The 56,297-nt window shown below is 68.5% G+C and carries 52 protein-coding genes, 1 tRNA gene, 1 pseudogene and 1 riboswitch (1 of these 55 running past the window's edge); of the genes and pseudogenes, 16 read left to right on the forward strand and 38 right to left on the reverse strand.

Annotated features, from left to right (window positions below; all coding sequences use genetic code 11):
* Nucleotides 1–5 precede the first annotated feature (5 nt).
* From NI2_RS25945 to ftsH, 15 genes are all read right to left on the reverse strand, one after another.
* Entirely contained in the window at nucleotides 6–368 is a 363-nt protein-coding gene (locus NI2_RS25945) for a histone-like nucleoid-structuring protein Lsr2 (protein ID WP_067495754.1), read from the reverse strand.
* A gap of 115 nt (nucleotides 369–483) precedes the next feature.
* On the reverse strand, nucleotides 484–1,950 hold the full coding sequence (lysS, locus tag NI2_RS25950) for a lysine--tRNA ligase (RefSeq protein ID WP_067495885.1): 1,467 nt from the start codon (nucleotides 1,948–1,950) through the stop codon (nucleotides 484–486).
* 118 nt (nucleotides 1,951–2,068) lie between these two features.
* Entirely contained in the window at nucleotides 2,069–2,500 is a 432-nt protein-coding gene (locus NI2_RS25955) for a rhodanese-like domain-containing protein (protein ID WP_174552240.1), read from the reverse strand.
* On the reverse strand, nucleotides 2,500–3,090 hold the full coding sequence (locus NI2_RS25960) for a cysteine dioxygenase (RefSeq protein ID WP_067495757.1): 591 nt from the start codon (nucleotides 3,088–3,090) through the stop codon (nucleotides 2,500–2,502). The genes NI2_RS25955 and NI2_RS25960 overlap by 1 nt, the downstream gene beginning before the upstream one ends.
* 155 nt (nucleotides 3,091–3,245) lie before the next feature.
* Nucleotides 3,246–4,028 (reverse strand): type III pantothenate kinase, encoded by a 783-nt coding sequence (locus tag NI2_RS25965; RefSeq protein WP_067495760.1) that lies wholly within the window; start codon nucleotides 4,026–4,028, stop codon nucleotides 3,246–3,248.
* An 18-nt stretch (nucleotides 4,029–4,046) separates the two neighbouring features.
* Nucleotides 4,047–4,466, reverse strand: coding sequence for an aspartate 1-decarboxylase (gene panD, locus NI2_RS25970; protein WP_067495763.1), 420 nt, complete (start codon nucleotides 4,464–4,466; stop codon nucleotides 4,047–4,049).
* 14 nt (nucleotides 4,467–4,480) lie between these two features.
* Nucleotides 4,481–5,437, reverse strand: coding sequence for a pantoate--beta-alanine ligase (panC, locus tag NI2_RS25975; protein ID WP_067495766.1), 957 nt, complete (start codon nucleotides 5,435–5,437; stop codon nucleotides 4,481–4,483).
* Nucleotides 5,437–6,390, reverse strand: coding sequence for a Rossmann-like and DUF2520 domain-containing protein (locus tag NI2_RS25980; protein ID WP_067495769.1), 954 nt, complete (start codon nucleotides 6,388–6,390; stop codon nucleotides 5,437–5,439). Before NI2_RS25980 ends, panC begins: the two co-directional genes overlap by 1 nt.
* Before the next feature lie 413 nt (nucleotides 6,391–6,803).
* On the reverse strand, nucleotides 6,804–7,931 hold the full coding sequence (locus tag NI2_RS25985; RefSeq protein WP_067495772.1) for a DUF6779 domain-containing protein: 1,128 nt from the start codon (nucleotides 7,929–7,931) through the stop codon (nucleotides 6,804–6,806).
* 68 nt (nucleotides 7,932–7,999) lie between these two features.
* On the reverse strand, nucleotides 8,000–8,473 hold the full coding sequence (locus NI2_RS25990; RefSeq protein WP_067495775.1) for a DUF3180 domain-containing protein: 474 nt from the start codon (nucleotides 8,471–8,473) through the stop codon (nucleotides 8,000–8,002).
* Entirely contained in the window at nucleotides 8,467–9,000 is a 534-nt protein-coding gene (gene folK / locus NI2_RS25995; RefSeq protein WP_067495778.1) for a 2-amino-4-hydroxy-6-hydroxymethyldihydropteridine diphosphokinase, read from the reverse strand. Before folK ends, NI2_RS25990 begins: the two co-directional genes overlap by 7 nt.
* Nucleotides 8,997–9,419, reverse strand: coding sequence for a dihydroneopterin aldolase (folB, locus tag NI2_RS26000; protein WP_067495891.1), 423 nt, complete (start codon nucleotides 9,417–9,419; stop codon nucleotides 8,997–8,999). The genes folK and folB overlap by 4 nt, the downstream gene beginning before the upstream one ends.
* Entirely contained in the window at nucleotides 9,416–10,285 is an 870-nt protein-coding gene (gene folP, locus NI2_RS26005) for a dihydropteroate synthase (protein ID WP_067495781.1), read from the reverse strand. Before folP ends, folB begins: the two co-directional genes overlap by 4 nt.
* Nucleotides 10,282–10,872 carry a GTP cyclohydrolase I FolE gene (folE, locus tag NI2_RS26010; RefSeq protein WP_067495894.1) on the reverse strand — a complete coding sequence of 197 codons (591 nt, stop codon included), beginning with the start codon at nucleotides 10,870–10,872 and terminating at the stop codon, nucleotides 10,282–10,284. The genes folP and folE overlap by 4 nt, the downstream gene beginning before the upstream one ends.
* Before the next feature lie 373 nt (nucleotides 10,873–11,245).
* Nucleotides 11,246–13,603 carry an ATP-dependent zinc metalloprotease FtsH gene (ftsH, locus tag NI2_RS26015; protein WP_067495785.1) on the reverse strand — a complete coding sequence of 786 codons (2,358 nt, stop codon included), beginning with the start codon at nucleotides 13,601–13,603 and terminating at the stop codon, nucleotides 11,246–11,248.
* 214 nt (nucleotides 13,604–13,817) lie between these two features.
* Here ftsH and NI2_RS26020 point away from each other — a divergent pair, with 214 nt between their 5' ends.
* Nucleotides 13,818–14,810 (forward strand): hypothetical protein, encoded by a 993-nt coding sequence (locus NI2_RS26020; RefSeq protein WP_243749830.1) that lies wholly within the window; start codon nucleotides 13,818–13,820, stop codon nucleotides 14,808–14,810.
* Nucleotides 14,811–14,815: 5 nt separating this feature from the next.
* Here NI2_RS26020 and NI2_RS26025 read toward each other — a convergent pair whose 3' ends face one another.
* On the reverse strand, nucleotides 14,816–15,673 hold the full coding sequence (locus NI2_RS26025; RefSeq protein ID WP_067495788.1) for a DUF1266 domain-containing protein: 858 nt from the start codon (nucleotides 15,671–15,673) through the stop codon (nucleotides 14,816–14,818).
* Between the two features lie 63 nt (nucleotides 15,674–15,736).
* Between NI2_RS26025 and NI2_RS26030 the strand changes: the two genes are divergently transcribed.
* From NI2_RS26030 to NI2_RS26040, 3 genes are all read left to right on the forward strand, one after another.
* Complete coding sequence (locus NI2_RS26030; protein WP_067495790.1) at nucleotides 15,737–16,009, forward strand: DUF2277 domain-containing protein; 273 nt, start codon at nucleotides 15,737–15,739, stop codon at nucleotides 16,007–16,009.
* Nucleotides 16,010–16,120: 111 nt separating this feature from the next.
* Nucleotides 16,121–17,662: an aldehyde dehydrogenase family protein gene (locus NI2_RS26035; RefSeq protein ID WP_243749829.1), complete on the forward strand. Its 1,542-nt coding sequence runs from the start codon at nucleotides 16,121–16,123 to the stop codon at nucleotides 17,660–17,662.
* A gap of 323 nt (nucleotides 17,663–17,985) precedes the next feature.
* Nucleotides 17,986–18,882, forward strand: coding sequence for a LysR family transcriptional regulator (locus NI2_RS26040; protein WP_067495793.1), 897 nt, complete (start codon nucleotides 17,986–17,988; stop codon nucleotides 18,880–18,882).
* Here NI2_RS26040 and NI2_RS26045 read toward each other — a convergent pair.
* Entirely contained in the window at nucleotides 18,879–20,228 is a 1,350-nt protein-coding gene (locus tag NI2_RS26045) for an amidase (protein ID WP_067495903.1), read from the reverse strand. The genes NI2_RS26040 and NI2_RS26045 overlap by 4 nt on opposite strands.
* Nucleotides 20,229–20,451: 223 nt before the next feature.
* Here NI2_RS26045 and NI2_RS26050 point away from each other — a divergent pair, with 223 nt between their 5' ends.
* Together NI2_RS26050 and NI2_RS26055 are read left to right on the forward strand one after the other, a co-directional pair.
* Nucleotides 20,452–22,860, forward strand: a complete 2,409-nt coding sequence (locus tag NI2_RS26050) for a protein kinase domain-containing protein (RefSeq protein WP_084476797.1) — start codon at nucleotides 20,452–20,454, stop codon at nucleotides 22,858–22,860.
* A gap of 89 nt (nucleotides 22,861–22,949) precedes the next feature.
* On the forward strand, nucleotides 22,950–24,725 hold the full coding sequence (locus NI2_RS26055) for a serine/threonine-protein kinase (RefSeq protein ID WP_067495796.1): 1,776 nt from the start codon (nucleotides 22,950–22,952) through the stop codon (nucleotides 24,723–24,725).
* On the opposite strand, the gene hpt is transcribed toward NI2_RS26055, so the two are convergent.
* The 4 genes from hpt to dacB form a co-directional block, all read right to left on the reverse strand.
* Complete coding sequence (hpt, locus tag NI2_RS26060) at nucleotides 24,716–25,267, reverse strand: hypoxanthine phosphoribosyltransferase (protein ID WP_067495798.1); 552 nt, start codon at nucleotides 25,265–25,267, stop codon at nucleotides 24,716–24,718. The genes NI2_RS26055 and hpt overlap by 10 nt on opposite strands.
* A gap of 47 nt (nucleotides 25,268–25,314) precedes the next feature.
* Nucleotides 25,315–26,463: a tRNA lysidine(34) synthetase TilS gene (tilS, locus tag NI2_RS35325; protein ID WP_067495910.1), complete on the reverse strand. Its 1,149-nt coding sequence runs from the start codon at nucleotides 26,461–26,463 to the stop codon at nucleotides 25,315–25,317.
* A 126-nt stretch (nucleotides 26,464–26,589) separates the two neighbouring features.
* Nucleotides 26,590–27,648, reverse strand: coding sequence for an Rv3626c family coenzyme F420 biosynthesis-associated protein (locus tag NI2_RS26070; protein WP_067495913.1), 1,059 nt, complete (start codon nucleotides 27,646–27,648; stop codon nucleotides 26,590–26,592).
* Nucleotides 27,649–27,660: 12 nt separating this feature from the next.
* A complete protein-coding gene (gene dacB, locus NI2_RS26075; RefSeq protein ID WP_067495801.1) occupies nucleotides 27,661–29,118 on the reverse strand; it encodes a D-alanyl-D-alanine carboxypeptidase/D-alanyl-D-alanine endopeptidase in 1,458 nt (485 codons plus the stop codon).
* A gap of 157 nt (nucleotides 29,119–29,275) precedes the next feature.
* Here dacB and NI2_RS26080 point away from each other — a divergent pair, with 157 nt between their 5' ends.
* The gene (locus NI2_RS26080) at nucleotides 29,276–29,764 is read left to right on the forward strand and encodes an inorganic diphosphatase (RefSeq protein WP_067495803.1); all 489 of its coding nucleotides are present in this window, start codon (nucleotides 29,276–29,278) and stop codon (nucleotides 29,762–29,764) included.
* Nucleotides 29,765–29,832: 68 nt separating this feature from the next.
* Here the strand turns inward: NI2_RS26080 and NI2_RS26085 are convergent, their stop codons facing one another.
* From NI2_RS26085 to NI2_RS26100, 4 genes are all read right to left on the reverse strand, one after another.
* Nucleotides 29,833–30,063, reverse strand: coding sequence for a hypothetical protein (locus tag NI2_RS26085; protein ID WP_067495806.1), 231 nt, complete (start codon nucleotides 30,061–30,063; stop codon nucleotides 29,833–29,835).
* Between the two features lie 90 nt (nucleotides 30,064–30,153).
* Nucleotides 30,154–31,884, reverse strand: coding sequence for a DHA2 family efflux MFS transporter permease subunit (locus tag NI2_RS26090; RefSeq protein WP_067495809.1), 1,731 nt, complete (start codon nucleotides 31,882–31,884; stop codon nucleotides 30,154–30,156).
* Entirely contained in the window at nucleotides 31,881–32,360 is a 480-nt protein-coding gene (locus tag NI2_RS26095; protein WP_084476799.1) for a MarR family winged helix-turn-helix transcriptional regulator, read from the reverse strand. The genes NI2_RS26090 and NI2_RS26095 overlap by 4 nt, the downstream gene beginning before the upstream one ends.
* 89 nt (nucleotides 32,361–32,449) lie before the next feature.
* Nucleotides 32,450–33,271 carry a crotonase/enoyl-CoA hydratase family protein gene (locus NI2_RS26100; RefSeq protein ID WP_067495815.1) on the reverse strand — a complete coding sequence of 274 codons (822 nt, stop codon included), beginning with the start codon at nucleotides 33,269–33,271 and terminating at the stop codon, nucleotides 32,450–32,452.
* Between the two features lie 119 nt (nucleotides 33,272–33,390).
* Between NI2_RS26100 and NI2_RS26105 the strand changes: the two genes are divergently transcribed.
* From NI2_RS26105 to NI2_RS26115, 3 genes are all read left to right on the forward strand, one after another.
* On the forward strand, nucleotides 33,391–33,867 hold the full coding sequence (locus tag NI2_RS26105; RefSeq protein ID WP_084476801.1) for a YbaK/EbsC family protein: 477 nt from the start codon (nucleotides 33,391–33,393) through the stop codon (nucleotides 33,865–33,867).
* Nucleotides 33,868–33,939: 72 nt separating this feature from the next.
* A complete protein-coding gene (locus NI2_RS26110; protein WP_067495818.1) occupies nucleotides 33,940–34,482 on the forward strand; it encodes a flavin reductase family protein in 543 nt (180 codons plus the stop codon).
* Between the two features lie 12 nt (nucleotides 34,483–34,494).
* Nucleotides 34,495–34,848, forward strand: a complete 354-nt coding sequence (locus tag NI2_RS26115) for a hypothetical protein (RefSeq protein WP_067495821.1) — start codon at nucleotides 34,495–34,497, stop codon at nucleotides 34,846–34,848.
* Between the two features lie 5 nt (nucleotides 34,849–34,853).
* On the opposite strand, the gene NI2_RS35615 is transcribed toward NI2_RS26115, so the two are convergent.
* Both NI2_RS35615 and NI2_RS26120 read right to left on the reverse strand, forming a co-directional pair.
* Nucleotides 34,854–35,090: an excalibur calcium-binding domain-containing protein gene (locus tag NI2_RS35615; RefSeq protein ID WP_084476803.1), complete on the reverse strand. Its 237-nt coding sequence runs from the start codon at nucleotides 35,088–35,090 to the stop codon at nucleotides 34,854–34,856.
* Nucleotides 35,091–35,165: 75 nt separating this feature from the next.
* Nucleotides 35,166–36,480 (reverse strand): annotated as a pseudogene (locus NI2_RS26120) (aminotransferase class V-fold PLP-dependent enzyme).
* Between the two features lie 41 nt (nucleotides 36,481–36,521).
* Nucleotides 36,522–36,636, reverse strand: a riboswitch (SAM riboswitch).
* A 171-nt stretch (nucleotides 36,637–36,807) separates the two neighbouring features.
* Between NI2_RS26120 and NI2_RS26125 the strand changes: the two are divergent.
* From NI2_RS26125 to NI2_RS26135, 3 genes are all read left to right on the forward strand, one after another.
* Complete coding sequence (locus NI2_RS26125; protein WP_067495824.1) at nucleotides 36,808–37,245, forward strand: MarR family winged helix-turn-helix transcriptional regulator; 438 nt, start codon at nucleotides 36,808–36,810, stop codon at nucleotides 37,243–37,245.
* A 129-nt stretch (nucleotides 37,246–37,374) separates the two neighbouring features.
* Nucleotides 37,375–41,256, forward strand: coding sequence for a Pls/PosA family non-ribosomal peptide synthetase (locus tag NI2_RS26130; protein ID WP_067495827.1), 3,882 nt, complete (start codon nucleotides 37,375–37,377; stop codon nucleotides 41,254–41,256).
* Nucleotides 41,256–42,587, forward strand: coding sequence for a M1 family metallopeptidase (locus tag NI2_RS26135; RefSeq protein ID WP_067495919.1), 1,332 nt, complete (start codon nucleotides 41,256–41,258; stop codon nucleotides 42,585–42,587). Before NI2_RS26130 ends, NI2_RS26135 begins: the two co-directional genes overlap by 1 nt.
* On the opposite strand, the gene NI2_RS26140 is transcribed toward NI2_RS26135, so the two are convergent.
* Together NI2_RS26140 and NI2_RS26145 are read right to left on the reverse strand one after the other, a co-directional pair.
* Nucleotides 42,572–42,757 carry a hypothetical protein gene (locus NI2_RS26140; RefSeq protein ID WP_067495829.1) on the reverse strand — a complete coding sequence of 62 codons (186 nt, stop codon included), beginning with the start codon at nucleotides 42,755–42,757 and terminating at the stop codon, nucleotides 42,572–42,574. The two genes, NI2_RS26135 and NI2_RS26140, sit on opposite strands and share 16 nt — an antisense overlap.
* 38 nt (nucleotides 42,758–42,795) lie before the next feature.
* The gene (locus NI2_RS26145) at nucleotides 42,796–43,251 is read right to left on the reverse strand and encodes a DUF2752 domain-containing protein (protein WP_067495832.1); all 456 of its coding nucleotides are present in this window, start codon (nucleotides 43,249–43,251) and stop codon (nucleotides 42,796–42,798) included.
* A gap of 190 nt (nucleotides 43,252–43,441) precedes the next feature.
* On the opposite strand from NI2_RS26145, the gene NI2_RS26150 reads away from it, so the two are divergent.
* Nucleotides 43,442–44,527, forward strand: a complete 1,086-nt coding sequence (locus NI2_RS26150) for an alpha/beta fold hydrolase (protein ID WP_067495834.1) — start codon at nucleotides 43,442–43,444, stop codon at nucleotides 44,525–44,527.
* Nucleotides 44,528–44,634: 107 nt separating this feature from the next.
* Here the strand turns inward: NI2_RS26150 and NI2_RS26155 are convergent, their stop codons facing one another.
* From NI2_RS26155 to NI2_RS26165, 3 genes are read right to left on the reverse strand one after another with little or no spacing between them, the layout of a single operon-like run.
* The gene (locus tag NI2_RS26155; protein WP_243749828.1) at nucleotides 44,635–45,003 is read right to left on the reverse strand and encodes a hypothetical protein; all 369 of its coding nucleotides are present in this window, start codon (nucleotides 45,001–45,003) and stop codon (nucleotides 44,635–44,637) included.
* A gap of 59 nt (nucleotides 45,004–45,062) precedes the next feature.
* Nucleotides 45,063–46,424 carry an alpha/beta hydrolase family protein gene (locus NI2_RS26160; RefSeq protein ID WP_067495837.1) on the reverse strand — a complete coding sequence of 454 codons (1,362 nt, stop codon included), beginning with the start codon at nucleotides 46,422–46,424 and terminating at the stop codon, nucleotides 45,063–45,065.
* An 8-nt stretch (nucleotides 46,425–46,432) separates the two neighbouring features.
* A complete protein-coding gene (locus NI2_RS26165; protein ID WP_067495840.1) occupies nucleotides 46,433–47,005 on the reverse strand; it encodes an ArsR/SmtB family transcription factor in 573 nt (190 codons plus the stop codon).
* A gap of 2 nt (nucleotides 47,006–47,007) precedes the next feature.
* On the opposite strand from NI2_RS26165, the gene NI2_RS26170 reads away from it, so the two are divergent.
* Nucleotides 47,008–47,406: a DUF4189 domain-containing protein gene (locus NI2_RS26170; RefSeq protein ID WP_084476805.1), complete on the forward strand. Its 399-nt coding sequence runs from the start codon at nucleotides 47,008–47,010 to the stop codon at nucleotides 47,404–47,406.
* Between the two features lie 84 nt (nucleotides 47,407–47,490).
* On the opposite strand, the gene NI2_RS26175 is transcribed toward NI2_RS26170, so the two are convergent.
* The 4 genes from NI2_RS26175 to NI2_RS26190 form a co-directional block, all read right to left on the reverse strand.
* Nucleotides 47,491–47,563 (reverse strand) — tRNA-Thr (locus NI2_RS26175).
* Between the two features lie 57 nt (nucleotides 47,564–47,620).
* Entirely contained in the window at nucleotides 47,621–48,820 is a 1,200-nt protein-coding gene (locus NI2_RS26180) for a DNA polymerase III subunit delta' (protein WP_067495845.1), read from the reverse strand.
* Between the two features lie 103 nt (nucleotides 48,821–48,923).
* Nucleotides 48,924–51,860 carry a type I DNA topoisomerase gene (gene topA / locus NI2_RS26185; RefSeq protein ID WP_067495848.1) on the reverse strand — a complete coding sequence of 979 codons (2,937 nt, stop codon included), beginning with the start codon at nucleotides 51,858–51,860 and terminating at the stop codon, nucleotides 48,924–48,926.
* Nucleotides 51,861–52,128: 268 nt separating this feature from the next.
* The gene (locus NI2_RS26190; RefSeq protein WP_011206895.1) at nucleotides 52,129–52,335 is read right to left on the reverse strand and encodes a cold-shock protein; all 207 of its coding nucleotides are present in this window, start codon (nucleotides 52,333–52,335) and stop codon (nucleotides 52,129–52,131) included.
* A 434-nt stretch (nucleotides 52,336–52,769) separates the two neighbouring features.
* On the opposite strand from NI2_RS26190, the gene NI2_RS26195 reads away from it, so the two are divergent.
* A complete protein-coding gene (locus NI2_RS26195) occupies nucleotides 52,770–55,160 on the forward strand; it encodes a DEAD/DEAH box helicase (RefSeq protein WP_084476807.1) in 2,391 nt (796 codons plus the stop codon).
* A 297-nt stretch (nucleotides 55,161–55,457) separates the two neighbouring features.
* On the opposite strand, the gene NI2_RS33270 is transcribed toward NI2_RS26195, so the two are convergent.
* Nucleotides 55,458–56,015, reverse strand: a complete 558-nt coding sequence (locus NI2_RS33270; RefSeq protein WP_307658149.1) for an Rv3654c family TadE-like protein — start codon at nucleotides 56,013–56,015, stop codon at nucleotides 55,458–55,460.
* Nucleotides 56,012–56,297, reverse strand: the 3' portion of a protein-coding gene (locus tag NI2_RS26205) for a TadE family type IV pilus minor pilin (protein WP_067495854.1). It continues 29 nt past the right edge of the window; only the last 286 of its 315 coding nucleotides appear in the window; the start codon falls outside the window, past its right edge — the gene reads right to left on this strand; the stop codon is at nucleotides 56,012–56,014. Before NI2_RS26205 ends, NI2_RS33270 begins: the two co-directional genes overlap by 4 nt.

The raw sequence follows: 56,297 nt of genomic DNA on the forward strand, positions 1-56,297 counted from the left end.
ATATTTCAGCTCTTGCCGACCTCTTTGTTGTAGGCCTCGGTGATGTCGGCCGAGATGCGGCCGCGCGCGGAGACCTTGTGGCCCTTACGACGGGCCCATTCACGAATTGCGGCGCTCTGCTCGCGGTCCATGGAAACGCGGCTCTTGCCCTGCGGCGCCGGCGTACCGGCGGCCTTGGTCCGGCGACGGCCACTCACGCGACGCGCGTTGGCGACCCACTCGTCCAGGCCTTCGCGCAGGCGCGCCGCATTTGCCTCCGACAGATCGATCTCGTACGACACCCCATCGATAGCGAACTCGATGGTTTCGTCCGCGATGGACTCACCGTCGACATCGTCGATCAGGCTAACGGTGACCTTCTTTGCCATGAGATGAACGTCCTCTCGAAATCGTCAAGCCTGCCTCCAGGCCGAATACCCGAGGCAAGAATACCCCGAAATGCGAAATTTCCAACACGAGGCCTTCGCCCCGCGAATTCACAGGTCAGCGACTACTCGGGCGCACAATGGGGAACAGGATCGTTTCCCGGATTCCCAAACCCGTGAGTGCCATCAACAAGCGATCGATTCCCATACCCGTTCCGGTGGTCGGCGGCATGCCGTGTTCCATCGCGGTGAGGAAGTCTTCGTCGAGGACCATCGCCTCGTCATCGCCCGCCGCGCCGAGGCGCGCCTGGTCGACGAACCGTTCGCGCTGGATGACGGGATCGACCAACTCCGAATAGCCCGTGGCCAACTCGAAGCCGCGAACATAGAGATCCCACTTCTCCGTAACGCCGTCCTTGCTGCGATGCTGACGGGTCAGCGGTGAGGTCTCGACGGGGAAGTCGCGAACGAAAGTCGGCGCGTAGAGCTTGTCGCCATAGACGTGTTCCCAGAGTTCTTCGACCAGTTTCCCGTGACCGTAGCCCTTGCCCGACGGAATTTCCAGACCGACCCGTTCGGCGAGTGCCAGCAATTCCTCGACAGTCGTTTCCGGAGTGACCTCCACACCGATCGACTCCGACAGCGACGGATACATCTCGACCGTCGTCCACTCGCCACTCAGATCATATTCAGTACCGTCGGCAAGAGTCACCACGAGGGTGCCGAATGCCTCTTGTGCGACTTCCTGGACCAATTCCCGGATCATCGTCGCCGAGTCGTCGTAGGTGCCGTAGGCCTCATACGTTTCCAGCATCGCGAACTCGGGCGAATGGGTGGAGTCGGCGCCTTCGTTGCGGAAGTTCCGGTTGATCTCGAAGACCTTCTCCAGGCCGCCGACCACGCAGCGCTTGAGGAACAGTTCCGGCGCGATACGCAGGAACAGGTCCATGTCGAGGGCATTGGAATGGGTGACGAACGGGCGCGCGGCGGCACCGCCGTGGATGGTCTGCAGCATCGGGGTCTCGACCTCGAGGAAGCCACGGCGCTCGAGCGCCGTACGCAGCGCGCGGACCACGTTCACGCGGGTACGGGCCATTTCCCTGGCCTCGGGGCGCACGATCAGGTCGACGTAGCGCTGCCGGACGCGCGATTCCTCGTTCATTTCCTTGTGCGCCACCGGCAGCGGGCGAAGCGACTTGGCCGCCATCGACCACGAGTCCGCCATCACGCTCAATTCGCCCGTGCGCGAGGAGATGACCTCACCGTGCACGAACACGAAATCGCCGAGGTCGACATCGGACTTCCAGGCGGCGAGCGCGTCGGCGCCGACACCATTGAGGCTGATCATCGCCTGCAGTTTGGTTCCGTCGCCCTCCTGCAGGGTGGCGAAGCACAACTTGCCGGTATTGCGGACGAAAATGACGCGGCCGGCGACACCGACCTGCAGACCGGTTTGCGTATCGGGTTCGAGATCCGGGTAGGTGGAACGGATTTCGGCCAGCGTGTGCGTGCGCGGCACGACCACCGGATAGGCGTCACCACCGCCGGCGAGCAGCCGTTCACGCTTGTCCCGGCGAATCCGCATCTGCTCGGGGACATCGCTGTCCACGGCGGAACTGACGGCGCGGCCGGTCTCGGCGGAGTTAGGGGTGCTCACATTCGATAACAGTAGCGTGCACCGGAAAGGACCAGTGCGCCGCCCGTTACAACGAAGCCAGCGACTCCACTTCCCGGGCGAAGTGCGGCACCCCGATGCCTACGGTGAGCATGCCCGCCGACTTCAGCGCCTGATAACCGCCGATCAGATCGGTCGCGCGGTGCAATCCGAGTTCCTGAAGCGAGGCCGCGGCCAAACTGGACGTATAGCCCTCCGAGCAGAAAATGATCCACTCCACATCGTGGTCGCGCGCGAGCGACAACCGCGCCGACGACGTGGGATCCAGCCGCCATTCCAGCACATTGCGCTCTATCACCAGCGCACCCGGCAGAGAGCCCTCCCGAACACGCTGCGCGGCCGGGCGGATGTCGACCAGAATGGCGCCTCGGGCCAGCGCGGCGGGGACGTCGTAGACATACAGCCTGCGCAGCTTGGCGCGCGCGTTGTCGAGCATCTGGTCAATCGACAAACGGCTCATCACAGATCACCTTCGGGCTGGTCGGTGAGGACGGTTTCGGTGCGTCGCAGGGTGCCGTGGCCGGTCACCTCGTAATAGGACATGGCGGTCAGCGGCGGCGAATACGCGTGCACGCTGAGGGTGGGATCGAGCGGGCCCGCCGTCGCGTCGGCGGCGCGGACCACATCGTGGACCCAGCCGATCGGAAACGACGCCTGATCGCCCGCCGCGAGGGTGCGCTCGCGTAACTCGGTGCCATTCCAGCGGAATTCCGACAGTGCGCCGCTGAGCACGGTGAGCGCGCCGAGCGAACCGGCGTGGTCGTGCAATTCGGTGGGTTTCCCCGGCGTCCAGCTGATGAGCCAGACATCGACCTCGTCGTCGGCGATCAGGCGGGTGGCCCAGCGCTGTTCGGTCGGCCAGAGCCCGTCGGCGGGCAGCAGATGGTCGTAGCGACCGGCCAGGATATCCTCGGCGCCCTCGTCGGTGAGACGCAGCAGGTCGGCGGGGCGCAGCCGGGTGGGCAGGGCCGAAGCGACCGCGCGGTCGAGCGGCGGGGTCGCGGAGTATTCGTCACGGGCCGACGGCAGAGAAAGAACAGAGGAACGCATGAGCGCATCTCCAAGGAGTGAGAATCGGTCGAGGGGAAAACGTCAGCCTCGAACGGTCGAGGCAGGTCAGCCTCGACAACACTCCTGGGTGCTCACACGGAAAGACACGGGAGCGAGCTTAGCAGGCTCCCGCGTGGCCCGGCCAATGACCTGAATCACTTCTTGTTGCGCTCGTAGACGTGGCGCAGACCGGTGAGGGTGAGATGCGGTTCGTGCTGGTCGATCGTTTCCGATTCCGGCACGATCAACGGCGCGCCCGTCCCGGTGGCGACCACGGTGACATCGGTACCGGCGAAGGCGTCGAATTCGTCGCGAATGCGGTCGATCAATCCGTCGACCAGACCGGCGAAACCGAAAACCGCACCGGATTGAATGCACTCCATCGTGTTCTTGCCGAGCACTGAGCGCGGCCTGGCCAGTTCGACGCGGCGCAACGCACTGCGTTCGACCAGTGCCTCCGTCGACACCTCGACGCCCGGCGCGATCACGCCACCGAGGAACTCGCCCTTGGCCGAGACCAGGTCGACACACGTGGCGGTGCCGAAGTCGACGACGATCGCCGGGCCGCCGAACCGGCGGAACGCGGCGAGGCAGTTGACGATACGGTCGGCGCCGACCTCCTTGGGATTGTCGACCAGTAGCGGAATGCCTGTCCGCACACCGGGTTCCACAACCACATTCGGCACATGCGACCAATAGCGGGCGAGCATGATGCGCAGTTCCCGCAGCACCGGCGGCACCGTCGACAACGCCGAGACGCCGACCACCTGGTCGAGATCGGCACCGACAAGACCGCGCACCTGCATCGCGAACTCGTCGGCGGTGAGCAATGGATTGGTGTGAATACGCCAGTGCCGCACCAGTTTCGCGTGCTCCCCGAGACCGGAGAACAGGCCGAGTTCGATGGCGGTGTTGCGGACGTCGATCGTCAGCAGCATGTCCGACCCCCGCCGCGATCAGGCGATCGACAGGGAACGCGGCGAGGTGAGCCCGGAACCCTCGGGCGCGTGGGCGGGATCGGCGCCGAGTTCGACGGGCCGGTTGCGGTCGTCGACGAAGACCACCTTCGGCGCGTACTCGCGCAGCTCGGCCTCGTCGAGCTGGCCGTAGGCGATGAGGATGACCAGGTCGCCGGGGTGCACGAGATGTGCCGCGGCGCCGTTGATCCCGATCACACCCGAACCGCGTTCGCCCGCGATCACATAGGTTTCGAGGCGGGCGCCGTTGTCGATGTCGACGATGCACACCTGCTCACCCTCGAGCAGGCCCGCCGCGTCGAGCAGGTTCTGGTCGACGGTCACCGAACCCACGTAGTGCAGGTCGGCGTGGGTCACGGTGGCACGGTGGATCTTCGAGGTCATCATGGTGCGCAGCATCGGCTTCGCCTTTCTCAGTGCGCCTGCGGGGCAGGCAGGGAGTTCGCGTCGGGGTGCCCGTCGAGCTGGGCGCCGAGAACAAGGGGTGCGTTGTCGATCAGGCGGGTGCTGCCGACCTTGGCCGCGACGAGCAGGCGGGCGTTGCCCGATTCCGGGGCGGGGCCGAGGAGCGAGTCGCGCAGTTCGAGGTAGTCGACCTCGACACCGTCGGCCGAGTCGAGGACGGCGCGGGCGGCGGCGAGGACACCCTCGGGGCCGAGGCCCGCGGCGTGCCTGCCCGCGGCCAGGGCGGCCGACAGGGCGAGCGCCGATTCCCGTTGCGCCGCATCGAGATAGCGGTTGCGCGAGGACAGGGCGAGACCGTCGGGTTCGCGGACCGTCGGGTAGGCGACGATCTTCACGTCGAAGTTCAGGTCGCGGACCATCTGGCGGATCAAGGTGAGCTGCTGGTAGTCCTTCTCCCCGAAATACGCCTCCGAGGCGTGGGTGAGCTGCAGCAGTTTCGCGACGACGGTGAGCATGCCCGCGAAATGCGTCGGCCTGCTGCCGCCTTCGAGCTCGGCGCCGAGCGGGCCCGGGTGCACGGTGGTGCGCGGGCCGTCGGGGTACATCTCGTTGGCCGACGGCGCGAACACCAGGTCGACGCCCTCGGCCGCGAGCAGTGCGAGGTCGGCGTCGAGGGTGCGCGGGTAGGCGTCGAGATCCTCGCCCGCACCGAACTGCAGCGGGTTGACGAAGATCGACACGATCACGATCTGATTGGTGAGCCGCGCCTGCCGAACCAGCTGCAGGTGGCCCTCGTGCAGCGCGCCCATGGTCGGCACGAAACCGATGCTGCGGCCCGCCCCGCGCAACGCCTTGGCCACCGTGGACAGCACCTCGGGGCTGTGGTGCACGGTGAGCGCGCCGGGCTTGAACGCGCCGGTCGCCCGGGCGCCGCCCTGGTGGTGATGCACTTCTCGGGGTTCCATCAGTGGCCTTTCTCGGCGAGCAGCTCGAGCAGAGCGGGATTGGTCCTGGCGAGTTCGGCCGTGCGCAACGACATGGCGCGATACGACGCGGCCAGGCGTTCGTCGAACGACTCGACGGCATTCAGGTGTGCGGCGACCGCGTCCACGTCGCCCCGGGCGACCGGGCCGGTGAGCGCGGCCTGACCACGGCGCAGCGCGTTGTCGAGCGCGGCGGAGACCAGCGGGCCGATGAGGCGCTCGGGCAGGCCGCCCGGTTGCTCGTCGACCACAGGCTGACCGAGCAGGCCCGGGCCCGACATCGCTTCGCGCAGCGCCGAAACCGCGTCGACGATGAGCGTGACCAGGTGATTGCTGCCGTGCGCGAGGGCCGCGTGATACAGCGTGCGCTGGTCCTCCTCGATCCGCACCGGCTCGCCGCCCATCTCGATCACCAGCGCCTGGGCGATGGCGTAACCGACCTCGTCGGCGGCGGTGATACCGAAACAGGCATTGGCGAGGCGGGCGATGTCCTCGTCGTGACCGGTGAAGGTCATCGCCGGATGAATCGCCAGGCCCAACGCGCCCTGCTCGGTGAGCGGGGCGAGCACACCGACACCATTGGCACCGGAGGTGTGCGCGACGATCGTGCCCGGCCGGACCACACCGGCCGAGGCCAGACCACGAACCAACCCGGCCAGCTCGGCATCGGGCACCGCGAGCAGCAACAACTCGCTGCGCTGCGCCACCTGCTCCACCGGCAGGATCTGCGAATCGGGCAGCCGGGTGCGTGCCCGGTGCACGGAGGCATCGGAAATCGCGGCGACACCGAACACCACATGCCCGGCTCGCTCGAGCGCCACACCGAGCGCCGAACCCACCCGTCCCGCCGAGACGATTCCCACCGTCAGCCGTGCGGGCGCTGGATCGACACCTGAGTTCGCGCCATCAGAATCGACACTTCTCGAGGTCAACATTGTCCTCTCGATTGCGTTCCAGTCCCGCTGTGCGGGTACCAGACGTACCGGTCGAGAATAACGGGCCCTACGCCCACCCCGCCACGCCCCCCGTCGTGATCTAGCACACCCGCCTCTCCGGGAATTCAGGCCGGACTCAGGGGCGGGGTGACGTGCGTCGGCGGCCAGACCATGTGCGCGGTTACGGTTGCCCGTCCCCGGTGAGTTACCCATGTCCTCACTGACCCGCCTCCCCGAGAATTCAGGCCAGGCTTATGCGCGGAGAGACTTGCGTCGGCGGCCAGACCATGTGCGCGGTTGCGGTTGCCCGTCCCCGGTGAGTTACCCATGTCCTCACCGAAGTGGGCGGGTGCGTGGCGGATTCAGCGGTGTGGTTCGGGTGGGTGGCCCGCTGGACGGTGATCTTGGTGCGGCTATGTGCGGGTGGACTCCGATTGGAGGTTGGCCATGATGTCGGCTACCGAGAGGCGGGTGCCTTCGGATTCGGCGCGACGGCGGCGGCGGGAGCTGGTGCCGACGGTGGGGGTGGCCGGTGTGGGGTTGGGGGCCGGGGACGGGCCGGAGTTCGGGGGGGCTTCGAAGGCGGATTCGGCGGTGGGGACCGTGGCCGGCTGTTCGGTCGCGGGCTCGGGGGTGAGGGAGCCGGTGGGTGCCGGGGTGGCCGTCGGGTCGGTGGCCGGGGTCGACGACTGGTCCGTGCCGTTCGACGCGGGGGCCGAGGGGGCGGGGTCGAGGGGGCGGCCGTCGTTGTCGACCTTGCGGGTGTGGGGGGCCGACAGGCGCGGGGGCGGGGTTTTGGTCGACGACGACTTGGCCGGTTCGGGCTCCGGGGTCGACTGCTGGGACTCGGCGTATTCGTCGAGCTGCACGGCGGAGGTCTCGGCGGTGACCGGATCGTCGTAGGGGTCGGCGAAATTGGCCGACACCGGCTGCATGAAAACCGGTTTCAGGGCGCTGGGCGGTTGCTGCCAGGGGCCGAACCACGCGGCGGCGGCAGCCTCGTGGCTATCGTCGATCTCGGGCTCCGCCTCGTCGAAGGCGTCGAAATCGGCGTAGCCCGATCCGCCGCTCGGCAGGGCGTCGATGCGGACCGCGTCGGCCTGCAGGGCAGGCTGGTCATCGGGCAGGGCACCCTCGAACAGCACCTGCAGGTTCTGGCGCAGCAACGTGAGCTCCGCACGCAGGGCCGCGATCTCGGAAGCGTCGGCACCCACTTCTGCGCGCACCCGCGCCTCGACACCCATCTCGTATTCGCGGCGGGCGTTGATCTCCCGCTCGAGCTGCAACTCGTACACCGTCTGCAGATCGCGCACCTTGGCCTTGTCGACGGCCGCGTCCTTGCGATAACGAGTGGCCGCGAGGGCGCCGATCACGGCCGCCCACAGCGCCGCTACCAGGCCGATCCGGACGAATTGCACATTGTCGCTGAAGACGAGGAAAACACTGGCTGTCAGGCCGAGGAGAAGGAGGGCGCCGATGAAGAGCTTTCCCGCGTCGTCCCGCCGTCGACGGGGCGTGGTGCTACGGGAGGGTGAAACCATGGTGGCCAGGGTAGCCGGAAACAGCTGGTCGGCACACCGACAACGGGGGTGATTCCATTCGCAAGTTGCTAGGTGGTTGCCGGTTCGTCCGGTGGTTCGTCCGGCGCGCGGCAGCAGTATTCGAGCCACAAAGCCGCAGCAACCAGGGCGGAACCGGCGAGCAGACCGACCACCGCGCCCGGTGAATCCGAGGCCGCCGCCGTCACCGTGCCGCTCTGTGGGAAGACCCACAGCAGGAAGCCGAGCCACACGCCCGCCGCCAGCGAACCGACCTGCAACGACGCCTTGGCCAGCGCGGCCGCCCGCGCCACATTGATCGGATGCAGTTCGCCCGGTCCGTCGCCGATGCGCTGCTCGGCGATCCGGTTCTTGACGACGAACCCGAGCGCCGCCTCGATCCCGGCCACCGGCAGCAGCGAGGCGCCGGCGAGCACCGAGATGGACGGGAAGGTCGAGTAGGCGAAGCGGGTCGCGATCCAGGCGATGGCCGCGGCCAGCACGACATTCAGGGCGAGGTCGAGCAGCCGTGTCGGTTTCAGCACGGGCGGGCGCCTTCGCGCAGGACCAGGTCGGTGCGGACCACACCCGCGCGTTCGGCGGGGTCGACGGCGGCGAGCAGGTCGGCGACTGGCACCTGTGCGCCGTCGACGTGCAGACGGGCATCGGGCTCGACGTCCAGCCAGGGGACCAGCACGAACGCCCGGTGGTACGCCTCGGGGTGGGGCAGGATCAGCGTCGGATCGCTGTCGCGGACAACGGCTTCGCCGCCGTCGACGCATTGCACGATGTCGACGTCGAGCGTCCTCGCGCCCCAGCGCACCTCACGCACCCGGCCCGCCGCCTGCTCGAGCCGCTGCCCGAAACGCAACCAGTCGTAGTCGTCGAAGGACGGATCCTCGGCCACCACAACGGCATTCAGGTAGTCGTCCTGCTCCACCCCGCCCCACGGCGCCGTGGTGTACACCGGTGACACCGCGCGGGTGCGCTCCCCCAGCGCGTCGAGCACGCTGCGCAGATTGGCGAGCCGGTCGCCCAGATTGGCGCCGATCGAGAGCACCGCACGGGTCATCGGCGCGGCTCCGGCACCGCGGTGCGGTAGCGGGTGGCGACCACGCGCACATCGGTGAAGGTGTGCGGGATCGGTGCCGACGGCTTGTGCAGCACCGCTTCGACCGCTTCGATCCGCGGGTCGGTCATCACGTCGTCGGCGATCTCGGAGACGACCGTTTCGATGAGATCGCGCGGCGGGCCGGCGACGATGCGCACGGCGCGTTCGGCGAGGGCGCCGTAGTCGACCGTGTCGGCCAGATCGTCGGAGGCCGCGGCGGCCGCGAAATCGACCCACACGGTGAGGTCGACGACGAACTCCTGACCGTCGCGGCGCTCGAAATCGAACACGCCGTGCCTGCCGAACACGGTGAGCCCGCGCAGTTCTATGCGCGAGGACGCGGGCCGGTCGGCGGGCGGGGGCAGCAGCGGTGAGTTCATCGGGCGGCTCCTCGGGCGGCGGTGGCGCGCTGCCACGCATCGACAACGGTGACGGCGTCCAGCGAAGCGCGCACGTCGTGGACGCGCACGCCCCAGGCGCCGTGGGTCGCGGCGAGCGCCGACACGGTCGCGGTGGCGACCTCGCGTCCGTCGGGCGGGCGCGGGCCGCATTCGTCGGCGAGCAGGGCGCCGAGGAAACGTTTGCGTGACGCGCCGATCAGGATGGGCAGGCCGTCGGCGACCAGCTCCGGAAGGGCACCGAGCAGGGCCCAGTTGTGGTCGGCGTTCTTGGCGAAACCCAGGCCCGGATCGAGGATCAGCCGGTCGGCGGCGATGCCCGCGGCCACGGCCAGGTCCACCTGGGTGCGCAGTTCGGCGCGCACCTCGGCGACCACGTCGTCGTAGTGGTCGGCCGGGCCGGTGTGGCGGTAGTCGGCGCCCGCGCGCCAGTGCATGAGGATCCACGGCACGCCCCCGTCGGCGACCACCCGGACCATGTCCGGGTCGGCTCGCCCACCGGACACGTCGTTGACGACGGCGACACCGGCGGCCAGCGCCGCCTCGGCCACCTCGGCGCGCATGGTGTCGACACTGGTCGGCACCCCTGCCGCGACCAACCCGCGGATCACCGGCGCCACTCGCGCGGCCTCGGTCGCCGGGTCGACGCGGTCGGCGCCCGGCCTGGTGGACTCACCACCCACATCCACGATGTCGGCGCCCGCCTCGTACAGGGCGACACCGTGCGCGATCGCGAGCTCGGGATCGAGATAGCGACCGCCGTCGGAGAACGAATCGGCGGTCACGTTCACCACGCCCATGACCACACATGAGCGGCCGCCCCGCGCGGTCACGAGGGGCTGGTTCATTTGCGCAGGATCAGGTCCAGCGCCTCGGATCGCGAGGCGGCATTGGTCTGCAGGAGGCCACGCACCGCCGAGGTGGTGGTGCTCGCGCCGGGCTTGCGGATACCGCGCATCGCCATGCACAGGTGTTCGGCCTCGATCACCACGATCGCGCCGCGCGGGTCGAGCCTGCGCATGACCGCGTCGGCGACCTGGCTGGTGAGGCGTTCCTGCACCTGGGGGCGTTTGGCATAGAGGTCGACCACGCGGGCCAGCTTCGACAGGCCCGTCACCCGGCCGTGCGGGCCGGGGATATAGCCGACGTGCGCGACGCCGTGGAACGACACCAGGTGATGCTCACAGGTGGAGAACATGGGGATGTCACGCACGAGCACGAGTTCCTGGTGACCCTCGTCGAAGGTGGTGGCGAGCACCTCGTCGGGCTCGGTGTAGAGGCCGGCGAACATCTCGCGGTACGCGCGCGCCACGCGGGCCGGGGTGTCGAGCAGGCCGGGTCGGTCGGGATCTTCGCCGACCGCGAGCAGCAGTTCGCGCACCGCGTTCTCGGCGCGCTGCTGGTCGAACGGGCGGCCCGTCGCCAACGCCGTCAGCTCGGCCGGGCTCGTCTCGCCGAGCTCACCGGCCGGGTCGAACCCCGAACCGTTCCCGGCCGGCTCAGCGACTTTCCTATTGGCCGACAACTTCTCCACACCTCCGGGTCAATCCGGTACCGCTACCGGGTCTGTCCGGCTGCGGGCGGTCACCAGAGCCGGAACGTCCCGACTCGGACGGTAACCAGAGCCGAAACGATCCGGCTCGAACATCCCAGCGTAGTTGGCGCGGGGCCGACCGCAGCAGCTCGGCCTGGTGTCCGCAGTCCCGCATCCGCGACACGTGACCTTGCGCGCGGCACACCATGCCCGATCGGTGCGCCGCCTGGTGTAGTTCCAGGCGGGCCGACCGGGCGAGCGCGACGGGGGTCCGTCAACGGCCGTTCGGGCCGTTCCATTCGTTGGTGTCCGGGTCCGCGTCGCGCGCAGGTGGCTGCTGCGGCGGTGCGGTCGGCTGCTCGCCCCACGGCTGGAACTCGCTGCCGTGGCGCGGCTGGTGCTGGGGGGCCTGCTGCTGGGGCGGCTGTGACCAACCACCCTGGCCCTGCTGTTGCTGCTGTTCCTCGCGCGGCGGCCAGCCGGGCGCCGACCAACCGGCCGGGGCGCCGTAGTCCGGACGCGAACCGTGTGTGCCCGTCGGACGCGGGAAAGCCTGGGTCGGTGCGTTGGGCAGCGGGTATCCGGCGGCGGGCGGGGCGGGCTGACCGTAGGGCTGCTGGCCCGGGTAGCCGTTGGGCTGCTGCGGCGGGGCGCCGTTGGGCACCGGAACCGGTGCGGGCTGCACCGGCGGCCAGGGCTCACCACGCTCGAGCGCCAGCTCACCCGGGGTCTTCACCGGCGGCTTGTCCGACGGCAGCCGCTCACCGAAATCGTTGAACGCGGTGATGCGCGGACGCTTCTCGACACCGGCGAGGACCTCCTCGAGGTCCTTGCGGTGCAGGGTTTCGCGTTCCAGCAGTGCCGTGGCCAGCGCGTCGAGCTGCTCGCGGTACTCGCTCAGGATCGACCACGCCTCGGTGTGCGCGGCCTCGATCAGGTTGCGCACCTCCTCGTCGATCTCGCGGGCGACCTCGTGCGAGTAGTCGGCCTGCACGCCCATCGAGCGGCCGAGGAACGGATCGCCCTGCTCCTGGCCGTAGCGCACCGCGCCCAGGCGGGCGCTCATGCCGTACTCGGTGACCATGCCGCGCGCGATCTTGGTGGCCTGGTCGATATCCGACGACGCACCGGTGGTCGGCTCGTGGAACACCAGTTCCTCGGCCGCGCGGCCACCCATCGCGAAGACCAGTCGCGAGATCATCTCCGAACGGGTCATCAGGCCCTTGTCGTCCTCGGGCACCGTCATGGCGTGACCGCCGGTGCGGCCGCGCGCCAGGATGGTGACCTTGTAGACCGGCTCGATATCGGGCATCGCCCACGCGGCGAGCGTGTGCCCACCCTCGTGGTAGGCGGTGATCTTCTTCTCGTGCTCGCTGATGATGCGGCTCTTGCGACGCGGACCACCGATCACACGATCGACCGACTCCTCCAGCGATTCGCCGGTGATGACCGACCCGTTCTCACGGGCGGTGAGCAGCGCGGCCTCGTTGATGACGTTGGCCAGATCGGCGCCCGACATACCGACGGTGCGCTTGGCCAGACCTTCGAGGTCGGCGTCCTGCGCGATCGGCTTGCCCGCCGAGTGCACCCGCAGGATCGCGCGGCGACCGGCCAGGTCGGGGTTGCCGACCGGGATCTGCCGGTCGAAACGACCGGGGCGAAGCAGCGCGGGATCGAGGATGTCGGGGCGGTTGGTCGCCGCGATCAGGATGATGTTGGACCGGTCGCCGAAGCCGTCCATCTCGACCAGCAGCTGGTTGAGGGTCTGCTCACGTTCGTCGTGACCGCCGCCGAGGCCCGCGCCGCGCTGGCGGCCGACCGCGTCGATCTCGTCGACGAAGATGATGCAGGGGCTGTTCTGCTTGGCCTGCTCGAACAGGTCGCGCACACGCGAGGCACCGACACCGACGAACATCTCGACGAAGTCCGAACCGGAGATGGTGAAGAACGGCACCCCGGCCTCACCGGCGACCGCGCGGGCCAGCAGCGTCTTACCGGTTCCGGGCGGGCCGTAGAGCAGGACGCCCTTCGGGATCTTCGCGCCGAGCGCCTGGTAGCGGGCCGGATTCTGCAGGAAATCCTTGATCTCGTACAGCTCTTCGACGGCCTCGTCGGCACCGGCCACGTCCTTGAACGTGGTCTTGGGCATGTCCTTGGACAGCAGCTTGGCCTTGGACTTACCGAAGCCCATCATGCCGCCGCGACCACCGCCCTGCATGCGCGACATCACGAAGATGAACAGGCCGACCAGCAGCACCATCGGCACGATGAACAGCAGCAGCTGCGACAGCCAGCTCTCCTGCTTGACCACCGTGTCGTAGGGCGCGCCCGACTTCTGGACCGCGTCGAGGATCTTGGCGGAGGTCTCGCCGCCGCCGGGGTATTTGGCGACGATCTTGGCGTTGTTGTTGGTCGCGTCGTTGCCGTTGTTCAGTTCGACGCGGAGCTGCTGCTCCTTGTCGTCGATCTGGACGTTCTTGACGTTTTCCTTGTTCTCCAGCTGACTGAGCGCCACGGAGGTGTCGACACTCTCCCAGCCGCGCGTGTCATCGCCGAGATAGCTGAACAGCCAGATCATGAGCATGATGCCCGAGATGATCGCCAAGGTGCGAAACACTGTCTTGCGGTTCATAGAGCGTCGGCCGGACGGCCCAGTCCTTTCCGGTTATTTCTCCGGGGTGTGCCTAGCGAAGCTGTCGAGATCGGCGGGATTCGGATGCGGACATGCCACGTTACCGCGTACGGTCTAGTCGATACATCGCGCAGTTCGGCTGCTGGTGCAGCTGCACTGGTAAACGGCCGGGGAACGGGAGAGGTTCCCGAGTACCCCGTCCGGGTTGTTGCAAGTGGCCACAATCATGTCATGCCCGTCTTATCGTGGGCGAGGACACAACTACAGCGCAGGGGGTACGGACATCGTCGAGCTACGAACACCCACAGCGATTCTGCGCCACGGCGAGGGGCGGCTCACCGTCCTTCGGCCGGGTACCGACGGCGAACGGGTACTCGACGTTCCCATCGCCGACCTGCTCAAAGTCCGGTTGAACCGCCGCGCCGACGACGCGGTGGTGATCGAGATCTACCTGCGTTATCCCACCGCCGTGCTCACCGGTGTGCCCGCCGACCGCACCCCGCTGCCGGTGCTGATCGCCGAACACGACGTGCCGACCGCACTGGGCATCGTCGACCGGATCAACGACCAGATCATGGCCACCCAGCGCATCGATATCGCCGCACCCGATCTCACCCCGCCCGCTCCCGAGTGGGGCAAGGCCGGGCCGGTCCGCGCCGATGTGGACCGCGCCGTGCGCCGGATGGCGCCGCGCAAGGACGCCCGCTCGGCGATCAACGCGCTGCACCGGTACGTCACCTCCGACGAATACGTGCTCGAGACCGCGATCGCCATCGCCTCGCCGCCCGCGGGCTCGGGCGCCGGGCTGCTCGCGGCGACGACCGACCGGCTGCTGTTCATCGGCATCGGCGGCGATCGTTATGCCCACGAACTGCCCGTTCCCGCGATTCTGGGCGCCAGGACCGTCGAGAGTCATGCGGCGCCCGGTGAGGTCGACACCAGGCACGGCGGCTCGGGGATGGATGTCAGCGACGGCAATCGCACTCTGCATTTCGCGGGTGTCGATCGGGCCGACATCGAACGCGTGACCTGTGCGGTGAACTTCGCCGTGCGCAGGCAGGCGGCCGACGGCGCGCCCGGGCCGGCCGATCCCGGCGTCACCCAGCTCTACAGCGAATGGGAACTGCTGGTGGAGCGGCATTCGCTCGGCATGGTCGACGACACCCAGTTCCAGCGCTACGGCCGCGGGATCCTGCGCAGCCTGTAGCTCGGTCAGCTGGGTTCTTCGGCCGGCGCCTCGGTCTTGGGTTCGGACTCGTTGAGTTCGATGCGCCGCCAAGGGCTGGTCGGGCGGGTCCACAGCCGCAGCAGTTCCATCCGCCGGTCGACGCCGCCGTTCTTGAGTTCGGCGAGATCCTCGGTGGCCTGCCAATACGTCCAGCCCGCTAGATAGGCGTCGCCGAACTGACGCCAGTTGCGGTAGCGGCGCTGGGCGGGCGGCAATGCCCGCATGACGTACTCCCACGCCACGTCGGCCTCGAGATACCCGGCCGTGAACGCCATCCGCGCCACCGCGACCACGCGCGCCAGGTCCCAGGCGTGGATGTCGTTGGGCAGTGGGCGAGCCAGGTGCTCGGTGAAACCGATCTTGATGGCTTGGGCCCAGATGTCGTAGTCGCGGACCAGCGCCTCCGGGTTGTCCATCCCGCGGAACGAACCGACCTGGCGTAGGAAGGCGCGGTGTCGGTCGGCGCGTTCGCCGAAGCGGTCGCGTTCACTGGCATTGACGGACGCCATCACCAGCGGATGCACCAGCGCGTACAGGGGCGCGTGCATGCCTTCGAGGAGCTGTTCCATCGAGGCGCGCGCCTCGTTGCCGTCGGTGATCCCCCATGCGCCGGTGAGTGTGTCGATGGCGAGTTCGCGCCGGTCACCGAGGGGGTGCTCACGTTCGGGGCCCAGCAGCATGGCGTCGTGGAAGGCGTCCCAGCGCGTCGAATAGAAGGCACCGAGTGCCAGGGCGCGCAGCTCGTCGTCACTGACGCCCGCCCCCGACCAGTGGTCTTCCTCGCGCTCGTCGAGTTCCGGGTAGGGAAAAGTGGTCAGCGCTGGTACTCCCCGAGCAGGCATGCGGCCGAGTCTAGTGGTCTTCTTGTCCTGCAGTGATGTGCCCCACAGGTCTATTGTTCTGTCATGTGTAGAAATATCACCGTCTTGCGTGGTCTGGAGCCTGCCGCCACCGAGCAGGAGATCTACGCTGCCGCCTTGCAATATGTGCGCAAAGTCGGCGGCATCTCCGGGCTGAGCAGCACCACCAAACCCGCGGTCGACAAGGCCGTCGCCGCCATCGCCGCGGCCACGACCACCCTGCTCGCCGAACTCCCCGACCGCCGCGTGCCGCCGCCGACAGAACCACCGTTGCGCCGGATCGCGGCACGCGATGCCGAGGTGTCCGAGACCGGCTAGACGAGGACGATTCGCGCGCACCGGGGAACCGGTGCGCCGATAACCCGTGACGTACGGGCACGACCGTGCCAGGCTGGTTGTGATTCACACAATGCAGTGGGGAGCACAACCGTGACACATATCGACCAGGTGATCGACGTCCGCAATCCGGCAACGGGCGAATCCGTGGGAACGGTGCCCGTCACCGACCCGGACGACGTCGCGGCCGCCGTCCGCGAACTGCGCCTCTACCAGCCGGAATGGGAAGCCATCGGGCCGAACGGGCGCAAGGAGTGGCTGCTGAAGCTGCAGGACTGGTTGATCGACAACACCGAACACCTGGCCGACGTGCTGCAGTCCGAGACCGCGAAACCGCGCGTCGACGCGCTGATCGACCCGGCCTTCGCCGTCGATCTGGTCGGCTATTACGCGCGCCGGGCCGCCAAGTTCCTCGGCGACGATCACCCGTCGCCGCACAGCCCGCTGGCCAGGGTCAAGGCCCTCACCGTCACTTACCGGCCGTATCAGGTGGTCGGTGTCATCACCCCGTGGAACTTCCCGCTCGCGATGCCCGCGATCGACGTGTTCCCCGCGCTGGCCGCCGGTGCCGCCGTGATTCTCAAGCCGTCCGAGGTGACACCGCTGTCCGCGGTCGAGCTGGCGCGCGGCTGGGCCGAGATCGGCGCGCCGCCGGTGTTCAAGGTGGTGACCGGCGCGGGCGCGACCGGAGCGGCCGTGGTCGACAACGCCGACTACGTCCAGTTCACCGGTTCCACCGCGACCGGCCGCAAGATCGCGCAGGCCTGCGCCGACCGGATGGTGCCCTACAGCCTCGAGCTCGGCGGTAAGGACCCGGCGATCGTCCTGGCCGACGCCGACCTGGACCGCGCGGCGCACGGCATCGCCTTCGGCGGCATGTTCAACGCCGGTCAGGTGTGTATTTCGGTGGAGCGGGTGTATGTCGAGGCACCGGTCTACGACGAGTTCGTCGAGAAGCTGACGGCGGCCGTCGCCGCGCTGCGCCAAGGCGCCGACGACCGCGAGTCCCGCAACGACGTCGGCGCACTGGCCAACGAGAACCAGCTGCGCATCGTGGAACGTCACGTGAACGAGGCCGTCGCGGCTGGCGCACGGGTGACCACCGGCGGTAAACCGACCGGCGTCGGCACCTTCTTCGAGCCGACAGTGCTTGTGGACGTTGATCATTCGATGTCGTGTGTCGCCGAGGAGACCTTCGGTCCGACCCTTCCGGTGATGAAGGTGGCCGACGAGGACGAGGCGGTGCGGCTCGCCAACGATTCGATCTACGGCCTGTCGGCGTCGGTGTGGACGGGCGACAGAACGCGTGGCGAACGCGTGGCGCGGCGGCTGAACGCGGGCGCGGTGAACATCAACGACGTGTTCGCCAACCTGTTCAATTTCGCCATGCCGATGGGCGGCTGGGGCAAGTCGGGCGTCGGCGCGCGCTGGGGTGGCGCGGCCGGGATTCGCAAGTACTGCCGTGCCCAGGCGATCACGGCGCCGAAGCTGCCGACCATGACCAAGGAATTGTTCTGGTTCCCCTACGACATGAACAAACTCGTCGTGGCGGTGGCGGCGATGCGCTTGGCCGGTGCGCGTGGGCTGCGGCGAGTGGACCTGGCCAAGGTGTGGCGACTCAAGGGCGGCAAGTAGGCTCCGCAAACCTGATTGTGATCAATGTCACTAATTTGTCGGTTCTGCGTGGTCAGCGGGCCGCCGCAAGGCCCCGCGACAGCGCGCGAAGCGCCGATCCCGCCGTGAAAAGCAACGCATTTGCCCTGGTCAAACGCCCAGGTGCCGCGATGAGGCCGCTCACATCGGGCGTCGGCGAAATTCGATCGGACTCGGTGGTGCGATGCACCATGCCAGGCCATATGCTGTGAGATACCGACCTGGTGACTGTTTTGACCCGCTTTCGCGAACTTCTCTGCCCGTTTTGGCTAGATTTTCCCGACCGATTCTGATAGCAAGGTGCTATGGACCCGCATTTGCGCGATCTGCGGTATTTCGTCGCCGTCGCTGAGGAACTGCATTTCACCAACGCCGCTCAGCGGCTGCATATCGCCCAGCCGACGCTTTCCCGCCAGATCCGCCAGCTCGAACGCCAGCTCGACGTGGTCCTGTTCGACCGCAATCAGCGCAGCGTCGCCCTCACCGTCGCCGGTAAGGAACTGCTCGAGGGCGCCCGCAAGATCCTCGAGCTGTGGGAGGTGACCAACGTGTCCCTCCAGGAAGCGGGCGAGGTGCTGCGCGTCGGCATCCAGTCCGCGCTCGGTCGCGGGCTGCTCAACGATCTGGAAAGCGCGAGCGGACACCGCCTGGCGCTGCACGCGGCGTCCTGGAACGACCCATCGAGCGGCCTCGCGGGCCGCCAGGCCGACCTGGCCCTGGTGTGGTTGCCGCTGCCCGACCCCAACCGCTACCGCTGGCAGGTGCTGCGCACCGAGCCGCGCTGGGTGTTGCTGCCGGAGAACCACGCGCTGGCCGAGCGCGACACCATCGACTTCGCCGATCTGCTCGACGAACCGTTCGTCGCCCTGCCGACCGAAGCCGGTGCGGTGCGCGATTTCTGGCTCGGCAACGACGCGCGCGGTGGTCGCGCGGCCAAGATCGGCGCCGAAGCCGCCACCCCCGAGGACAAACTCGAGGCCGTGAGCCTCGGCCTCGGTGTGTGCCTGCTGGCCGAGAACAATGTGCCGATGTACCGCTGGCCCGGTCTCACCGCGCGGCCGGTCGCCGGTCTTTCGCCGTGCGAACTGGCCGTCGCCTGGCGCGCCGACGACACCCGCCCGACGATTCTGGAATTCGCCGGTCGCGCTGTCGACGGTGGTTTCTCCGAGCCCGCGCAGGCGCCGCAGCCGATCGCGGTCTAGTTCGTCAGTTCGATTTGGGCGGCCAGGCCGAGCAGGGTCGCCTCGGTGCCGGGTGGGCCTGCCAATTGCGCGGCGAGCGGGGTGTGCGCCTCGGGATGGATGCCCATCGGCAGTGACGCGGCAGGCCAGCCGACCAGGTTCCACACGCCGGTGAACGGTGCGTAGCGCACCGAGGAAGCGACATTGGCCGCCCAGCCGCGCCTGCTCCACTGCCGCGCCTTGGGCGGCGGGGCGGCCAGCGTCGGGGTGATCACCACGTCGAAGTTCTCGAAGAAGTCGAGCAGCCTGGCTTCGGCCCGGTCGGCTTGGCTCGGCCGGACCAGGCGCAGGCGGCGGATCAGCCGGCCGAGGGCCAGGTGTCTGCGGGTGCGTGGTTGGAGCCGCTCGGGGTCGGCCAGTCGTTCGGCGTCGGCCAATCCCGCTGTGGGCCAGCGCAGCAGCATCGCCAGCGCCGCGTCGCCGTAGGGCAGTTCGACGGGCTCCACGAGGTGCCCGGCCGCTGCCGCGCGCGCACCCGCGGTGCGCGCCGCCGCCGTCCAATGCCGATCAACCCGGACCAGCCGCGACGGCGGAGCCACGGCCAGTCCGATACGTAGTCGCTGCGGCGGCCGTAGGTCGGCCAGATCGCTGCGGTCGGCCAGGACCGAGAGGGCGAGAGCGGCATCGGAGACGGTGGTCGCGAGGATGCCGTTCTCGGCCATGCCCGACCAGGAGTCGGCACCGATCCCGGCGGGGACCACGTCGCGACCTGGTTTGATGCCGAAGACACCGCAGGCGGCGGCGGGCACCCGGATCGAGCCGAGCCCGTCGTTGCCGTGCGCGATGGGGACCAGCCCCGCCGCGACGGCCGCGGCCGCGCCGCCGGAGGAACCACCCGGCGTGCGGCCCACATCGCGCGGGTTGCGGGTGACGCGCCCGTCGGCGTCGGTGTTGGCCCACAGGCCGAGCTCGGGCATCGCGGTCAGTCCGACGACGATCGCGCCCGCCGCCCGCAATCTGGCGACCACCGGGTGATCGGCCGGTTCCGCCGCGGCGGACGTGGCTGCCGAACCGGCCGTTGTCGGCTCCCCCGCGACGGCGATGTTCTGCTTCACCGCGACCGGAACCCCGGCCAGCGGCAGCTCGTCCAGGTCGGGTCGCGCGGTGAGTTCGAGTGCCTCCGCGCGCGCCTGCTCGGAGCGCACGACGGTGAAGGCGTTGATCTTGTGGTTCTCCGACGAGATGCGGGTGAGCGCGTCGGCGACGGCGTCGGCGGGCGTGATCGTGCCCGCTCGCACCCGCGCGGCCAGGGCTGCGGCCGGGCCGCCGATCGGGAAGTCGTCGGCGGGTTGGTGGGAGGAGTTCATCGCCACCTCAGCGTCCGTCACGCCGTCGTCGTCGACGGACTCCCATGCTACCGCTGTGAGGTCATCGTGCATGTGCGGATTCGCCCCCGTCGCATGGTCGTCGAAAATCGGGTGATCAGCTCTCCAGGCGCAAGTTATCATTTCGGGTACGGCTCGGGGCACCATGACGTCGGGTGTGGCGGAAGGAAATTCGTACCGATCCGCGCGAACCTTAGGTCGGCTGATGAGTGATAGCACCGCAAGCGGTGAACAACCCGACGCGAGTACCGGTCGGTATCTCAACGTGCGCGCCGACATGGTCGAGGCATTCGCCGCCGCCTGGGGCACGGTCGACGGCGAACCGCCCGATATCGCCGAGTTCCTCCCCGATGCGCGCACGTTGCGCAGGCAGGCGTTGCACGAGTTGATCCGGGTGGATCTGCGTCAGCGGTGGTTGCATCACGCCGCCGAAACCATCGCCCGCAAGCGGCTCGCCGAGTACTGCGCGGAGTTTCCGGAGCTCGAGCCCGAGGCACTGCCCGCCGGGTTGGTCTTCGAGGAGTTCGTGATCCGCAGGCACAGCGGTGAGCGGGTCGACCCACGCGACTGCCTGCGCGAATACCCGCACCAGGCCCCCAGCCTGCGCGCCCTGCTCAACGCCGACGACCTCGACCAGAGCACCCACCGCGCCGTCGACCCCGACGCGACGGTGAACCAGCCACCCGAGCAGACCCGTAGTACTCAGGTGCCGAACTTCGATCTCACCGCGACAGCGACCGCGCCCGCGTCAGCGCCTTCGGCCGCCACGGCGGCCGGTTCGGTGCCCGGTGCGTTCGTCGCGCTCGACCGGATCGAGATCGGTCAGCGGATCGGTGACTTCGAGTTGCTCACCGGGTTGGGGACGGGTGCGTTCGCGCGGGTGTTCCTGGCGCGGCAGCGGTCGATGCAGCGGCTGGTCGCGGTGAAGATCTCCGCCGATCGCGGCACGGAACCGCAGACGCTCGCCCAGCTCGACCACGACTACATCGTCCGCGTCTTCGATCAGCAGTTGCTCCACGCTGCTCCCGAGCCCACGGGCTCGCGCCGGTTGCGGCTGCTGTACATGCAGTTCCTGCCGGGCGGCACGCTGCTCGGCCTGTTGCGCTGGGTTCGCGCGACCGCGCCCGCCGAGCGGAGCGGCAAACTGCTGCTGGAGGCGGTCGACGCGGCGATGGAGGAGAAGGGCGAGATCCGTCCGACCGATTCCAGTGTGCGCGCCGAGATCGCCGCCCTGAGCTGGCCCGAGACCGTCGCCTGGTTGGGGCGCAGGCTGGCCGAGGCGCTCGACTACGCCGCCGCGCACGGTGTGCTGCACCGCGACGTGAAGCCGGCGAATGTGCTGCTCACGGCCGAGGGCGTGCCCAAGCTGGCCGATTTCAACATCAGTTTCAGCCGGTCGGTCGAGGGCACGAGTCCGGTCGCCTACTTCGGCGGGTCGCTGTCGTACATGTCACCGGAGCAGTTGGAGGCCTGTCATCCCGGGCGCGGCCGCAGCGCCGCCGACCTCGACACCCGCGCCGACATCTATTCCCTCGGCGTGGTGCTGTGGGAGTTGCTCACCGGGGCGAAACCGTTCGACGACTCCACCGCCGAAGCCGAGGGCCGAGGCGACGAGACCACCCTCGAGGCCATGCTCGAGCGGCGCAGTTCCGGCGTCGACCCGGCCGCGATGGAGCGGGTGCCGCCGAACTGCCCGTCGGCGCTGCGCCGCGTCCTGCTCACCTGTCTGACGCCCGATCGGGCGGGCCGCTGGGCCGACGGCGCGACGCTGGCCAAACAGTTCGACCTGTGCCTGGACGAACGCGCTCGCGACCTGGTCGACCCACCGCCGAACAGCTGGCGGATCCGGTTGCGGCGCTGGCCGCTGCTGGTTCTCGTGCTGGCCATCGGCATTCCCAACGCCCTGGCCTCCTGGTACAACATCCAGCACAATCAGACGCTGGTGGTGAGCCGGCTCGGCGAGACGGCGCAGCAGACGTTCATCATCATCACGGCCGGGGTGAACCTGGTGTTCTTCCCCGCGGGCGCGGCGCTGCTGATCTATCTCGCCCGTTTCCTGTTGGGTGTGCCCGGCGGATTACGCAAGGGCAGACGCTACGACCCGGCCACTCTGCGCCGGGCCAGACACGACACCGTCCGGTTCGGCGACCAAGCCGTGGTCGTCGCCTTCTCCCTGTGGGCGCTGGCCGGGGTCACCTTCCCCATCGCGCTGCAACTGGCCACCGGCAATGTGCCCGGGCGGGCGGTGGTGCACTTCCTCGCATCGCTGCTGGTCTGCGGGGCTATCGCGGTGGCCTACCCGTTCTTCCTCGTCACGTTCTACCTGATCCGCTGCCTCTACCCCGTTTTCCTGCGCCACGGTGAGATCAGCGCCGACGACAGTGCATGGCTGCGCGGGTTGAGCCGCCGCTGCACCTGGTACCTGGCCGTGGCCGCCTCGGTGCCGCTGCTCGCGGTGGCCGGGCTGACATTCCTGCCGCCCGCCGACATCCCCTCGGTGATCGTCGCGGTCCGGGTGCTCTGTGTGGGCGGCATCATCGCCTTCATCGGCTCGTACCTGCTGTTCCGCGCACTCGAGGCCGACCTCCGGGCACTGGAACGGGTGGTCAGCTGAACCATCACGTACCCGTGTGCGTATGCCAAACAGTGAGTTCCACCCGCACCGCGGAGGCGACCCGGCCTTCGCCTGTCCACAGCACGACCATGCATCCGGCCGATTGCCGTGCGCTCGACCGGATCGAGGTGGGCACACGGCTCGGTGATTTCGAATTGCTCACCGAACTGGGCGCGGGCGCGTTCGCGCGGGTGTTCCTGGCCAGGCAGCGGTCGATGCAGCGGCTGGTCGCGGTGAAGATCTCCGCCGACAGCGGCACCGAACCACAGACGCTCGCCCAACTCGACCACGACTACATCGTGCGTGTCTTCGACCAGCAGGTCATCGACGGCTCGACCCCGCTTCGCCTGCTGTACATGCAGTTCCTGCCCGGCGGCACCCTGCTCGGCGTGCTGCGCTGGGTGCGCGCCACCCCACCCGCCGAACGCACCAGCGCCCTGCTGCTCGACGCCGTCGACGCGGCCATGGAAGAGAAGGGCGAGATCCGCCCGGCCGACTCGGCGGTGCGCGGCGAGATCGCCGCACTGACCTGGCCCGAGACCGTCGCGTGGCTGGGCAGCAGACTCGCGGCCGCGCTGAGCTACGCCGCCGCACGTGGCGTCCTGCATCGCGACGTGAAGCCGGCCAACGTGCTGCTCAGCGCCGAAGGCGTGCCCAAGCTGGCCGATTTCAACATCAGTTTCAGCCGCTCGGCCACCGAGGTGTCCGCCGCGTCCTACTTCGGTGGCTCGCTGGCCTACATGTCGCCCGAGCAGCTCGAAGCCTGCTACTTCGGGCGCGATCCCGCCGACCTCGACACCCGCGCCGACATCTTCTCCCTCGGGGTGTTGCTCTGGGAACTCCTCACGGGGACAAAGCCTTTCGACGGCGACAACGACGACCCGGCCGCGGTGCTGGACCGCCGACACGGTGCGGCGGCCGGCGAGCTGCCCGCCGATTGCCCGGCCGCGTTACGCCGAATCCTGCTCACCTGCCTGTCGCCCGAACGCGAGAATCGCTGGTCGGACGCCGACCTCCTGGTCGCGCAGTTCGACCTCTGCCTCGACCCCCACGCCCGCGAACTCGTCGACCCCCCGCCACACAGCTGGCGAAACCGCTTGCAGCCGTACCTGTTTCTGCTACTCGCCCTGGCGATCCTCATCCCGAATCTGCTGGCTTCCTACTACAACCGGGGACTCAACATGTCCCTGCTCCACGGACTCGACCCCGCGGTCCAACCCATCCGGCGGACCTATGCGATCACCATGAACGCGGTCTTCTTCAGCGCGGGCGCCGCCACCATGATCTATCTGGGCAGACGGCTGCTCACCGTGCCCCGCCGACTGCGCGCGGGCAGACCGTGCGAGCCGATCGTTCTCGCGCGCACCGGCCGCGATTGCCTGCGCCTGGCCGACTGGGCCGTGGCCGTGGCCTTCGTCCTGTGGATCGCGGGCTCGGTCGGGCTGGCGATCACGTTGAACCTGGTCGACGACCCGCCGATGCGCACCGCGATCCACCTGCTGCTGGTCGCCGGCCTGTGCGCCGCGGTCGCGATGACCTACCCGTTCTTCCTCATCACCCTGTACCTGGTGCGCTGCGTGTATCCCCTGCTCCTGCGCCACGGCCAAGACCTGCGCGCCGACCACGCGGCGCTGTCGGGCCTGCGCGCCCGCTGCCACCGGTACCTGGTGGTGGCCGCGTCGATTCCGCTGCTCACCATCGCGGGCGCGACGTTCCTGCCGGTCGACGACCTGCTCGCGACGCTCACCCCGCTGCGCACGGTGTGCGCGGGCGGGGTGCTCGGTTTCGTCGGGGCGCTGCTGGTGTTCCGGGTGATCGAGACCGATATCCGCGCGCTACTGCGCGTGGGCTCGGCTCAGGAGTAGACGGCGGGGTTCAGGGTGCCGATGTAGGGCAGGTCGCGGTAGCGCTCGGCGTAGTCGAGGCCGTAGCCGACGACGAACTCGTTGGGGATGTCGAAGCCCACGTGCGCCACGTCGACGGGGGTGCGTAAGGCGTCGGGCTTGCGCAGCAGGGTCACCACTTCCAGCGAGGCCGGGTTGCGGGTGGCCAGGTTGCGCTTGAGCCACGACAGGGTCAGGCCCGAGTCGATGATGTCCTCGACGATGAGGACGTTGCGGCCCGCGATGTCCTTGTCCAGGTCCTTCATGATGCGCACGACGCCCGAGGACGAGGTGGACGACCCGTAGGACGACACGGCCATGAATTCGAGCTGGGTGGGGATGGGCAGGGCCCTGGCGAAGTCGGTCACGAAGAAGATCGCGCCCTTGAGGACGCAGATCAGCAGCAGGTCGCCTTCGGGAGAATCCGGCGGGTATCGCTTGGCGACGAGTTCGGCGAGCTCTTCGATCTTTGCCTTGATCTCGTCTTCGGTGATCAGCACCGACGCGATGTCGTCTCCGTACACGGAAGTGGGTATCCCTTCGTGGTGTCGGTCCCGGCTCGACCGATCCATTATGTGGCATCGAAACGCGGCTGGGCGCGCACGGTCAGCGTGCCATGTTCGCGCACCACGACCAACCGGTGGGCCCTGCTCCCGCCCCCGATCGCCACCCCACCCTGGCCACGCCAGTTGCTCACCAGCTCGTCGATCGCCTGTAAGTGGGTGTTCATCAGGCCGCCGACGCCCTGTTCGGTCAGCCAGGCGCGAACCGCTCGGCGACGTAGAGCCGCCGGTGCAGTGGCCAGAATCTCGATCGCGAGGGCGGGCCGATCGGTGTCGTCGGCGCCACTGCCGGCTCCGGCCTCTGCCCCCTCGTGGATCATCGGCCCGCCGGTCTCGCCGACGCCACCAGCGGGCCGAGCCGACGACAACCCTTCGGCGGTCGGCGGCCGGGTCTCGCCGAGCACAGCTCGGGGTCGACCGACAGGCACTCGGGCGGTGTTCAGGAGTTCGCGCGCGAGGTCGTCGAGGACAGCACCGTCGGCGCGCAGCTGGTCGGCGGTGCGGGCCAACGCCTGCGCCGCACCCCGGCCGAGCACGTCCTCGAGCAGCGGCAGCACCTCGTTGCGCACCCGCACTCGCGTGTAGGCCGGGTCGTCGTTATGTGGATCGCGCCAAGCCTCGATCCCCAGGTCGGCACACACCTGCTCGGTCTGGGCCCGCCGCACCCCGAGCAACGGCCGCCCCCACGGCTCGTTCCACGCCGCCATCCCCTGAATGGACCGGCCGCCCGACCCGCGCGCCAACCCGAGCAACACCGTTTCGGCCTGATCGTCGAGGGTGTGCCCCAGCAGCACCGGGCGCCCGTCGCGCACCGATTCCAGTGCCGCGTATCGAGCGGTGCGCGCGGCCGCCTCCATCCCCCCCGCACGCCCCACCTCTACCGCGACGATCCTGGCTCGCGCGCACCCGAGCGCCAGCGCCTGGTCGGCGGCCCGCCGGGCAACCTCGGCCGATCCGTCTTGCAGCCGGTGATCCACAACCACCGCGGTCACCGGCCCGGTCTCGACCACGGCAGCCGCGACCAACGCCAGCGAATCGGCGCCCCCGGACAACGCGACAACGACCGGCCCCTGCCCCCCGTGGGCGAGGACCCACTCCCGCATCGCGCGCCGCACAACGAGCACAGCCGGGGTCTCGGGCAGCTTCGGCGCCGTCATCGACCAGCCCGTCGCGGTACCCACCCGGCACCACCATCCCGAAGACACGACCCAATGCCGCTACCGGTCGCGCAAGTCATATCGGCAGGCTACTCAGCCTCAGGCTGATGCCGGCACCGCGGACCTCTACAGCACCCGGTCGATCCACCGTTGCGGCGAATCGACCTCGTCGAGTCGAGGCAGCGTGTCCGCGTTCGTCCAGATCGTGTTGAACTCCGTGACGCCCACCCGCTCGACCACCGCGTCGACGAACTTCTTGCCCCGCACGTACTGCGCCACCTTGGCGTCCACGCCGAGCAGCGCCCGCAGGATCCGCTGGATCGGGTTGGACGGCTTCTGCCTGCGCCGATCGAACGCGGCCCGGATGTGGGCGACGCTCGGCACCACCGAGGGGCCGACGGCGTCCATCACGTGGTCGGCGTGCCCTTCGAGCAGGGTGCCGAGCATGAGCAGCCGGTCGAGTGCCTCACGCTGAGGTGGCGCCTGGGCCGCGCGCAGCAGGCCGACGATGCCCTTGGCGTTCGGGTCGTCGGCGAGGTCACCGTTGCGGCGGGCGCGCAGTTCGCCGACGAGCCGGGTGAGCATCTCGCTCATCGGTTCCTCGCCGACCTCGCTGAGGATGTCGACATTGGTGCGCATGTATTCGGCGAGCCAGGGCGCCGAGGAGAACTGCACCCGGTGGGTCACCTCGTGCAGGCACACCCAGAGCCGAAAATCGCTGGAGTCCACCCCCAGGGCACGTTCGACGCCGAGAATATTGGGCGCGACCAGCAGCAAGGTGCCGTCCGCACCGGTGAACGGGTCGTATTGGCCGAGGATGGCGGTGGACAGGAACGCCAGCATGGTCCCCGCCTGCACGCCCGCCGGTTTCCCCGCGAACGGGCCTTTGCCCGCGCCGGTGCCGGTGAGCACCGACATCGAGTCGGCGGCCGCCGCGATCCAGCCGGGCCGGTCGACGATCCGCGCCTCGGGTACCGGCCGGTCGTCGAGCAGCCCGCTCACCTCGCGCACCGGCATCTCGGCGAGGATCGAGGCCGAGGCAAGTTCGGCGACGACCTGTTCGGCGGTCTCGCGCGAGGTGCGTGGTCCCGGTGGCGCGAGCAGCGCCCCGGTCCTCGCGGCCAGCCGCCAGTCGACGACCGCACTGAATCCGGGATTCTTGCGCCCGGTCTTGTCCTCGCTCATCGCCACCCGCTCTCAGGAACATCCACAGTTGCGCAGGGCACCCGCCACCGCGTCGAGCGCGGGTCTGCTGACCTCCGGCAGCCGGTCGTTGGACATGAGTGCGAAGGTCAGTACCCGCCCGTCCCGGTCGAGCACATACCCCACCAACGCGCTTGCCACGCTCAGAGTTCCGGTCTTGGCCCGCACCCAGCCCGCACCTTCCCGGTTCTGGGTGACGAAGCGAGGGGCGAGCGTTCCGGTTCCGCCCGCGACGGGCAGGTCGTCGAGCAGCGGCGCCAGCGCCGCCGCGCGCGGATCGTTCTCGGGCCTGGCCTGGGTACCGGCGGGCACGACGGCGGCGTCGCCGGTCGGCTTGGCGGCGGTGGCGACGATGGTGTCGAGCAGTCGCGGCGGCACCCGGTCGTCGACGGACAGGCCGCTGTTGTCGGCCAGGTGCAGGCCGCTCACATCGAAGCCCGCGGTGGTGAGCGCGGCGGCGGTGGCGGCGGCGGCACCGGCGAAGGACGCCTCGCGTCCAGTGGCGACGGCGAGTTCGCGTCCGATGGTCTCGGCGAGCACATTGTCGGAATGGATCATCATGTCGTGCAAGCGGATTCGCAGCGGCGCGGACTCGACCTTCGCGATCTCGGCACCGGTGCTCGCGGCCTGGCCGACGCGCACGGCGGCCGGGTCGATGCCGAGTTCGGCGGCCAGGGCGCGGCCCGCGTCGAGTGCGGGGGTCGAGGTGCGCGGGGAGTAGTCGGCCGACGGGTCGAACCGCCCACCGTCGAGCATCACCGGTTCGATGGGGGTGATCGAGCCCTCGGGGATATCGATCGGATCCCAGCCGGCCGCCATGGTCGGACCGGTGTAGGCGGAGGTGTCGACGACGATCGCGCTCGCCTGCCTGCCCGCCGCCTTGATCTGCGCGGCGAGGTCGGCGATGCGCGGACCGTCGGTGTAGTAGCCGCCGTCGGCACGGGTGGTGAGCGTCGGATCACCGCCGCCGACGAGTACCAGCTCCCCCGGCGCTCCGGCGAGGACCCGGGTGGCCACTCGCTGATCGTCGGGCAGGGTGAGCAGCGCGGCCGCGACCAGCATGATCTTGGCCGTCGACGACGGGATCATCGCCTTGGTCGGCTCCTGGCTCCAGAGCACGGTTCCGCTGGTCGGATCGGTGACCTGGCCCGCGAACGCGCCGAGATCGGGACTGCTGGTCACCTGCGCGAGCGCGGCGGCGATCCCGGCGACCGTCGGCGCGGGTGCGTCCGACCTGGCCGGGGCGATGGCGGTGGTCGGGGTGGCGGCCGACGGCGCGTCGGCGACGGTCAGCCCGCCGTGCCGGAATTCGGGCGTCCACGGCCGGGCGATCGCCGCGAATCCGCCGCCGATCAACAGCAGGGCGACGAGCACCGCTGACAGCCAGATCCACCCCGACCGGCGACGTCGCGGCTCCTGCCATCCGGGATTCTGTTCGCTTGGACCGATCACGACCGTCGTTTCTCCTCTAGCCCGCCCGACGCCCGGCCGCGCTGAGCCGCCTGCCGCACCGGTGTTCTGGCACACCACACTATCCTCGTTGCGCAACGGTTCCCCAGAACGATCTGGCGATTCGGCACACAAGCACTCGAACGAGCAAGGAGATGGCGTGGAGTTCGACGTCACCATCGAGATTCCCAAGGGTTCTCGGAACAAGTACGAGGTCGATCACGAGAGCGGCCGGGTGAAGCTCGACCGGTACCTGTACACCTCCATGGCCTACCCGGCCGACTACGGCTTCATCGAGAACACCCTCGGCGAGGACGGCGATCCGCTGGACGCGCTGGTGCTGCTGCCGGAATCGGTGTTCCCCGGTGTCATCGTCGAGGCCCGCCCCGTCGCGGTGTACCGGATGACCGACGAGGCCGGTGGCGACGACAAGATCCTGTGTGTGCCCGCGGGCGACCCGCGCTGGGACTACATCCAGGACATCACCGACGTCCCGGAGTTCGAGCTGGCCGCGATCAAGCACTTCTTCGAGCGCTACAAGGACCTCGAGCCCAACAAGTTCGTGGAGGGTTCGGAGTGGCTCGACCGCGCCGAGGCCGTCAAGATCATCGACGAGGCCTTCGCCCGGCTGAAGGAATCCGGCCACTGAGCCGCTAGACGACGAAAAACGGGAAGTCCGAAGGGGATTGGACTTCCCGTTTTTCTGTTCCTGGTGGATCAGTACCAGATGTAGAGGTCCCAGCCCTCCCAGGTCTCGACGCACTGCCAGTAGTAGCCGCCGGTGTAGGACGACTCGCCGTCGGCGCGGCACTGGTAGAGCTCGTAGTAGGTGCCGTAGTAGGTGCCCTCCGGCGCGGCCGCGGCGGCGGTGCCCGCGGTGACCGTCGACACCCCGGCGACGGTAGCCAGGGCCAGCAGTGCGGCGGCGATGGTGGTCTTGATGCGCATGTCGTTCTCCTGATGTTCGTTGCGACATCAGGAACGTTATGGCCGTTCGACCGCCGAAACAGCCACCCCTAGGTGGCCTTTCGGGCCCACCTAGGTCGCTTCACCTTTCCCACCCTTCGTCGACTGGGCGGCGGTGTCGGCCATGGCGCCGATGCCGTCGGCGGCCTTCGCGTCGCCCGCCGACTGCAGGCCACCCGACATCCGCAGCGGCACTTCCTTCCAGAACAGCACGAGCAGCAGCGCCAGCAGCGCGACACCGGTGGCGAACAGGAACACCGTCGACATGGAGTCGGCGAAGCCCACCTGGAACGGTTCGGCCAGTTCCGGGTCGAGTTGCTGGATGATCGAGCTGTCCTGCAACACCTTTCCGGCCGCCGAGGTGTCCTGGGCCAGCAGACCCTGCGACAGCGCGGCATCGGCCGGGTTGCTGCTGCGCGCGCCCTCGACCACGGCTTGCTGGTAGGCCGGGTCGGTCGCCGCCTGCCGCAGTTCGTCGGTGATGTTCGGAGTGAGCAGCGTGAACAGGACCGACAGGAACACCGCGGCACCGAGGGTGCCACCGATCTGCCGGAAGAACGTGGCCGCGGCGGTGGACACACCCATGTCCTTGGGCGGCAACGCGTTCTGCAGGGCGAGGGTGAGCGGCTGCATCAGATTGCCGAGGCCGAAACCGGCGACCGCCATGAAGATCATCGCCAGCCACAGCGGGCTGTGCGCGTCGAGCAGGTGCAGCAGGAACAAGCCGAGGGTGAGCGTGGCCGCGCCGATCAGCGGGAAGGCGCGGTAGCTCCCGGTCTTGGAGATCAACCGGCCCGAGAGGATTGAACCGAGCATCAGCCCGAGCACCATCGGCAGCATCTGCAGACCCGCCTCGGTCGGACCCGCACCGCGCACCACCTGCAGGTATTGCGGCAGCAGCAGCATCCCACCGAACATCGCCGCACCGACGACGAACGAGATGACCACACCGAGGGTGAAGGTGATGTTGTCGAAGATGCGCAGCGGGATCAGCGCCGCGTCACCCATGTACTTCTCGATCGCGACGAACCCGATCAGCCCGAGCGCGCCGATCACGTAACAGATCACCGAACCGGTACTGCCCCAGCCCCACTCGCGCCCCTGTTCGGCCACGATCAGCAGCGGAACGAGACCCACCGCGAGCACGAGCGCGCCCGCGAAGTCGATGCGGTGGGTGGCGTGCGGCTTACGCGGCAAGTGCAGCACCCGCGTCACGACGACCAGCGCGAGCAGGCCGAGCGGCACGTTCACCAGGAACACCCAGCGCCAGCCGGTGATGCCGAGAATGCTGTCCTGCCCGGCCAGCAGACCGCCGAGCACCGGGCCGAGCACACTCGAAATACCGAACACGGCAAGGAAGTAGCCCTGGTATCGGGCGCGTTCACGCGGTCCGATGATGTCGCCCATGATGGCCAGCGCCAGCGACATCAGGCCGCCCGCGCCGAGCCCTTGGAAGGCGCGGAACGCGGCGAGCTGATACATCGACTGCGCCAGCGTGCACAGCAGCGAACCGATGATGAACAGCCCGATCGCGGTGAGGAAGAACGGCTTTCGGCCGAACATGTCCGAGAGCTTGCCGTAGAGCGGGGTACTGATCGTCGCGGTGATGAGGTAGGCCGTTGTCGCCCAGGCCTGCAGCGAGTAGCCGTGCAGGTCGTCGGCGATGGTGCGGATGGAGGTCGACACGATCGTCTGATCGAGCGAGGCCAACAGCATGCCGAGCATCAACCCGGACAGGATGGTCAGAATCTGACGGTGGGTGAAACCGGCGGGCGATTCCTCCACTGCCACGGTCGTCGTCACGATTCGTTCTCCGATGGGTTGAGCGTGAGGAGCAGGGGCCGGGCCCGGTCGTAGTCCTCCACGAAGCGGGTGAGCAGGGCGGCGAAGTGCTCGCGGTCGGGTTCGGGCCAGTCCTTGGTGACGATCGCGATGGATTCGCGACGCCGCTCGCGGATGCGGTCGGCGGTCTCGCGGCCGTAGGCGGTGGCCTGTAGCACGGTGGCGCGCCCGTCGTCGGGGTCGGCGGTGCGGACCACGAGCCCGCGTTCCACCAGTTGCGCCACCTGCCTGCTCACCGTCGAGGCATCCGAATTCACCGCCTCCGCGAGCGCGCCCGAGCGCATCGGACCGTCACAGACCAGCCGGAACAGCACAACGAAGCCGGCCGGTTCGATGCCCGAGCGGTCCTTCATCTGGGCGAGGGCGCGGTCGCGCAGCCGGTGCAGGCGCACGAGCTGGACGGCGATCGTGTCGATCGCCGGGTCGTACTCCGTCACCGCATCACCCTTTACTTGTATCAGTCAACTAGTTGCGTAATGCAAGTATGTGGGCAGACCGGCTGCCGGGGCAACCGTTTAAGCTGGCTTTACTCGCCCTTGAACTGCGGGGCGCGCTTCTGGAAGACCGCCGTCATCGCCTCGGTGAGGTCGTGCGAGGGCAGGAACGCCGCGTTCCACGCCGAGACGTAGCGCAGGCCGTCGGCTACACCAGGGGCGGTCCGGTGCTCGAGCACATCCTTGATGCCCTGCACCACCAGCGGCGGGTTGTCGGCGATCTCGCGCGCCATCGCATGCGCCGCCGCGAGCACCGCTTCCTGATCGGCGAACACCTCGTTCACCAGACCGATCCGCTCGGCCCTGGCCGCGTCGATATCCTTTGCGGTGTAAGCCAGTTCACGCAGGTGGCCCTCGCCGATGATCCCCGGCAGACGCTGCAGCGAACCGATGTCGGCCACGATCGCCACCTTCGCCTCCCGCAGGCTGAACTTGGCGTCGGCGCTGGCCAGGCGGATGTCGGCGGCCGCGATCAGGTCGAGCCCGCCGCCGATGCACCACCCCGACACCGCCGCGATCACCGGCTTCACGCAGGTGGCCACCGAGGTGACGGAGTCCTGCATGCGCCGGACCTCCTTGAGGAACTCGGTCCGCTGGGCTGCCTTGGCGCCGTCGGCCAGCACCGGGCCGAGCGTGCCGCCCATCGCGGCCAGGTCGAGGCCATAGGAGAAATGCTTGCCCGACCCGGTGAGTACGACGGCCCGCACCTGCGGATCGGCGTCCAGCTCGGCGAAGATCTCCGGCAGTTCGCGCCAGAAATCCGGTCCCATCGCATTGCCCTTGCCGGGCCCGGTCAGGGTGACCTGGGCGATACTGTCGGCGATCTCGACGGCGAAGGCCTTCCATTCACTCATGCGCTGATTATGGCCTCATCGGGTGCGCCCACCCCGTCCGGTGTACGGAGCGAATTCGCGGCAACCCGAAAATCTCACTCTCCCGGCATAATTCGATCGGCCGTCCTACTCTGGATGACATGCGCAGGTCGTCCTTGCCGATGGTCGCGTGCCGGGTGGCCGACACGCTCATCGCGCGCGGCCACCACGGCGTCATCGTGTCCCCCGACACACCCACCTCCAGTGCCATCGACGCCGCGCGCGCCTTCGGCGCCCACCCCAGCGCCATCACCACCGCCCAGCTGTTCCTGCTCGACAACGACCCGGTCCTGCTGCTGGTAGCCGCCCATCACCGGGTGGACCTGCACCGCACCGGCCCACGCCTCGAAGGAAAGCTCACCCCCTGCCCCACCGCCCTCGCCGAGCGGGTCACCGGTCAGCCCATCACCGGCACCGCCCCCGTCGGCCACCCGACCAACCTGCCCACCTGGGTCGACACCGCCCTGGCCGCCCACCGCGAGATCTGGGCCGCGGGCGGCCACCCCACTACCGTCTTCCGCACCAGCTACCGCGAACTCATCCGCATCACCGCGGGATTGCCCGTGGACATCGACTGAAGGGTTTCCCTCGGCGTGAGCCTGTCCATAGGCGGGCCAGGATGGCGGGCGTAGTTTGGGGCTGTGGGTGATATGCGACGAACTCCGGCCGACCTGGTGGTTCCCGACGACCTGAGTGGGATCACCGCCGAGCAGTATCGGGCGTCTATGCGGCACTATCCGGCAGGCGTCACGGTGGTGACGATCGGCGCCGACGCCGGTCCGGTCGGTTTCACCGCGACCTCGTTCGCGTCACTGTCGCTGGAGCCGCCGCTGGTGTCGTTCAATATCGCGCACGCCTCGTCGAGCATCGACGCCCTGCGCGCCGCCGATTCCGTGGTCATCCATTTCCTCGGCGAACACCAGCACCACCTGGCCCACCGCTTCTCCCGCTCGGCCGCCGACCGCTTCACCGACCGAGCCCTCTGGACCACCCTCGACACCGGCGAACCGATCCTGCACGGCACCCCCATCTGGCTCCGCACCACCATCCACCAACTCCTCGACCTGGGCGACCACACCTTGGCCGTAGGCCTGGTAACCAGAGTCCACGACGAATCCGCCGACTCGCCCTCCGCCGCCCCCCTGCTGTATTACAACGGCAAATACCACCGCCCCACCCCCCTCGACACGTAGACGGGACCCTCGATGAGCGAGTTCCGCGTGACCGGCGTCTACCCTGTCAGCTTCCGGCAGACGCCCTTCGTAACCGGCTTTGCCAGCGGAAACTTCGCCACGGGCGACACTGTCGAACTGCGACGAGCAAGCAATCCGATTGCCCACGGGGTCCTACAGGGGATGCACATCCACCTCAGCCCTCGAGGCGAACACTCGTTCTTATTCTCCGGCGACATCTCCGAACACGTCCGGGTCGACGATGTCATCCACACCATCGACACCACGACCTTTCTACTCGCCACCCACGGAGGCGCGGACCTCATTGCCTCGGCGGCCGATGCGGCAGCAGGCGGAGTCGAATACCACGACCTGATCGACGAGTAGCAGCCTCATTCGCAAGCGACTCCATCACTGTTTTCGTCCAGTTCCGGACGGTAGCCGGGCTCGCCCGCTCCGGCCGCTCGCGCCGCCTTGCAGTTCTTGTAGTAGACCCCAGGCGACGGCGCCTCGGGCCGAGGCAAATCGACCGTAGGCGGCGGCACATACGGCGTGGTTGCGGGCGGGGGCGGGGCAATGGTCGTGATGATCGGCGGCGGTGGCGGGGCGACCGTCGTTGTCGGTACCACCGCTGTCGGGGCTCGTCACCCAAACCGGCGACACGCCAAACATGTTGGCCGAACTTCGCTTCCCGGTCGGGCCGTTCAGCCGATGAGGCAGGGGGTGGCGCCGGTGGGGTCGGGGGTGAGGGGGCGGGTTTTCGGGGGTGGGGTTCCAGTGGCCGTTGGTGAGGGCGTAGGTCCAGGTGGGGCCGGTGGTTACCAGGGTGGTGAGGGCGGTGATCAGGCGGTCGATGTCGGCGGGGGTGGTGCCGAGGCCGACGCTGGCGCGGAGGGCGGCGTCGAGGCCGAGACTCGTGAGGAGCGGGTGGGCGCAGAAGCGGCCGTCGCGCAGGCCGATGGCGTGTTCGGCGGAGAGGTAGGCGGCGACGTGGCCGGGGGTGTAGCCGTCGACGGTGAAGGCGACGATGCCGACCGAGTCGGGGCTGTCGGACCAGATCCGGACGGAGTTCACGCCCGGGATGGCGGCGAGCCCGTCGCGCAGGCGGTCGGCGAGGGCGCGCTCGTGGGCGACCAGTTCCTCGGGGCCGAGGGCGGCGAGCGCGTCGCAGGCGGCGGCGATGGCGGCCGCGCCGAGGACATTGGGTGAGCCGGCTTCGTGGCGTTGCGGCGCGGGCGCCCACTCCGCTTCCGCCACACCGACATTGCGCACCGCGCCACCACCGGCCAGGTACGGATCGGCCGCGTCGAGCCAGTCGCGCCTGCCGACGAGCACCCCGGATCCGAACGGCGCGTACAGCTTGTGCCCGGAGAACGCCAGGTAGTCGATTCCGCTCTCGCGCAGAGAGATTCGCCGATGCGGCGCGAGCTGCGCGGCGTCGACGAGAATCCGCGCACCACACAGATGCGCGATGTGGGCCAGCCGCTCCAGCGGCAGCACCTCACCGGTCACATTCGACGCGCCGGTGACGGCGAGCAAAGCCGCGGGCCTGCTGCACAATTCGGCGACGATCCGCTGAATGGTCTCCTCGAGCGTCGCGGCGGCCCGGACAACCCTTCGCCCGTTGCGCGTCCACGGCAGGAAGTTGGCGTGGTGTTCGATGTCGAGCACCACCGTCTCCCCCGGCACGCATCCGGCCAGCAGGTTCAGCGAGTCGGTGGTGTTGCGGGTGAACACGACGACCTGGTCGTCGTCGGCGTCGAGGAACCGGGCGACCGAGCCGCGCGAGGCCTCGTAGCACTCGGTGGAGATCCGTGAGGCGTAGCCGGCGCCGCGGTGCACGCTGGCGTAGTACGGCAGCAGTTGCGAAATCCGGTCGGTGACCTGGCGCAATGCGGGTGCGCTCGCCGCGTGGTCGAAGTTGGCGTAGGCGCTCGTTCCGCCTTGGACGAGCGGGACGCGCAGGTCGGCGCCGGACACGGCGGCGAGGGCACAGGTGGGGTCGATTACAGCGGTCATGACGAATATCCCGTCGGCTCAGGAACTCACCACGTAGCGAGAGTCCGCGCTTGCCGCGTCCACCTCGGACGTCGGCCTGGTCGTCACCCGGAGCACCCCACCGCGGAGGAGGGTTGCCGACCAGCTAGCCGGGGCTTGTCGCTGGTACTCGTGACCTGGGTTCGAGATTGGCAGACGATCCGGATCGCTGTCAACCACCGATCGAAAGATGTTGCTCGCCACCAGATCCCGATTGCCCCTGGATTGCCCATACGCCGACAGGTGGCAAGCCCCATCGTGGACCCCCCAAATGATTGAGTTCCCCCACTATTTGTTAGAGTGGCCGACATGCCCTCGACCACGAACCCCGAACGCGGCCTGGCGCGCTACCCGGTGTACGCGCTCGGCAGGCTCACCAAGTTGATGCACGCCGAGATCGACGTCCCGCTGCGTGACCACTGGGTGCTCACCTTCATCGGGGAGAACGCCGACCTCACCCAGAAGAAGGTCGGCGAGTCGCTCGGCATCGACCGCAGCGAGGTGGTCCGCCTGATCGACGCGCTGGAGGGCGCGGGCCTGGTCGAACGCACCCGCGACGGCAAGGACCGCCGTAAATACCGGCTACGCATCACCGAAGCGGGCCGCAAGCAGTGCAAGCGCACCGACAAGCTGATCGCCGAGGCCACCGCCCGCGTCCTCGCCCGGCTCGACGCCGACGAGCAGGCCACCCTGCACCGGCTCGCGCTCACCGCACTCGGCGAGACATCCGCGGCGCCCGCCCCGTAGCTGTCGGGCGCGCCCGACAACTCCCGGTACCGTTGGCAACTGGTGACCATCCCGTTTGCTCTCCGGTAACCCGACCGTGAAACAACAGACACCGATGGGGGTCAACCGATGAGAGGTGGACTGAGCACGATGCTCGAGCCACGCACCGAGGGCCCGGCGAACCGGCGGCGTGATCCGCTGCTGCGCGCCGATCTGGCCGCGCCGCCACGCACCCTGGTCGACATTCTCACCAGCACCGCCCTCGCTCACCCCGACGCGCCCGCGATCGACGACGGCACGACCGTGCTCAGCTACATGGAGTTGGTGGCCGCGATCGAGGCCAGGATGACCGAACTCGCCGCGGCCGGGGTCCGCCCGGGCGACCGGGTGGGCGTGCGGATGCCCTCGGGCAGCGCCGCGCTGTACGTCACCATTCTCGCGGTGCTCTACTGCGGTGCCGCCTACGTGCCCGTCGACGCCGACGACCCGGAGGAACGCGCCCGGCTCGTCTTCGGTGAGGCGCGGGTGAGCGCGATCGCGACCGCCGCGGGCATCGAGTCCGACACCGCCGTCGCGGGCAACGGCCACAATGATCCGCACACCCTGCCGACTCCCGCCGACGACGCCTGGATCATCTTCACCTCCGGTTCCACCGGCACCCCGAAAGGTGTTGCGGTGACCCACCGCAACGCCGCCGCGTTCGTCGACGCCGAGGCCAGGTTGTTCCTGCGCGACGCCCCGATCGGCCCAGGCGACCGCGTGCTGGCCGGCCTGTCGGTGGCGTTCGACGCCTCCTGCGAGGAGATGTGGCTGGCCTGGCGCAACGGCGCCTGCCTGGTTCCCGCCCCGCGCGATCTGGTCCGCACCGGTGCCGACCTCGGGCCGTGGTTGATGCGCCGCGAGATCAGCGTCGTCTCCACGGTGCCGACACTGGCCGCCACGTGGCCCTCGGATGCCCTGGAATCGGTGCGGTTGCTGATCTTCGGCGGCGAGGCCGTACCACCGGAGCTGGCCGAACGTCTGGCGGGCGCCGAGCGCGAGGTGTGGAACACCTACGGCCCCACCGAGGCGACGGTCGTCGCGTGCGCGGCGCTGCTCACCGGCGAGATGCCCGTGCGCATCGGCCTGCCGCTCGACGGCTGGGACCTCACCGTGGTCGACCCGCAGGGCAACCCGGTACCGACGGGCGAAACCGGTGAACTCGTGATCGGCGGTGTCGGCCTGGCCCGCTATCTCGACCCGGCCAAGGACGCCGAGAAGTACGCCCCGCTGCCGTCGCTCGGCTGGGAACGCGCTTATCGCAGTGGCGATCTCGTGCGCAACGACCCCGAGGGCCTGATCTTCCTCGGCCGCGCCGACGATCAGATCAAGATCGGTGGCCGCCGCATCGAACTCGGCGAGATCGACAACGCCCTGCAGCACCTGCCCGGCGTGAGCGGTGCGGCCGCCGCGATCCGGACGACGAAGGCGGGCAACAAGATCCTCGTCGGCTACCTCACCGGCGCCGGACCGGAATTCGACGCCAAACAGGCCAGAAAGATTCTGGCCGAACAACTTCCGGCACCGTTGGTTCCGCGCCTGGCGGTGGTTGCCGACCTGCCGACACGCACCTCCGGCAAGGTCGACCGCGACGCTCTGCCGTGGCCGCTGCCGAGTACCGACGACACCGCCGACCACGGGCTGAGCGGCACCGCCGCCTGGGTCGCGGGACTGTGGGACGCCATTCTCGGCGCCGAGGTGACCGATCTGGACACCGACTTCTTCGATGTGGGCGGCGGTTCCCTCTCGGCCGCCCAGCTGGTCGGCGCGCTGCGTGAACGGTATCCGCATGTCACCGTGGCCGATCTCTACGATCATCCGCGCCTGGGTTCGCTGGTGCAGTACCTCGACGGCAGCGCCCCTGTGGCCGCCGTCGACGCGCGGGTGGTGGAACCGACTCCCCTGCGCGCTCAGCTCACCCAGGTACTGGCCACCATCCCGCTCACCACGCTCACCGGCTTGCAGTGGGTCACCTGGCTGGCGGTGGTGTCGGCGATCGCCGGCTGGTCCGGTTCGCTGCCGTGGTTGCCCCGGTTGTCGTGGTGGTGGATCGTGCTGGCCTTCGTGCTGTTCATCTCGCCGATCGGCCGGATGACACTGTGCGTTGCGGGTGCCCGCGTGCTGCTCGCCGGGTTGCGTCCCGGCACCTACCCACGCGGTTCGTGGGTGCATCTTCGCCTGTGGGCGGCCGTGCGCCTCTCGGAGGCCAGTGGCGCCGAAAGTCTCTCGGGCGCACCGTTGATGGTGCCGTTCGCGCGGGCGCTCGGCGCCAAGATCGGCAAGGGCGTCGACCTGCACTCCCTGCCGCCGGTCACCGGCATGCTCGAACTCGGTGACGGCGCGAGCGTGGAACCCGAGGTCGACCTGTCCGGTTACTGGGTCGACGGCGACCGCGTGCACATCGGCGGCATCACCATCGGCGACGGCGCGGTGATCGGCGCCAGGTCGATCCTGCTGCCCGGAACCAAGATCGGTAAGCGGGCCGAGATCGCGCCCGGTTCGGCCGTGTCCGGCAAGGTCAAGGGCGAACAGGAATGGGCTGGCTCACCGGCGGCGAAGACCGGTAAGGCGCCGCGCCGCTGGCCCGACCACTCCCCCGAGCGCGCCAGGCACTGGCTGATCGTGTTCGGCCTGTCGTCGATGGCGCTGGCCGCGATGCCGGTGCTCGGCCTGGCCGTCGGCGGCACGTTCATCGCCTGGTGGGTGCGCGAGGAGACGACCATCGGCGCCGCCGCCCTGCGCGGTTTCGCGATCCTGCCGGTCGCCACGCTGCTCAGCCTCGGTGTGTACGCGGTGGCGACGGTGATCGCGGTCCGCCTGCTCGGTATCGGCCTGCGCGAGGGCTACCACCCGGTGCGCAGCCGCACGGGCTGGCAGGTGTGGGCGACCGAACGCCTCCTCGACTCGGCACGCACCTTCCTGTTCCCCCTCTACGCCAGCCTGCTCACCCCGATCTGGTTGCGGCTGCTCGGCGCACGGATAGGCAAGAACGTCGAGGCCTCGACAGTGCTGTTGCTGCCCAAGTTCACCGTGGTCGCCGACGGCGCGTTCCTGGCCGACGACACCATGATCGGCAGCTATGAACTCGGCGGCGGCTGGCTGCGCATCGGCGAGGCCAAGGTCGGGAAGCGCGCCTTCCTCGGCAATTCCGGGATGACCGCACCCGGTCGCCGGGTGCCGAAGAACGGGCTCGTCGCAGTGCTGTCGGCGGCGCCGAGCAAGGCGAAAGCCGGGTCGTCGTGGCTGGGCAGCCCGCCCGTGCGGTTGCGTCGCGCGGCCGAATCCTCCGATACCTCCCGCACTTTCGACCCGCCGCTGCGGTTGAAACTGGCGCGCGCGTTCGTGGAGACCTGCCGACTGATCCCGGTGATGGTGACCTTCGCCATCGGCCTCGGCGTGCTGTTCACCCTGGCCCTGATCGCCCAGCACAGCGACTATCTGGTCGCGGCGCTGCTGTCGGGACTGGTGCTGATGGTGGCGGGCGCGGTGGCGGGCATGATCGCCGTCGCCGCGAAATGGCTTCTGGTAGGCCGTATCCGAGCGGTGGAGCATCCGCTGTGGAGCTCGTTCGTGTGGCGCAACGAGGTGTCGGACGCCTTCGTCGAGACCGTCGCCGCGCCCTGGTTCGCCAGGGCCGCCACGGGTACCCCGGTGATGAATCTGTGGTTGCGCGGACTCGGTGCCAAGATCGGCCGAGGGGTATGGTGCGAATCCTATTGGCTTCCGGAGGCAGACCTGGTGACACTCGGTGACGGCGCGACCGTGGAACGCGGCTGCGTGGTGCAAACCCACCTGTTCCACGACCGCATCATGTCCATGGACACGGTGACCCTCGACGCCGGCGCGACCCTGGGCCCGCACTGCGTCGCCCTGCCCGCCGCCCACATCGGCGCGGGCGCCACCATCGGACCGGCCTCGCTCGTCATGCGCGGCGACGTGGTTCCCCCGTCGACCCGCTGGTGGGGCAACCCCATCACGCCCTGGGCCAGTTGATGCGCTCGTTCTACGAGGACCCGATCGACATCTACCTCCCGCAGAACGGCAATCGCGGCTACCGGGTGTCGCGCTACGAGCTGGAGCTGAGCTACAAACCGGCCAGCAATCGGCTGGCCGGGCGTGCGGTGATCATCGCGGTCACCACCGAGGTCCGTTCGTCGTTCACCCTCGACCTGTCCCCTGCTCTCGGGGTGTCGAAGGTGTTCGTCAACGGGTCCAAGTCGGTGAAGTTCAGTCATCAGCGCGGCAAGCTGGCCGTCACCCCGCAGCAGAAGATCCCGGCGGGCGGGGTGCTCGAGATCGCCGTGCACTATTCGGGCACGCCGAAACCGGTGCGCGGACCGTGGGGCGAGGTGGGCTGGGAAGAACTCACCGAGGGCTCACTGGTGGCCAGCCAGCCCAACGGCGCGGCGTCATGGTTTCCTTGCGACGACCATCCGAGTTCCAAAGCGTCCTACCGCATTTCGATCACGACGGACAGCCCGTACTACGCGCTGGCCAACGGCACCCTGATGCGTAAGCAGGCCAAGGCGAGCCAGACCACCTGGGTGTACGAGGCGCCCGAACCGATGGCCACCTACCTGGCGACCATCCAGATCGGCAACTACCGCAAGTACCGGGTGGGCAGTCCCGGCGAGCCGGTGCCGATGCAGGCCATCGTCCCGCCGCGGTTGCGCGCGAACTTCGAGCACGACTTCGCGCGTCAGCCGCAGATGATGGCGTTGTTCACCGAGAAATTCGGCCCGTACCCGTTCGAGAACTACAGCGTGGTCGTCACCGACGACGACCTCGACATCCCGATCGAGGCACAGGGCATCTCCATCTTCGGCGCCAACCACTGCGACGGCAGGCGCGGCGCCGAACGACTCGTCGCACACGAACTGGCACACCAGTGGTTCGGCAACAGCCTGACCCTGCGGCAGTGGCGCGACATCTGGCTGCACGAAGGCTTCGCCTGTTACGCCGAATGGCTCTGGTCGGAGGCCTCGGGCGGGCCGGGCGCCGATCAGCTGGCGCGCGCCGCGCACGCGAACCTCGCCCGCCAACCGCAGGACATCATCGTCGGCGATCCCGGCCCGGCGGACATGTTCGACGACCGCGTCTACAAGCGCGGCGCCCTCACCCTGCACGCGTTGCGCCTGGAACTGCGCGACCACCTGTTCTTCCAGCTCATCCGCGAATGGACCGCCCGCTACCGGCATTCGTCGGTGACCACCGAGGACTTCGTCGACCTCGCGGGTCATTACAGCGTCGCGCCGCTGCGCGGGCTGTTCGCGGTGTGGCTGGGCACCAGGCCGTTGCCGCAGCTACCTCAGAACACCAAGTAGCGCTGGGCCAATTCTTCGACGAGCGGGTCGTCGGCGGGCACCATCTCGAGTGCTTCCAGATCGTCGGCCACCGAAATGTGACGGTTGTCGTCCTGCTCGGGGTCGGGCCCGTCCTCGGCGAGATGACGCTGCAACTTCTGCCGGACCCGGTCCTTCAGTGAATCGCGCATACTTCCAGATTGCCCGTCGGCCCGTGCGCACGCCAGCCTCAGACTGGCGTGAGCCAGGTTCCCCACGGGGTGTTGCGCAGCACCGAATACCCGATGAGCAGGCCGAAGAAGGTCCACACCGTCACCGGACTCAAGCGGGGTAACCGCCAGCCTTGCCCGCGTCTGGCGCGCAGGAACCAGTCGACGACGAAGGCCGCGAACGCGAGGGTCAGCGGCAGCGCGAGCAGGTTGCTGTGCAGGGAATCGATGATGCGGCCGTCGGTGAGATTGTGCATCGCGCGCATCCCGCCGCAGCCGGGGCAGTACACCCCGAATATCGCGTACACCGGGCACAGGCCGTAGGAACCCTCCACGTGCGGGTCGCGGAAATGCAGCAGAGCCAGGGTGCCGATCCCGAGACCAGCGGCGATCAGCGGCGGCGCGAACCGTCGCCAGGGCGGCGCCGGGGTGCCGGCTGCGCCGGAAATCCCGGTCGCGACGTGCGCGTTGTCCACCCTCTTACGGTAACGGCGCCCGCTGGAAGCCGCCACAACGCCTGTAATTCCCCGGCCGCTTCGGACGATTCCACAAGGTAAGCGGGTGTTGATACCCACTCGGCAACAAATGGGACACTCTGACCCGCTAACACTAGCTAGCACGCAAGCTCGCACTGTACGGTGGCCTACGACACAAAGGAGTGCCGATATGCTTGCGAAGTCGATGATGACGCTCGCGGCAGCGCGTTCCACGGTCTCGAGTTTCGAGTCCGGCGCACTGACCGCCCAGTTCCGTGCCGGGCTGCGTACCCGCAGTTTCGCCACCGCGAAGCTCAACGCCCCCGCCGCCCCGCACCGGGTCGTCCCGGTCACCACCGCCGACGGAGCCGAGCTCCGGGTGCACGTCTACGGCGAGGACACCGCTCCGGCGCTGGTGCTCATCCACGGCTGGGCGTGCAGCATCGAGTACTGGAACCCGCAGATCAGTGCCTTCGCGGACAACTACCGGGTGGTCGCCTACGACCAGCGCGGCCACGGCGAATCGACACTCGGCACCGCGGCCCCCAGCGAGCACACCCTCGCCGACGACCTCGCCACCGTCCTCGAAGCGACGCTTCGCCCCGGCGAACAGGCCGTGCTCGCCGGTCACAGCATGGGCGGCCTGACCATTCAGGCCTGGTCCAAGCATCACCCCGAGCAGGTCACCGAGCGAGCCGCCGCCGTGCTGCTGGCCAACACCGCCAACTCCGACATCCGCGCCGAAACCGACCTGCTGCCGCTGCTCAACAAGCAGCTCACCGTGGCCACCACCCCCGTGACCATCCTCGGCGCGCCGATTCGGATGCCGCAGCAGATCAGCGAAACCGTGCTGTTCACGCCGGTCCCGATTCCGGGCGGCTGGCTCACCGAGCAGGTGTTCCGCTACCGCATCCTCACCCCGGAAGCGACCGCCGACGAGATCGACTTCGCGATCGGCATCATCCGCTCGTGCCGTCCGCTCGCCCGCGCCCGGCACGCCGCGGCCATGGCCGACATGGACCTCACCGCGGGCACCGCCAACCTGACGGTCCCCACCACGGTGATCGCCAGCGCCCAGGACCGTCTCCTCCCGCCGCGCATGTCACGGCCCATGGTCGAGGTGCTGCGCCGCTCCGGCCACCTGACCGACTTCCACGTCCTGCCGCACGGTCACCTCAGCAATATCGAAGACACCGATGCCTTCGACACCACCCTGCGCCGTGTCCTGCTCAGCGCCCACTCCCGGTCGACGCGCACCCGCAAGGCCGCCCGCTGACCGACCACGAACTTCCTGAGCACGGTCAACGGCGACCGGCTCAGGGGGCCAACCGGAAAAGGCCCTCGACCATGTGGTCGAGGGCCTTTTCCGTGTCGGTCGCGAGTTCACTCGCGGTAGACCACCACGTACGCGTTGGTCGCGGTGCCGATGCTGTACGGCCCGATGCAGGATGCCGCGCCCTGCCCGGTCGGGCTGATCGCGCCGCTCCATGAGCCCCGGTAGGGCCCGATTCCCATGAGCGGGAACGCATTCGGGATGCCTGCCAGTCCCCAGCACTCGACGATCAGGCTGTACTCGCGGCTCGCGGGCGCACCGGTGTCATGACAGCTGACCGAAGCGCCGACCAGATCGCGGGTGACCACACAGTCCTGTGGGCCCGCGTGCGCGGCGCCGGAACCGACAACAGCCGAGAACCCCACCACCGACGCTGCGGCGGCTGTGAGGCGAACTGCCGCGACCACTGATTTCCTCATACGGAATCTCCCTTGGCTCGTTATATAGCAGTCGGGCATATCGTTAGCGTTGTTACACATCAGGGCAACAGCAGTCCCCAGTACAGGGCCCACAGGGTGAATCCGATGCCGCCGACGAAGACCAGCATCCATCGGACGCGCGCACCCTTGCCCGCGCCCTCGAGTATGGTCCCGCGTCGGGCGATCAGGTAGATGAGCGAGCACACCGCACACACCGCGATCACCTGCAAGGTCAGCCAGGGCAGGGTGCGGCCGAACAGCAACGGGCCGAACGAGGTCGCCCTGGTCGATGCTACGTACAGCACCTGGGCGATCGTGCCGATGATTCCGATCCCGGCTGTTGTCACCAGCACGCGTGCGACTCCGGCTCGAGGCAGACGCCACGCACTGGCAAATCCGGTGAGCGCGTAGCCGAGCAGGGTTAGCACGGTGCCGAGGAAGAGGACCACCAGCGCCGTCGGCGATTCCCACCATGCCTGTGGTGCCAGCGGTGTCACCGAATGTGCTTGCGCGGCGGGTTCGTCCGAGTGCTTGCCCGCAGAGCCGGGCAGGCCTTTCACCCAATCGCCCACGAGTTCGGGGTATCCGGACGCCAGGTCCGCGCCCTTGTCGAAACCGTCGGTGGTCGTGAAGGCGCCATGTTGCGCATCCAGCGTGCGCAGGGTGTAGTCGGTTTTCCCTACTCGTTCGAAGGCGTCGCGGAACCCGCGCAGGCTGTCGCCAGGTGGGGTGAGCCGGTCCTTGTCGCCCCAGATGGCGAGCACCGGCTGTCCGATGGCTTCCAGCACCGGCACCGGATCGTAGTACGCCTGGGCGAACAGACCCGCGACCGCACTGACACGAATCGCGTTGCGTCCCAACGTATCGATCATCGAGCCGCGCACACCCGCAGCCCCGAACCGGGTCTCGTTCGCCCAGGCCTGCTGTGCCGCCGGGGCACCGGCATTCGCGCCGACGACGATCAGGAACGCGACGTCCTCCGAACGCGAAGCAGCAAGCGGCGCAACCCAACCGCCTTCGGACAGACCCCACAGACCGACGCGCGCGGGATCCACTTCGGGTCGTTCGCGCAGGGCCGCCGCACTCGCGAGGGCGTCATCCGCTAGCAGGGAGTAGTCGCGGTGCGCCGGTGTGTAGTCCTCTGTCCGCTTCTCGTATCGGAGCGTGACGATGCCCTGACGTGCGAAAGCAGTTGCGATCTGCGCGTATTGAGGACTGCGTCCATCGCCGGAACCGTGCACGAGAACGACTCCCGGCAGCCCGGTGGCACCCACCGGGGCGTGCACGGTGCCCGTGGTGGTGGTGCCGTCGGATCGCGTGAAGGTGATATCGGCGGTGGTGGTCTCGTCGGCGCCTGCTGTCGGCGCGCAGGCTATGAGAGCCGCGATCATGCTGGTGAGCAGGACGATTCGGGTGATCATGCGGGTTCCTACTCGTCCATGCCCGGTGCGGGGAAAGCGATGAAACGGGTCAGCACCCGGCGCGCACCGGGCCGCTTCCCTGCGTGCGTGGCCTGAAAGCGTTTGAGCAGGGCGAGATACTCCTCGCAGAAGGCGTCGAGTTCCTCGCGAGTCGCGTAGATCGCCCCGCGCGAGAACGGCATCACGTCACCCCACTCGCCGAGCCTGTCCCGCTCGGCCTGGAACCGCCCGAACAGCTCGACATCCTCGGCGATGTGCTGCGCCACCAACCCCTCGAGCAGCTCACGCATCTCCGGCGACTGCGCCTGGTCCAACCGATACCGCAAATCCTTCGGCGGCGACCGCCACCACCGCTCCTTCCCCTTGGCCAGCTCCGGCGCCTCCTCGATGAACCCGTGCTCAGCCAGCTGCCGCAGGTGGTAGCTGGTAGCCCCGGTGTTCTCCCCCAACACCTCCGCCAACCCCGTAGCCGTAGCAGGCCCCTTCTCCGCCAACGCCCGCAGAATCCGCTGCCGCAAAGGATGCGCCAACGCCCTGAGCGCCACCGGATCCGTAATCTCCCTGGGTTCCACACCGTCCATACATGCACACTAATATTTGCAAAGTCTTCTGTGCAAAGAAAAATATGCACACATACGCGAAGGAGGCACTGCAACCGACGGTCGTGCTCGCGGCACCAGCGCAGGCGGACAGCATCTACTACGGATCCATCGCCATCTCGGAATCGACCGGCACCACGGGACGTTCGTGGAACTACGATTCGGCATCCCACGCCGAATCGTCTGCAGTCGACGCCTGCGATGAATCCGATTGCTACGCCTTCGTGACTGTCGCGAGCGGATGGTGCGCCGCTGTCGCACTGGCAAGCGATGGCACGTGGTCGTGGGCACGGGCCGGCAATCGCGCGGAGGCCACCGCGAACGCTATCGGTGCTTCATCCGGCCCCAATCCGATCGTCCAGTCCTCCGTGTGCCAGGACTAGCCGCGGATACAGACAAGGGCGCCCGCGCGGGGCCAGAAACAGCAAAGGCCCTCTCCGGATCCCGGAAAGGGCCTTAGACCTCGGAGCCGCCTGGGGGAATCGAACCCCCGACCTTTTCATTACGAGTGAAGCGCTCTACCGACTGAGCTAAGGCGGCGTGCCTTGCGGCGACGAGAGTCTATCGCGAGTGGGGCTGGATCGCGAAAACGGGTGGTCAGGTGGAGCGGGCGGCGATGAGGGTGGCGACCATGGCGGCTACGGCGAAGCGGGGTTTGACGTTGAGGTCGAGGGCTTCGCGGCAGGCGAGGACGGCGTCGATGCTGCGGAGGAGGCCTTCGGGGCGGACCGAGGCGGCGAGGTCGGTGATGTCGTCGGCCATGTCGGGGTGGGTGAGGGTGATGGTGGCGCCTCGGCCGGCGAAGCGGAGGGCGAGGGCGTCGCGGTACATGCCCGCCACGTCGATGAGGGCGCGGTCGAGGGCGTCGCGGCCGGTGCGAGTGGCGCGGGATTTCTGGCGGCGTTCCAGTTCTTTCAGTACGCCTGCCGAGCCGCGGGTGGCCGAGGCCGCGCCTTTGCCGGTGCCGCCCGCGCCGAGGGCGGTGGCGAGTTCATCGCGTTCGCGGTCGTCGCGTTCGGAGCTCATCTGTTTGGCTTCGTCGTCGGCGGACTTCACCAGTTCGTCGGCGGCGGCGTAGGCGGCGCCCGGGCGCTCGGTGGCTTTGACAAGGGCGAGGGCACGCTGGCGGCGTTTGCGGGCATCGTCGTCGGTGGCCAGGCGGCGCGCGCGGCCGACGTGCCCGCCGCTCACCGACGCGGCCCATTCGGCGGTTTTCGCATCGAGCCCGTCGCGCTCTTTCAGCACCTGCGCGATGGACGGCACCGACGGCGTGACCAGGTGCACATGTCTGCACCGGGAGCGCAGCGTGACCGAGATGTCCTCGGGATCGACCGAGGGTGCGCACAGCAGGAAGACGGTGCGGTCCGGCGGTTCCTCCACCACCTTGAGCAGCACGTTGCCCGCCGCCTCGGTGAGCCGGTCGGCATCCTCGACGACGACCACCTGCCAGCGGCCGGTACTCGGGCGCCGCGAGGCGACCTGCACGATCTCGCGCATCTCCTTGGTGCTGATGCTGAGGCCTTCGGGTACGACCCGACGCACGTCACCGTGCGTTCCGGCCATCGTGGTCGTGCAGGCGTGGCACTTACCGCAGCCGACGGTGTCCGGGTCGGTGCACTGCAAGGCCGCGGCGAAGCACAACGCGGCGATCGAACGGCCCGATCCCGGTGGTCCGGTGAACAGCCAGGAATGCGTCATCGCCCCGGTGACCACACCGGCCCGCGCCGCAGTGGCGGCAGCGGTCAGCTCGGTCTCGACCACGTCTTGGCCGACCAGTCGATCGAAGACTCCTGCCACGGCACACACCCTAGTCGCGTGCACCGACAACCCCGAGAGCGGTGGCCGTCAGCCGACGCAGAACCCACTCGCGGCCTGAACTGTCGAAGAACGTGCTCGCGCGTCAGTCTTCGCTCGCCCCAGCGCTTTTCGCTGTCGCCTTCTTGGCAGGGGCTTTCTTCGCAGCAGTCTTCTTCGCGGTCGTCTTCTTGGCTGTGGTCTTCTTGGCTGTGGTCTTCTTGGCCGCCGTCTTGGTCGCCGTCGACTTGGCCGCGGTCTTCTTGGCAGGAGCCTTCTTCGCCGTCGCCTTCTTCTTCACCGGGCCACGCGCACGCCGTTCCGCCAGCAGCTCCGAGGCGCGCTCGTCGGTGATCGACTCCACTTCGTCACCCTTGCGCAGGCTCGCGTTGGTCTCACCATCGGTGACGTACGGACCGAAACGGCCGTCCTTGATGACCATGGGCCGGTCGGTGGCCGCATCCTTGCCGAGCTCGCGCAGCGGTGCCGCGCTCGCCGCCTGCCGCCCACGCCGCTTGGGTTCGGCGTAGAGCTTGAGCGCCTCGTCCAAGGTGACGGTGAACAACTGCTCTTCCGACGCCAGCGAACGGGAGTCGGTGCCCTTCTTCAGGTATGGGCCGTAGCGGCCGTTCTGCGCCGTGATCTCCTCGCCGGAGGTGGGGTCGTTTCCGACCACGCGCGGCAGCGACAGCAGCTTCAGCGCGTCGTCGAGCGTGATGGTCGACAGATCCATCGACTTGAACAGCGACCCGGTGCGCGGCTTGACCTCCGCGGCCTTCTTCGTCGTCTTCTTCGCGGGTGCGGCAGCGGGGTCCGGCGCGGGCGGCTCGGGCAGGATCTCGGTGACGTACGGCCCGAAACGTCCTTCCTTGGCGACGATTTCATGCCCGGTGGCCGGATCGATACCGAGCGAACGACCCTCCTGCGGCGTCGAGAACAGCTTCTCGGCGACCTCGGGGGTCAGCTCGTCGGGCGGCAGATCGTCGGGCAGGTTGGCCCGCTGCGAGATCGGATCACCGTCCGGGTCATCGGGATTGACGACCATGCGCTCCAGATACGGCCCGAACCGGCCGACGCGGACCACCACATCGCGGCCCTCGTCGTCGACGAACATCTTGATGGAGTTCACTTCGCGCGCGTCGATGTCGTCGAGCTGCACCGAGACCATCTTCTTGAGGCCACCCGAACGCGCGACCGAACCCTCGGCGCCGTTCTCGCCACCGAAATAGAAGCTGGACAACCAGTTTCCGCGCTGCTCGCGCCCACCGGCGATGGCGTCGAGGTCGTCCTCCATGGCGGCGGTGAAGTCGAAGTCGACGAGCCTGCCGAAGTACGCCTCGAGCAGACCGATCACCGCGAAGGCCACCCACGACGGCACCAGCGCACTGCCGCGCTTGTACACATACCCGCGATCGAGAATCGTCTTGATGATCGAGGAGTAGGTCGAGGGTCGGCCGATGCCGAGTTCCTCGAGCGTCTTGATGAGCGACGCCTCGGTGTAGCGGGCGGGCGGGTTGGTGCTGTGGCCATCGGGGTTGAGCTCGACAGCCGTGACCGCCTGGCCCTCTTCGAGTGCGGGCAGGCGCGACTCGGCGTCGTCGGACTGGCCGCCCGCCTCCTCGTCGACACTCTCGACATAAGCCTTGAGGAAGCCGGGGAAGGTGATGGTGCGGCCCGAGGAGGAGAACACGCACTCCTCACCGGAACGCGCGGTGCCGGTGATGCGGAGGGTGAGCGTGGTGCCGCGCGCGTCGGCCATCTGTGAGGCGACGGTGCGCTGCCAGATCAGCTCGTAGAGGCGGAATTCGTCCTGGTCGACCTTCGACGCGAGCTGCCCCGGCGTCATGAAGGTGTCACCCGACGGACGGATCGCCTCGTGTGCCTCTTGCGCGTTCTTGACCTTACGGTTGTACTGACGCGGCGTGGGCGACACGTACTCCGAGCCGTAGAGCTGGGTGGCCTGCGAACGGGCCGCGGCGATCGCCGACTCCGACAGCGTGGTCGAGTCGGTTCGCATATAGGTGATGTAGCCGTTTTCGTACAGCCGCTGCGCGACGCGCATGGTGCGCTCGGAGGTGAATCGCAGCTTGCGGCCCGCTTCCTGCTGCAACGTCGAGGTCATGAACGGCGGATACGGCTTGCGCGTGTACGGCTTGGCCTCGGCCGAGCTGACCACCAGGTCGACACCGTCGAGTGACTCGGCGAGCCGGCGCGCGTACGCCTCATCCAGCACGACCACGCCGGAGGCGGACTTGAGCTGGCCGTCGGAACCGAAATCGCGGCCCGATGCCACGCGCGCGCCCTCGACCTGCACCAATCGGGCGCCGAACGTACGCGGGTTGGTGGAGTCCGACTTCTCGTCGGGGCCCGCGTCGAGCTTGGCGGCGATGTCCCAGTACTCGGCGGAGCGGAACGCGATGCGCTCACGCTCACGCTGCACGATCACCCGGGTGGCCACCGACTGCACGCGACCGGCCGACAGGCGCGGCATGACCTTCTTCCACAGCACCGGACTGACCTCGTAGCCGTAGAGGCGGTCGAGGATGCGGCGGGTCTCCTGTGCGTCGACCAGGTCGTTATCGAGGTCGCGGGTGTCGGCGGCGGCCGCGAGGATGGCGGGCTCGGTGATCTCGTGGAAGACCATCCGGCGCACCGGGACCTTCGGCTTGAGCGTCTCGAGCAGGTGCCAGGCGATGGCCTCGCCCTCGCGGTCGGGGTCGGTGGCGAGGTAGAGCTCGTCGGCGTCGGCCAGCAGGCCCTTCAGTTCGGCGACCTTGGCCTTCTTGTCGGGGCTGACGACGTAGATCGGCTCGAAGTCGTGGTCGACGTCGACGCCGAGGCGAGCCCAGGGCTGGCCCTTGTATTTGGCGGGCACGTCGGCGGCGCCGCGTGGGAGGTCGCGGATGTGGCCGACGGAGGCTTCGACGGTGTAGTTGCGGCCGAGATAGGGCGCGATCTTGCGGGCCTTCGTCGGGGACTCGACGATCACGAGACGACGCAGGGGTCGCCCCTGGTCGGCTGAACTGCGGTCTCGTGTTGCCACCGGCGAACACCTTCCTTCTAGATCCGCGCCTCGGCAGGTCCGCTCGGAGCGCGGCTGGGGCAGACGGCGCGACGTTCGACATCGCCACCAGTGACGTTTATACCCTGCGCCCATAGGAAGAAGCGCCGTCGGCGGCTGGCGCCGGGGTTTTCAGGTGCGCGTGCTCGCGTGTCCCGGGCCTGCCGTTCTGGCCGATCGTACCCGGAAATGGCTCGTCCCCCACCTCCGCGCACGGGGGTGGGGGACGGGCGTAGTTGTGTTTCGCAGCTCAGGAGAGCGCGCGAACGCCGGTGGCCTGCGGGCCCTTGGTGCCCTGGCCGACCTCGAACTCGACCTTCTGGTTTTCCTCGAGGGTACGGAAGCCCGACCCCTGGATCTCCGAGTAGTGGACGAAGACGTCAGCGGAGCCGTCCTCGGGCGCGATGAAGCCGAAGCCCTTCTCCGCGTTGAACCACTTCACAGTTCCCTGTGCCATTCTGTTCCTTCTCTTTCTTACCGGAACGGCGGACAACTGGGTTCGTCCACCGGGTCCGTTGAGACCGCTGTACTGTTGGATCCCCCTGCAAGGAAAACCTGAGCACGGCGTTCGCAACATCGATCCTGCTGATGGTTGGACTTTGGATCCGTACCTCGAACACAGAAGCTTGCGACCGAGACCCAGTGAACCATGTCTACGAGCAATTCAACAGTCGAGTTACCGACAATTTGCAAAATTCTTGATCTTGCGAATGCGCAGGTAAGGGGACGATTGGGTGTATCCGTACTTTCAGTCTGTTTGCTTGGGGATAACCGGGTGAGCTTCCAGCAAACCTCCTGTGACCCAGGTCGCTATAGGGTTACGAAAACCCAGGTAGCCCTCGGCGCACACACACGTTTCACACTTCCGATGTCGCATGAGAGGGCAACCGGATGAATCCGACAGAGCGGACCGAGGTCCGCGCGTCGCCCGCGGCCGAAAGTTACGGTCGATCGTTGCTGAATCGTGTCCTGCTCGATGCGGCATCGAGCACTGGTCCACTGACCCATGTCGCGGAGCTGCCCGCACGGCCAGCCCGTACAACGGGCTGGCCTAATTGGCTGCCGTCGGAGCTGGTCAGCGCGCTGAGCGCACAGGGTATCGAGCGGCCGTGGGCGCATCAAACCCGCACCGCCGAGCTCGCCGCCGCAGGCGAACACGTCGTCGTGAGCACCGGAACCGCCTCCGGTAAGTCCCTCGGCTACCAGTTGCCGGTCCTCACCGCCCTGCATGACGACCCGCGCGCGACCGCCCTGTACCTGTCACCGACGAAGGCTTTGGGTGCTGATCAGTTGCGGGCCGTCGGCTCGCTGATCCACGACAACCCGCTGCGCGAAGCCCATCCGGCGAGCTACGACGGTGACACTCCCGCCGAGGTCAGGCAGTGGGTTCGGGCCAATGCGCGCTGGATCTTCACCAATCCGGACATGCTGCATGTGGGGGTGCTTCGGTCGCATCAGCGCTGGTCACGGGTATTGCGCAACCTGCGTTACGTGGTGGTCGACGAATGCCACGCCTACCGAGGGGTGTTCGGGTCACATGTCGCGCTGGTGCTGCGCAGGTTGCGAAGGCTCGCGCGGTTCTACGGTGCCGATCCGGTGTTCATCCTGTGCTCGGCCACCAGCGCCGATCCGGCCGGGTCGGCGAGCCGGCTGGTCGGGGCGTCGGTCATCGCCGTAACCGAGGATGGTTCGCCGTGCGGCGCGCGGACTGTCGCACTGTGGGAACCGCCGTTGAGCACCGTGGTGACCGGGGAGAACGGGGCGCCTGTTCGGCGTACCGCGACGGGCGAGGCCGCCAAGATCATGGCGAGCCTGGTGGCCGAAGGGGCGCGGACATTGACCTTCGTGCGTTCCCGGCGCGGAGCCGAACTGATCGCGCTCGAGGCGCGTCGAGTACTCGCTGATACCGCTCCTGAACTGCGAGAGCACATCGCCGCGTATCGCGCCGGTTATCTCGCCGAGGACAGGCGGGAGCTCGAGCAGGCGTTGTCGCGTGGCGATCTGCTCGGCGTGGCGAGCACCAATGCGCTCGAGCTCGGTGTCGACATCGCCGGTCTCGATGCCGTCGTCATCGCCGGTTTTCCCGGCACGGTCGCGTCGTTCTGGCAGCAGGCGGGCCGGGCGGGCAGGCGTAGGCAGGGTTCGCTGGTGGTGCTCGTCGCGACCGACGATCCCCTCGACACCTATCTCGTGCATCACCCGGAAGCCCTTCTCGACCGACCGATCGAGGCAACGATCACCGACCCGTACAACCCGTACATCCTCGGTCCGCAACTGCTGTGCGCCGCGCTGGAACTGCCGCTCACCGATGCCGAGGTGACCGAGCTCCGGGCCGCCGATGTACTCGCTGAACTGGCCGAACAGGGCCTGATCAGGCGCAGGCCCGGATCCGGGCGTCTGCCGGCGCGCTGGCATGTGACGGCACAGAGTCACCCCCACGACGCCGTCGACGTGCGGGGCGGGCTGGGCACGCCCATCGCGATCGTCGACGCCGAGAGCGGGCGGTTGCTCGGCACCGCCGACGCCGGGCGGGCACCGGCCACGCTGCACGACGGTGCAGTGCACCTGCATCAGGGCGAGACCTACCTGGTCGACGAACTGGACCTCGACGGTGGCGTCGCGTTCGTCAACGAGGTGGATCCCGGTTTCACGACCAGCGCCAGACAGGTCACCTCGATCAGCATCGAAACGGTGCTCGAGCAGCGGGTGTTCGGCGCGGTCACGACGGCATCGGCGCAGGTCGCGGTGACCAACCAGGTCATCGGCTACCTGCGCACGCTGGTGACCGGCGAGGTGCTCGACCAGGTGGAACTCGACCTGCCCGCGCAGACCCTGCACACCAAAGCCGTCCTCTACACCGTGACGCCGCGGCTGCTCGCCGCCGCGGGTATCTCCGACGATCAGCTTCCCGGCGCCCTGCATGCCGCCGAGCATGCGGCCATCGGGATGTTGCCGCTGGTGGCGGGGTGTGACCGCTGGGATATCGGCGGTGTCTCCATCGCCGAGCATCCCGATACCGGCGCGCCGACGGTGTTCGTCTACGACGGACAGCCGGGTGGCGCGGGCTTCGCCGAACGTGGATTCGCCCAGCTCAGCGCATGGTTGTCGGCAACGCTCGACGCGATCCGCAGCTGTGGGTGCCACGAGGGTTGTCCGTCCTGTGTGCAATCACCCAAGTGCGGCAACGGCAACAATCCGCTCGACAAGGCGGCCGCCGAACGCCTGCTGGTGGCGGTGCTCGGTGAACTCGCAAGCCATTCCGACGGCTCGGCCACGGCGTGATGCGGCCGTCGCGTCATCGTGACCGCCGCTACACCCCGCCGAAACTTTACTGGTCAGTTGTCCGAATTTGCCCTGACCAGTCCAAACGACCTGAGTGTTACTCGTCGGTAGAATAAAAAGGAATCTCCTTCCATTAACTGACACATTGCCAATCAAGCATCGATGGTGTTCATCGTCATTTGTTTCATTTTTTTCGCGACGCCTCCAATAAAAGCGCTGGAAATGGCTGGGGTGGCGTTCCGGTAAATTCCAGTTAGTTCAGCCCGGAAGCAAGCCGACCTGTGCGAACGCGTGGCATCACCCGCTCTCCTCGACCGGGCCCGCCCGCGCCGCGCCGACCACGGACCGCACACCGAACACCCCGAGCCCCACCTGCCGTTCGACCGTCACCACGGCATCCCACTGCTCCACCTCGCACCGTGACAGGCGCGCACCCATCCGCCGCGCGACATCGTCGGCCTCCGCGCATCCCACCTCCGCCCCCTCCACCAAAGCGCCCGCAGCGGCCAGCGCCCCGAGATCGGCCGCTGCCTGCACTCGGTGCCGTGCCACCACCACGGCACCGACCTGCCCAACCATCAAGGTCGAACAAATGAGCCCCGCCAACGCAATGCACGCGAACGCTGTCGCACCACCCTGGTCGCCGCCCGAAGCTGCGGACCGGTTCCGCCACCGGTTGCGGGAGGGCGAGCCACACCGGAGGCCGGCTCGACGGCTGTGCGATCCCTGGCCGATCGTGTGACGCAGAGCCTGGGCGAGTGCGGTGCGCATCAGTCCTGAGCCACGTGGGCAGGGAGGACAGACCGCGTGGTCGACAGATGGCGGTGTGTCCCGAAGAGGGATCGGTGTAGTCATGGCTGGGTTCCGGGTTCGACGACGGCTACCGCTTCGGCTCGGAGTTGCAGGCCGGGGAGTAGTGGAGTGGTTGCGGCGACCGTGGCGATGACGCGGTCACCGTCGTTGCGGAGTTCGACGGTGGCCCCGGGTGGGGCGACGGTGCGGCCTGCGGCGACGGCGTGGGTGGTGTCACCGCGTGCGGCCAGGCGCGCGGTTTCGCGGGCGGCGTCGACACAGCGCACCTGGGTCGACGCCGCGAGCAGTGCGCCGACGCAGAGGGCGACCGCGCATACGAGGGCG

The organism is Nocardia ignorata NBRC 108230 (genome assembly GCF_001612905.1).
GTDB classification, from domain to species: Bacteria; Actinomycetota; Actinomycetes; order Mycobacteriales; family Mycobacteriaceae; genus Nocardia; species Nocardia ignorata.

Coding starts and splice junctions, on each gene's coding strand:
- NI2_RS26160 (WP_067495837.1), bottom strand. CDS start 46,424: ATGATCACCCGAATCGTCCTGCTCACCAGCATGATCGCGGCTCTCATA.
- NI2_RS26125 (WP_067495824.1), top strand. CDS start 36,808: ATGCCCTCGACCACGAACCCCGAACGCGGCCTGGCGCGCTACCCGGTG.
- NI2_RS26070 (WP_067495913.1), bottom strand. CDS start 27,648: ATGAGCGAGGACAAGACCGGGCGCAAGAATCCCGGATTCAGTGCGGTC.
- NI2_RS26155 (WP_243749828.1), bottom strand. CDS start 45,003: ATGAGGAAATCAGTGGTCGCGGCAGTTCGCCTCACAGCCGCCGCAGCG.
- lysS (WP_067495885.1), bottom strand. CDS start 1,950: ATGCGGATTCGCCGGGACAAGCGTGAACGGCTGCTCGCCGGCGGTGGT.
- NI2_RS26030 (WP_067495790.1), top strand. CDS start 15,737: ATGTGTAGAAATATCACCGTCTTGCGTGGTCTGGAGCCTGCCGCCACC.
- NI2_RS33270 (WP_307658149.1), bottom strand. CDS start 56,015: ATGACTACACCGATCCCTCTTCGGGACACACCGCCATCTGTCGACCAC.
- NI2_RS26045 (WP_067495903.1), bottom strand. CDS start 20,228: ATGAACTCCTCCCACCAACCCGCCGACGACTTCCCGATCGGCGGCCCG.
- NI2_RS26170 (WP_084476805.1), top strand. CDS start 47,008: ATGCACACTAATATTTGCAAAGTCTTCTGTGCAAAGAAAAATATGCAC.
- NI2_RS25960 (WP_067495757.1), bottom strand. CDS start 3,090: ATGCGTTCCTCTGTTCTTTCTCTGCCGTCGGCCCGTGACGAATACTCC.
- NI2_RS26115 (WP_067495821.1), top strand. CDS start 34,495: ATGAGCGAGTTCCGCGTGACCGGCGTCTACCCTGTCAGCTTCCGGCAG.
- NI2_RS25955 (WP_174552240.1), bottom strand. CDS start 2,500: ATGAGCCGTTTGTCGATTGACCAGATGCTCGACAACGCGCGCGCCAAG.
- NI2_RS26055 (WP_067495796.1), top strand. CDS start 22,950: ATGCATCCGGCCGATTGCCGTGCGCTCGACCGGATCGAGGTGGGCACA.
- NI2_RS26100 (WP_067495815.1), bottom strand. CDS start 33,271: ATGAGTGAATGGAAGGCCTTCGCCGTCGAGATCGCCGACAGTATCGCC.
- NI2_RS26085 (WP_067495806.1), bottom strand. CDS start 30,063: ATGCGCATCAAGACCACCATCGCCGCCGCACTGCTGGCCCTGGCTACC.
- NI2_RS26105 (WP_084476801.1), top strand. CDS start 33,391: ATGCGCAGGTCGTCCTTGCCGATGGTCGCGTGCCGGGTGGCCGACACG.
- NI2_RS26130 (WP_067495827.1), top strand. CDS start 37,375: ATGCTCGAGCCACGCACCGAGGGCCCGGCGAACCGGCGGCGTGATCCG.
- NI2_RS26140 (WP_067495829.1), bottom strand. CDS start 42,757: ATGCGCGATTCACTGAAGGACCGGGTCCGGCAGAAGTTGCAGCGTCAT.
- NI2_RS25980 (WP_067495769.1), bottom strand. CDS start 6,390: ATGTTGACCTCGAGAAGTGTCGATTCTGATGGCGCGAACTCAGGTGTC.
- folK (WP_067495778.1), bottom strand. CDS start 9,000: ATGACCCGTGCGGTGCTCTCGATCGGCGCCAATCTGGGCGACCGGCTC.
- NI2_RS25945 (WP_067495754.1), bottom strand. CDS start 368: ATGGCAAAGAAGGTCACCGTTAGCCTGATCGACGATGTCGACGGTGAG.
- ftsH (WP_067495785.1), bottom strand. CDS start 13,603: ATGAACCGCAAGACAGTGTTTCGCACCTTGGCGATCATCTCGGGCATC.
- NI2_RS26040 (WP_067495793.1), top strand. CDS start 17,986: ATGGACCCGCATTTGCGCGATCTGCGGTATTTCGTCGCCGTCGCTGAG.
- NI2_RS26025 (WP_067495788.1), bottom strand. CDS start 15,673: ATGCCTGCTCGGGGAGTACCAGCGCTGACCACTTTTCCCTACCCGGAA.
- folB (WP_067495891.1), bottom strand. CDS start 9,419: ATGAACTCACCGCTGCTGCCCCCGCCCGCCGACCGGCCCGCGTCCTCG.
- NI2_RS26190 (WP_011206895.1), bottom strand. CDS start 52,335: ATGGCACAGGGAACTGTGAAGTGGTTCAACGCGGAGAAGGGCTTCGGC.
- panD (WP_067495763.1), bottom strand. CDS start 4,466: ATGCTGCGCACCATGATGACCTCGAAGATCCACCGTGCCACCGTGACC.
- NI2_RS25965 (WP_067495760.1), bottom strand. CDS start 4,028: ATGCTGCTGACGATCGACGTCCGCAACACCGCCATCGAACTCGGCCTG.
- NI2_RS25985 (WP_067495772.1), bottom strand. CDS start 7,931: ATGGTTTCACCCTCCCGTAGCACCACGCCCCGTCGACGGCGGGACGAC.
- NI2_RS26150 (WP_067495834.1), top strand. CDS start 43,442: ATGCTTGCGAAGTCGATGATGACGCTCGCGGCAGCGCGTTCCACGGTC.
- panC (WP_067495766.1), bottom strand. CDS start 5,437: ATGGAACCCCGAGAAGTGCATCACCACCAGGGCGGCGCCCGGGCGACC.
- NI2_RS26165 (WP_067495840.1), bottom strand. CDS start 47,005: ATGGACGGTGTGGAACCCAGGGAGATTACGGATCCGGTGGCGCTCAGG.
- NI2_RS26050 (WP_084476797.1), top strand. CDS start 20,452: ATGAGTGATAGCACCGCAAGCGGTGAACAACCCGACGCGAGTACCGGT.
- NI2_RS26110 (WP_067495818.1), top strand. CDS start 33,940: ATGCGACGAACTCCGGCCGACCTGGTGGTTCCCGACGACCTGAGTGGG.
- NI2_RS26195 (WP_084476807.1), top strand. CDS start 52,770: ATGAATCCGACAGAGCGGACCGAGGTCCGCGCGTCGCCCGCGGCCGAA.
- folP (WP_067495781.1), bottom strand. CDS start 10,285: ATGAACCAGCCCCTCGTGACCGCGCGGGGCGGCCGCTCATGTGTGGTC.
- tilS (WP_067495910.1), bottom strand. CDS start 26,463: ATGACGGCGCCGAAGCTGCCCGAGACCCCGGCTGTGCTCGTTGTGCGG.
- NI2_RS26135 (WP_067495919.1), top strand. CDS start 41,256: ATGCGCTCGTTCTACGAGGACCCGATCGACATCTACCTCCCGCAGAAC.